This window comes from Idiomarina sp. 017G, from assembly GCF_004362265.1.
Lineage (GTDB): Bacteria > Pseudomonadota > Gammaproteobacteria > Enterobacterales > Alteromonadaceae > Idiomarina > Idiomarina loihiensis.
The window spans coordinates 57,672-115,342 of the sequence record NZ_SNWT01000003.1 but is presented as its reverse complement, the minus strand read 5'-3'; the positions used below and the strand labels follow the sequence as shown (position 1 = coordinate 115,342).

Below are 57,671 nucleotides of genomic sequence, written 5' to 3'. Positions count from 1 at the left end.
AACTAACCTATTGGGTATTCCTTTAGCTTCTGCAATGGCATGGTTTGAAGGTGCCAGTTTTGATGTCAGTACTTTTTTAATTTCAGTGGGCTCCAGTTTGTTTGCGATGATTTATGCCGGTACCTGCGTTTTTGCTTATCGAGCCGCAGAAAGCAACAAAGTCACCAGCGCCGAGTATACAGGCCTTATTGGGGCGGTAATACTGGGGATTGTGTTTTTTACCGAAACCCCTGACGCAAGGTTTTATATAGGTTCAGTCCTTATCATTGCACCACTCACCGTTTTAACTCTGCGGAACTCTAATAGATCGGCTTAAAGTCGGAAGTCTGGCCTTAAATTACTCTTTGCTCAGCCGGTGGCGGCGTGAAGCCGAACCATCCTCTAAAAAGCTTTCAAGGGATCAAGTAACCCCCGTGACGAAGAAATGGCGCGGCTTAAACGCGAGAATTCCCGGCTTAAAAAGGAACGGGATTTTTGCGAGAAGCGGCAACGTTCTTCGCAAAAGACTCGTTCTGAGATATCAGGCGATAGAGCGTTGCCGAGATAAGTTTCCGATACGCTTAATGTGTCGATGTCTGAAAATGTCACCCAACGGATATTACGCCTGGGCAGCACAGCCTCCCAGTGCCCGGGACGTCGAAAATCAGCGGATACTGACGCGCATTAAGGAGATCCACGAGGACAGTGGTGGTGTAATTGGCGCACCACGTATGCATGAAGATCTGTCTATTGAAGGTGAACGAGTGAGTCTGAATCGTGTGGCCCGCTTAATGGCCGTTAATGGCTTTCAGGGCTGGACTCATAAGAAAGGACGAGGCCGAAAGCGACCGGCCGCCAGACCCGCTGGCCTTAAAGATCACCTGGCACGTGACTTCACAGCAACAGAGCCTGAAACTAAATGGCGAAGTCAAAACCACCGAAGGTAAACCGTTTCTGTGCGTTGTGCTCGACTTGTACAGCAAACTGATAGTGGGCTGGTCTATGCATCATCGGCAGGATCGTTACATGGTTGTTCGCGCAGTGGAAATGGCCGTCTGGCAACGAACAGGCAATCAGCCTGTGATTTTACATTCGGATAGCGGTTCTCAATTTACCAGCGGTGATTATCAGCGTGCTCTCAAATTTAATAACCTGATCAGCAGCATGAGCGCAGTCGGTAACTGCAGCGACAACGCCGGCTGTGAAGGATTTTTTGGGATACTGAAGCGTGAAAGAGTGAATTATCGCCATTATCGAACAAGGGATAAAGCTCGTTCAGATATTTTTGATTATATTGAGCGGTTTCATAATCCAAGAATGCGTCGTAGACTGGCAAAACAAGATCAGCAGTTTAGCGCGAGTTTAAACCGTCCGTGATAACGAAGTAGAACCCCAACTGGAAGGCGCATGGAATTACTAAAGGTAAGGGGCTTTCCGTAAACCAACGAATTGAGAGCGACATCAAAGCGCTTTGGTCTGTCATCAGAAGTAAACTTGAGCAGGCTGTTGATGACGGCATACTAAAGTAAACCAGCTAAACCGGGGGTGAAGGTTTCAAATGTCTGAAAAATTCATGCTGGAAGCTTTGAATATTTCCAAACAAGCACTTCCCCACTGTGAACCGAATCCTCCTGTCGGATGTGTGCTGGTTAAAGATGGCGAAGTAATATCCAAAGGCTTTACGCAGGCCATTGGTGGAAGTCATGCAGAAGTAGAGGCTTTAAATGCTCATTCAGGAGACCTAAGCGGCGTTACTGCATACGTCACTTTAGAGCCTTGTTCTTTTGTCGGCCGGACTGCTGCTTGCGCAAGCACACTTCTCGCTTCGGGCATCAAGCATGTGATTATCGCAATGCTCGACCCAGACATCAGAAACAATGGTAAAGGCGCAGAGATACTAACGGCGGGAGGCGTAAAAGTTGAGGTCGGCCTGTGTGCTGAACTGGTAGCACAATTCCTTTCCCCCTATTTAGCAAAATCATAAATAGTTTCGCTAAAAACCAGAAAGCTATGGTTTAACAAGGATTAGGTTATAACTACACGAATTTTCAGTCTTTCCAGCCCCTTAAACTCGATTAAAGGTTGAGCACTTCTGTTTACTGGGCAAGAACCGACTACGCTCCAATATTGAATGTAAATATTATGGGCAAAACTACTGCAGAAAAGGACGCTCTTGAATCAGTAGATCCCGGAATAGTAGGTGAAATAATAGGGAAGTGGGATGCCAAAAACGGTTTGGAGACAACGATGTATTTGTATAGCGAAAACGGAAAGCATTATATTGCCCAAGTATTCGGGCCAGGTGAAATTAGCAAGCATGAAGTAACATTAAGCGATATAAAACACGGAACAAAAATTGAGAATGTTGAAGAAAACACGTTTGGCGAATATTTCGTTATGAACGACTCAGGCTGGTTATAGTTCTGGAGCGATAACGGAAATTACTACACAGCTCCACCTGCTAAATAAAGCATGTAGTGAGCCGATTACTTTTTCTCTGGAGGAGTTCGTTTTATTATTAGATTAGGCAAAGGTCAAAATTTACATCCGCTAATTTGTCACCCGCAACCGCGGCCACAATCTGGACACAGAATGGACACAGCCCTGATCCAGCGCCAAATCAGCCACAATAGCTAACGGTCACGCCGAAAAATCAGCAAAGAAAAGAATTTAGAGTAGATACGAAAGGAGGAAAATCTCTGCAGGCTAGGGAAATGGCGCGCCCGACAGGAGTCGAACCTGTGACCTCCGCCTCCGGAGTAAACATCACCATGCCGTTTTCAAGTGGTGTTAGTAGGTACTAAGCGTTCAGGCCAAGTATTCTGGAGGATCTGGAGAAATTTAAGCGAGGCCATTTAGCCAGCTATTTTGTCGTTCTATCCCGAAACGCTGCAAAAGTTGGCACAAAGAGGTATGGAAAAAAGGATAGTTAGCCAGACAGTTCAGGTTCCTGACAAGCCGATCAAGGCCCCCAAAATTGAAAGACCAGAGTATAAAAAATCACCAATTCATCAATATTCGGAGAATAAAGTGGGTATGTTGATTTGATGAATTATGGACGATTCTCACCCACCGACCTGATGTCTTCCTCAGACGTTTGATAGCTCAACAGGAAGACAGAGTGCTTTCGCGAAGTGACCTGATGGGGGTAGCTAAGTTCGATCGCGCCCAGTGAATCAGGCAGTACAATACCGGAAGATGTCGATGCCGTTAGGGAGTACTGGGACGTGTATCGGCGACTCAACTATGAGCTTGGGCGCAATAACTTAGGTCAGGGTGAAGCGGATCCACCTGCCACCATACTCAGCGTATGGCTCAACCGCAGAAGCTGAATACCCATAAAAGCTCTTGAAGATACTTCGGGTTTTGGACGCGTTCATCGGTAGGCGGGCAATTGCCTCCTGGCAACAAGCTAAAACGTATGCTGAAGCTAACTATGATTTCCTTATTATAACGGACTAGTGTAAGGCTTTTACTGGTACTGGATCTTATTTGGTCTAATAGAATAATCGAAAGCTTCTACACTAACTTGACAGGCAATTATGAGCGAGCAGCGAACCTCTTAACGTCGGTCTGCTTCAGTCCCATCACTCGTAAGTGAGAGAGATGCCAACGATGCACGGCACGTTCACCTCGAAAATATTACACTTTTTGCTGTTGTGTTGTTTATTTAAGTCTATTAATGTCAATGACATAACATAACCATACGTGCCAGTAGGATAGCTTATTCCGTGGTTTTTTGTGCTAGCGTAGCGGCGAGCGCAAAACGCCACTCCACAAACCGGCGCCGCACGATGCGTTAAATGATACGGAGGTTGTGGTGATAGAAGATATTGAAGGCTACAAATCATATCTGAGGGATGTTAGGGGTTTAGTCGAGGGTACGGTAAATAGTTACCCTACATATTTATCTGCCATCACAAATCATCTACACATTGATATAACCTCAGACTCTGTAAATAGCTCCGAGTCCGTTAGTGATATTCTGAGGCGGTTGAAAGTTTCTCTTAAAGAGAGAAATTACTGGGGAAACTGCCAGTCTGCATTGAAAGCCTACTTAGAGTTTCTGGAATTTAAAAGCCGAGCAACACCGCCATTGAATTCGAATGAGGAAAGGCTTCTAAATTACCTAATTTCACATATCCAAAGTGGTACTATTGATTCAAACAACCCAATGACACATCTACCCTATTTGAAGGTACTCAATGATTTAGAGTTTCCCAATGATGGAAGAACACCTGGCGACAGTCTGAACAAACATGCTATGGGTGGGTTGGCTGAGTGGCTCCATCATAATAAACTGCCTGCTATTACCGGAATTATCATAAATAATAAAAACCACCCTGATAGAGCTTTGTTTCCGTCAAAGTCATATTTTGAGTTTCACAATAAGCAGGATATGGATTTCGCTTGGCAGAGACAACAAATAAAGTTGGCTTGTGAACTTGATTGGGGGACTGAACTGGCAAGCCGAGGGGTTTATCTTTCTGATGATTTTTTCTTTGCTGAAGAGGTTAACGAGCCTCTCAAAGAAGGAGCAAAAACAACTATCACTGTAAATGCATACGAGCGCAACCCCGAAGCAAGAAATGCATGTATCAGAGAATATGGAGCTCGATGTTGCGTATGTGATTTCAGTTTCAGTGAGTTTTACGGAAAGCGAGGCGACGGTTACATCCATGTACATCACCTCACCCCGATGTCGGAGATTAAATCTGAATATGAAGTTGACCCGATAAGGGATTTGCGGCCAGTTTGCCCAAATTGTCATGCAATGCTTCACCGGAAGGGAAATATAAGCATAGAAGAACTAGCGGGTGAAATATCATTTAACAAAGCATTACAGCGGACAAGCCGCTGAATTTGGCGTTAGCCAATCCAACCTCAAACAACAGGTATTGAAATTGAAAAATATTCCTCCAGTTCAAATACCACCACCAAAAAACTGGCAAGACTTTGAGAGTTTATGCTGCGATTTGTGGGCGCAAGTATGGAATACTCCAAATATTCAAAAAAACGGCAGGAGCGGTCAAACTCAACATGGTGTTGATATTTTTGGAAGCCCATCAAATGCTTATGGAAAGTATTATGGAATTCAGTGTAAAGGTAAGGATAATTACAGCGGAAGCATGCTTACCCTCCGTGAACTAAACTCAGAAGTAGAAAAGGCTTCAAGGTTCTTGCCCAGACTTGAGTGCTTTATCATAGCTACAACATCAGTAAAAGATGCTGGCATTGAAATGAGAGCAAGAGAAATAACTGAGGAAAATAGAAAAAAAGGTATTTTCTCGGTTCATGTATTTGGATGGGCCGACATAGTAGAAAGGCTATCCGAGTACCCGGAAGTTATTGATAAATACTATTCTTGGGCCATAAAATCTAATGATCCGAACGAGAAGCTTTTTGAATCGTGGTACAGAGATGCTGATATAAAAAATCGAGAGTGTTCAATATTCTGTGTCAGCCAATTTTTCATAAATCTATGTGACCATCCAGTCGACCTTCAAAGTGGATGGTTAGCTGAGACAGTGTCAGATTCCAGTTCTGCACCGGGTGCGACCAGCGCTCAGTTGCTTTTAACATACCCGCGTACAGCAACTTAAGCAAGCTACTCTCATTGCTAAAACCGCCTTTGGTTTTGGTCAGTTTTCGGAACTGGCGGTGTACCGCCTCAACGGCATTGGTTGTGTAGATAACGGTTCGAACATAATCCGGATACTTAAAATACGCTGAGAGTGTCGCCCACTTATTGCGCCAGGATTGAATAACGATGGGATATTTATCGCCCCATTTGGCTTCTAAATCATCCAACGCGCTCTCGGCAGCGGACAGTGTTGCGGCTTTATACACGCATTTTAAATCGGCCATGAAGGCTTTCTGGTTTTTGCTGGCCACGTACTTCATCGAGTTGCGAATTTGATGAATGATGCAGTGTTGCACCTCAGTTTTCGGGTAAATACTTTCTATGGCTTCTGGAAAGCCTTTTAAGCCGTCTACGCAGGCAATCAGAATATCCTGAACGCCTCGATTATGGAGATCGGTCAACACACTCAGCCAGTGATGGGCGCCTTCTGATTCGGATAAATAAAGCCCCAGGAGCTCCTTTTTGCCGTCAATATTGAGGCCGAGGATGGTGTAAACAGCTTTGCTGATAAAACGGCCATTCTCTTTGATTTTATAGTGAATGGCATCGAGCCAGACAATGGGGTAAACCGCTTCTAAAGGTCGTTCACGCCATGCCTGAAGCTCCGGAAGAAGCTTATCCGTCACGGTATTAATGGTGCCGTTTGAGACATGAATGCCGTACAGGTCTTCAATGTGCATGCGAATGTCTTGATAGCTGGTTCCAAGCGAAAACAATGCAATAATTTTACGCTCCAGCTCATCAGTTAAATGCGTCTGATGTTTTTTAACCAGCTGCGGCTCAAATGAGCCGGCTCTGTCACGGGGTGTATCTAGTTCAAAACTGCCGGCAGGACTCTTGACTGTTTTTGACGTCGAGCCGTTCTTGCGGTTAGATTGCTCTTTATCACTGAGGTGCTCTTCAAGCTCAGCCTGCATCGCTGCTTCGGTGAGTTGTTTGATAAGCGGTGTCAGAATGCCGTCTTTGCCCGTGAGGTCTTTGCCTTCACGCAACTGCTTTAAAGCGGCATCCATGTCGAAATTGGTTTTGGTCATATGTCATCTCTTTTTTGCTTAGTTTAACGAAATGACACAGAATTCTGAACACTACCAAAAAATCTCCAAACAAACGCTAATATTATTCCCTTTCAGCTTTTTAATATCAGGTTTACTGGTAAATTTTTACATACTATTCATTCTTATTTGATGAAAATTGAAACCAATTTAAAGGTGTTTCCATCAAGCTCTGCAAGCCAAACCCTTAAAGAGGCTATTGTCAATTTTAACCATGTTGCTACTGATGTATTGAAATCGTGTTATGAATTTGAAAATAAGTACGATATTGAATCTGATGTTTACACTTACTGGATTGATACCGGAGATCTTCCATACCATGAGCAAGGTCAGTTCATTGACTTAAAAAAGGGAATACTTATGGTTCTTTTTTATAACCTTGTGAAAGCTGCCAATTATGTAATCTACATCCGTAATTCTCTTATTTTAGATAGCAGTAGAACATTGGATTTTATAGGTTTCATTGAGCACTTTAACCCTAATTCTCCTCTTTTTGGAGATCCGTATCCGTCCCCAGAGTACTATCCGCTATACTCGGAACGAGAACTGGAAGAAGTTGGACTGTATCAGGGCTTAGAAAATATTGAACAATATGTTCATGACCAAGTATACAACGGCTAACAAGGCGCTGCTGGTCGACAAGCTTTCCGCTACGCTACAAATTTGCCGCAGAGCGCGGCGTCATAAATTATGAGTCGAAGATACTGGAAGATTGAAGGGTACGACGGAGTCGAGAAGATTTTTGAGAAAAAGATCAGGGCGTGGACATTCTCTGAGGCTCAGATCGAGGACGTATTAAAGACGCTAGTTGCCCGCGCAGGTCTGGAGTTTGAAGACATCCTTGGTGCCTATGCTCGGAGAGGTTCTAAAGAATCAAATGATCTGCTTGCGGTGCGTCGAGAAGGAGAAGCTCCGGTGTTTACTTGCGGAGAAAATCCGCATTTTATTGCTACCGTAATCAACGAGAATGATTTATAACCAGTCGCAACAGTTCGCACTTGCGGCACTGGACTCTTACTTTGTTGGTGCCGCTGTGGTTGGGCGTTCTATTTTAGGGAAAGGTCATGCGTAAAGAAGACATTAGTAAGGAATTGAAAGATATCGCATTTGATTTCTTCTACTGGTTTTCACGGTTTGAGTTTGCATTGAAAGAGAACAAATGCCTAAAGCGGGATGGCGCAGGAGATACTGCTGAGCCAGGATGGGAGAAGTTTATTGAACAGCACAAACGAGCCTTTCAGCACACGGATGAATCGAAAAAGCTGTTAGAGCTAAACCCCAAACGGCAGAAAGTCGGGGAAAACTCAGACCTTGAATGGAGAAACGTGGGTTTAGATGACTGCGGTTCTGACCTGTGTAAAGTGGTTCGTCTGCTGAAAACCATTCGAAACAATCTATTTCATGGTGGCAAACACGGGGTTGAAGGCTGGGATGACCCTGAACGAACTAAAGAGCTCTTGGAGGTTGGGAAAACCATATTAGACCAACTCGCCGAGTTAGCTGCCTTTGAAGCCGATTATACGCAGTATTACTGAAAATAGAACAATGCCATGCACGAGACAAGCGCGTGATGGTCGCCGTTATGAATCATAGGGAATTTAAGTGGAAACCTTACAGAATGCACTTATAAAGCAGATGGAGGACTTTCTTCGAGAAAATCCAGATAAAGTTACTGAATTTGACGTAGAGAAAGTCATCGCCGAAACCACACCCGAACTTGTCAATTCAATAAAGACATCACTCATTAAATCGACATACGGAATGCTTGAAGAGCATAGAAAACTTTCTGCAGAGTTTGTTTCCCGAAACATCAGCAGATGGCAAGAAGGTTTCGATTTATTGGAGGCGTTGATAGTAATTTGCACAGAGTCAGGTGAAGAGTTCAATAAATCCTACCGACCCAATGCTGTCTCTAAAAACAATTTGGTCTTTGATTTGGTAGTGCGGCACCATGCGAGGGCTTGCCATATTGCGAGAGAAATATTGTGCTTGTTAGAGAATGGGTTTGCAGACGCCGCTCACGCGAGATGGCGTGCGCTTCATGAAGTAGCCGCGACAGGAATGTTTCTGGCAAAGCACGACGGTGAATGCGCTAAACGCTTCTACTTTCACGATGTGGTCGATTCATATCATGGAATGCTGGAGCACAAAAAATATGAGCATAGGCTGTCACCGGCAATGTAAAACTGACCCACTAACGGCAATTTAAAATTGACCCACCTGAGGCACAATGACCGCCTGATCTGAAAAAAAGAACGGCGGTTGAGATGCAATGTTAAATCAGGAGTCACTAGTGGATATTCATGTGTTACACCAACAAGGTCACAGTATCCGGGCTATCAGCCGCAAATTAGGCATAGCACGCAACACAGTTCGCAGTTATTTGCGCGACATAGCGCGCACACCGAGTTATGGACCAAGGCTTGAGCGACCATCAAAACTGGATCCCTTTAAGCCTTATCTGCGGGAGCGTATTGAAGCCGCAAAGCCCTACTGGATACCGGGAGCCGTCTTGTTCCGTGAAATTGAAACGCAGGGTTATGACGGTAAGGAAGGGATTGTAAAAATCTATATCCGTCAGTTTAAGCCTCAGACTGAAGAGGAAATTGTCCGATTTGAAACGGCACCGGGGAAGCAAATGCAGGTGGACTTTACGACCATCAAGCGGGGTCGCTTTAAGCTCAAAGCTTTCGTTGCAACCATGGGCTTTAGCCGCGGCTCTTACGTTCGGTTCAGCACTCACGAGAAGCAGGAGGACTGGATAACCGGTATTCGGGAAGCCTTGCACTACTTCGGCGGTGTGCCGAAAGAAGTTTTGTTTGATAATGCCAAATGCCTGATGATTGAGCGCGATGCGTATGGTGAAGGTCGTCATCGCTGGAATAAGCACCTGCTTGAGCTGGCGTCCGATTATGGATTTAGGCTAAGAGCCTGCCGCCCATATCGAGCTAAAACCAAAGGTAAGGTCGAGCGGTTTAACGGCTACCTGAAAAACAGTTTTATTACGCCACTGGCAGCGACGTTGAAGCAAGCCGGGCTGGCATTGGATGTAGAAACGGCTAACGCTCAGGTCGGTCCCTGGCTCGAGGATGTCGCGCATCAGAGAAAACACGGAACCACGAAGCAAAAACCTGCGGTATTGCTGGTTAAAGAGCAACTGGCGTTAGCACCGTTACCGGCAAGGCCGTTGTCCGATAAAACCCGGCCAATACCATCACGTACCGCAATGCCGATAGAGAGCTTCCAGCACCCGCTAAGTGTCTACGACCAATTACTGGGAGCTCGCCCATGAACCTGCAAATGGAGCGGATACAGAGTGCCTGTGACACACTGAAATTAGGCACCCTGGCAACCGAATGGTCAGCAATCGCTGACACCGCCGCCGGTAGAGAAGACTCATTGGCTGACTTCCTTGAGCAGTTGCTGAGCGTTGAGCTGGAAGCCCGGCAGCAACGCACACGGGAAACCCTGCTCAAGTTCGCCGGATTACCGGCCATAAAATCGTTCTCGGATTACGACTTTAAGTTCGCCACCGGGGCACCCAAAAAACAGCTTCAGGAGCTGACCAGCCTGGCCTTTATCGAGCGGGCAGAGAACATCGTTTTACTCGGGCCAAGCGGTGTGGGGAAAAGCCATCTGGCATTAAGTTACGCCTATCAGGCCATTCAGAAAAGCATTAAAGTGCGCTTTATTACCGCTGCCGACCTGATGCTGCAGCTGGCGACGGCAAAGAAGCAGGACCGGCTCGAAAGCTATATTAAACGCAGTGTTATGGCACCCAAACTACTGGTCATCGATGAAATCGGTTATTTACCCTTCGGACGTGAAGAAGCGAATCTGTTCTTTAACGTCATAGCCAAGCGTTATGAGCACGGCAGCGTTATTGTTACCAGTAACTTACCGTTCTCACAATGGTCAACGGCCTTCGCTGACGACCAGACGCTGACAGCGGCACTGCTCGACCGGTTACTGCATCATGCACACATCGTGCAGATTGCCGGAAACAGCTATCGGTTACGAGGGAAAAAAGCGGCCGGAATAGTACCGGTAACGAATCAGCAGATTAATGAGTAAACCGCTAAGGGTGGGTCAATTTTACTTTACCGCTAAGTGGGTCAAAATTAGATTACCGTTGACACATAGGCTACAGGAAAAAGGCCCAAGCGATACTGAGATTGCCAGCTGCAAGTTGGAATACGACGCATTGATTGCTAAATACGGAAAATCGTACGCAGGTAACTACGGATGGGCAGCCCATCTTTTCCCGAATCATAATAGAGTTGGGTTTGCGGCTATCGAAAAGAATGTAAAGCTCGACCATATGCGCCCGTATTACAAATGGGCTAGCCAGAACATACACTCTGGGTCAAAGGCTATGAGAAACCGATTGGGGTTGTGCGAAGCCACGGAAGACATTTTGCTTGTAGGACAAAGTAACTCGGGCATGACAGACCCAGCTCATGCAGCAGCAATAAGCCTGTCACAGATTACTATAACCCTCCTATTTCTTGAGCCGACATTGGATCACATCGTAATTGCCAATATTATCCAGGAATATTCCGATGATGTGGGGGACACTTTCCTCCGGATCGATAGGGCAAATGATTCATAACGAACCGCTCCTGAATCGCCACTAGTTCATTAAACACTCAGTAGCCGCTTTCTCAAAGCGTTTCTCATACTCTACTGGCGACGGTTGATCATTAAAACCACCACGATATCGCGCCTGGCTTCACCCCGGGGTAAAACTTTAACGTCGCAGCTTTCGAGCATGCCAACGAACTGCATCTGCATTTCGATTAAGCACCTGACCTATCTCCGCGTAGCTCTTAATCCCGAGGTTTTGCTCGAGATACTGCTGCTCTTCTTTTGTTAGCGCTTTGACATGACTTGCTGTCGATACACCGAGCCGCTGTGCGCGCTTTCGAATAGCATTTACTGACCTGTTGAGCTGTTCAGCAACAGCTTCTATACCCTGCTGTTCGATAAAACCTTTAATGTAGGCATCCTCCTCGGCTGAGTAAGTAGGCCGCTCGGCACTGTCAGACTCAGTTTTCCGTTTAACGTCAAGCTTCCTTGCACGTCGAAGAACCGCTTGCTTTGATGTCTGTAATTCGGTTGCTATTTGCGATGCAGACTTTGAGTGATAATGGGCCACGAGATACGCGTCCATCTCGTCAGTCCAGTTGGTGTGTTTTGAGCTCATATATAATTCCTTTTAAATTTCTTTTTGCTTCCTTGAGCAAAGATCTTTAGATAACCAGAGAATAATTTATCGTCGTTCGTCAATGACTCACACTCTGATTATATCAGATCCAAATTGGTTTCTTTTTATCCAAAAATATCAACCCTCAGCAAGAAAAACCAATAACAACATTTATAAAAACATAACAAATTCATGCAGTTAAAATTAATTTTGTCGGTTGCGAGAATTTTTTTGAGCAAATCGGATAACTTAGCCCTGAATTCAGGATGAAGGGGTAATCGGAATGGACAACGCAAGAATTCGACGTGTGCCTATCGCGAGAGTCGCGATACACAAAAACGCAAAAGCTGCTTTCAGGTTTACGCAGGGGCTTAAACCCCAATGTGATATTTCATTGCTTAAATCATGCAGTACCGGCACTTGGTCTACGTGTGTACCACGAGCTATTAAAATCGATAAATTCTATCACGTATTCAGTGCCTGGCATGGCCTGCTTTATTCTGGAGCCATCGAGCAACAGATATCGGTGATTATTGAACCTGAACTGGAATCTTACCAAATAACACATGAGGCCTGGCGGTTCGCAATAGGTGCTCTGGCGTTCCAGTCGGACAAAGCTAAGCATCCAGCTTACCTGGCTGAGCTGGCTAAAATCTGTCCGTTGGTAAATTCCGCACGGTTTCTTACTCGTCGTTTTGAAACACCGCGAGCGTTCAGTTATTCATTTGCTTCGATTGATCCAAAGTCAGTGGATACGCAACTCTCAAAGTTGCTTACATCTCGCCTGCAACCGCTGGAGGGTAAACAATGATCCTTCCAGAGCTCAAGCGCCTGAAACCCAATTCCAGCCGTTATAGTCAGTTGCATGAGATTAAACGCAGTAAACTGGCATCCAGTTCGAAAGATCGGCTCTCGATGGCAACTCTATTGGAGCTGGTCAGGTATTGCGATAAGCATCGGCATAAAGGTAACTGGTTTGCCAGTCTCGCATTATTGTCATTAGTGACCGGTTACTCATTCACAAAGCTATTGAGCGATGACCAACGAATTGAGCTCACAGGACTGGGAGTCGCAAAGCTCTATAGCACTTGGGATTTAGCGCAAACGCCGGAATTAGCTCTACCTATGCTAAACCTTGTATCGATTGAGCGAGATGGTTATGTCGTTGTACCAGAGTGGCTCGCAGAGCCAGTTATAAAAATGCGCGAAGAAGGTATTACGGCTGACGACTGCACGAAGAAGTTTAAATCTTTCTTAACCAATATTAAGCCAACCACGGAAGAGCACGTGACGCCAGCTAGGCTATCTAATGTGTTGGGTTACCAAAAACATCAATTTGGTATTACCTCTTTTGAATTGTCATTCATCGTGAATGAACCAAAAGACACTTACAGTCAAAATTCATATATCGCGTTTCATGCACTGCCACTACTTGAGAAGCATGTGGCATTTATGAACCAATACATCGACGTTACTGATGTGCGCAACTATCTCGCGTCAAATGTACCTAATGACCTTCGATTTGGCTCACCCCGTGTGCTGACTCATGATTCTGTGATTGCACTATTTGAATATCTACGCAGCAAACTGAGGTCGGCACTGCAATCTCGTTATGATTATGCCGAGATCCACAATTGCTACACAGATTATGTCATCAATCTACTTCAGCTAGCTACGTTACACCGCCCACATGCCAACATCTTTCGGACCCTTGAATTCTTCGACTTCAACGCAAATACCGTTGAAATTTTGGACAAAGATTTGGGGTCGAACCGACTGATTCCACTTTGCGACTATGCGCTGAGAGAGCTTAAGCAGTATCTCAAATACCTCAGGTCCCTTGAGCGTCTTGTCCGATTTGACAGCCCATCTGTTGCCGAATCCCTAGGGAAGACCCTCAAGGGAAAAGAAAACCTTTTCAGAGAGTGGCGTGGCGATGTTTTACTCGATGACTTTCAGTCGTTAACCAACGTATATCAGCGAGATAAAACCTATGGGTCTAACTGGCACAGACACTTCATGATGACATCACTTTTCGACAGCGGCATCGATCGATATGCAGTCAATACGTATTCGGGTCATCAACTCAAGTTTGAGCACATCTACGAGCGCAGCAAAAACACTAAGTTTGAACAGTTAAGAGAAGTCAGCAAAGTGATTGAGGACATCATTATGGAGATGAACCTTTTTCGGCCAACCAACATGCACCAGTATTTTTAAAGGATTAGATTTATGACAACTGCTATTACCAGGATCGGTGAATTGATTCAGAAATTTGCTGGCAACCCGGCCCAATCAAAATCTTCCGTGCAGGCAACCATCGTGTACGAAATTCTGTATTTGCTTGAACAAGAAAACTTCTTCCCCAAGGATTTACTCGAACAACTACGGAAGCAATGCTCTAACCGTATTACAAACACAAAGACCGCCCGAGTATTGTTTGATGCGCTCCATTTAAAATTGACAGGTCGAACCTACTATAAAAAGAAGAAGGTTAGGAGCCCCATTAATCCAGTCGCAGAAAAATGGTATCGCAGAATTTCAGGGGCTGAGGCGAGAATTTTTGAATATGTGACTCACAGCGATACCATAACCCAAGAAGACCGTCTCGCAATCTTCCTATTCAGTGCCGCAGCAAATGGCGGTTTGTGCCACGCTCCTGGTTTAAATTCGTTATTAAGAACAGTCATTGAGAAAGCAATTGACGACTCACAGGCAGTCCTAACCCAGGCAGGAGCGGAGCGCTATTTTCGTCTAAAATATTCCGCCTCTGGGCATCCCGTGAATGTCAAAAATGACGATGAGCGATACAATACACATGTATTCTATCCACATCCCCTGACAACTGCTGCGCTTATTGGATTGCTACGTAACAGCCACACAAAAAATTATAAAACAGACAATGCGGTGGAGAGGATTAAGGACTTCCTTGCTGAGATTCTGAACGACCGGGAACTCAAAAAAGTCACCAACCAACGTCTCACCGACGCACTATCACTGCTCTTCTTCCGGCAAGAAGGTGGGCGAGTTCCAGTATTCATTCAACATTATGCCGCTGGCCGCGCAAATAACGCATCGACGTTCGATGAATGCCTGCTGTCTCTGAATACACGTCATTGCATAACAAAACGTACGAGGCCAGTCACTAAGAAAGACGGGAAGATCCTAAATAAGCGTGATTTGCAAACAACCTCGGATGCTTTGCTTTATGAAATAGCCGATATTTATAGGCGTTTCGCAGGGCGCGACGATGAAAGCACACTTATCGAAAATGCTCTCATACAACTGCGAGACCAGAGCCAATTTAGTGCCAAAGCGGCGAAGCCCATGCTCAATTGGTTTATTTGGAAGTTTCAAGCTGGCAAATGGACATGCGGGGCTTCTGGCAAACGCACGTTAAGCTGTTTGGGGAAGATTTGGCTATATTTAACCGAAAACATTGGAGCGGAGGGATTGGAAGGATTAGATCAAACAGACTGCTCATTACTTTATACAAAATTGCGTGCTTTTGAGTCAGGCGCGGATTCAACATTCCCATCCACCCTCAGGCATTTTTGGCTGTATATGCATAATCACCTGGGCTTCGAAATTCCTGAACAACTGGCTGACTTTGTCAGTGGTACCAAGTTTGTTCGTTGTGCAATTCCAGGTAGCCATCAGATAAGACAGCTACTGATCGACACGGCTGAAGCCTATAGTCACAGCACTCAACATGTCATCGAAACCGTAACCGCAATGACGTTGTTGATGGCTCGTCTTGGTCTACGTCCGGACGAAGCCATAAACCTTGAAGTGTCGGATATTGACTTGAGAGGAGATGGCCTAGTTTTTATCAGACCCAATGAGCATTTCAATCTTAAAACATATAGTGCACAACGCACACTACCACTCATGCTGTTTCTGATGCCCGACGAGGAGGAATTCATCCGACATTACTGCCGGCGTCGACAGTTAGAAACAACGGAAAGAACAAATGCGCTGTTATTTTCAGAGTATGAGCTCGCTGACACATTCATCAATTATGACACTCTCAGCGCAAACATTACTCGCTTGCTGAGCGACTACTTAAATGTACATACTAATACCTATCAGCTACGCCATTACGCGCTGACTACATGCCAATTAATTTGCTGTGCCAGCAGTGAGCGCGCTCAGCAATTAACGGGATACTCAGCTGAGCAGATAGCGGCTATTCGGCGCTACTTTAACGGCGCTGATCATGACGATGTTCTATCCGAGATAGCTGAGTTTGCAGGTCATCTAAATACCGAAACATCGACCAGTACATACTTTCATCTGACTGATCTGTTACGTTTTGAGGCCGCAATGAGCGGATCTCAGAAGTACGACGTCTCGTTTATAACAAAGCTAACATCGCTCCAAGGAGGAAGATTGAGACGGCTAGCCCAAGAAAACGGTGGCACTGAAATGCTCGATAATAAATCGTTGTTGGCGGTGCTAGACGACGTATTCAAAACCGAACGCACGCATTGGGTTAAATACCTTCGCCCTCAAAATACTCCGAAAAAGAGCAAGGTACCAACGTTCAACACAAACACAAAACGCAGCGCAGAGTACGTTGAAAAAATCCTGCACATGCACGACCACGGAGTTTCCAACAATGAGCTCGCTGACGTTTACAATCTGGACATATGTTGGATTAATGAGGTTATCCAAGCCGCTTATTTCTATCGTGATGACCCTAGGTTTCAGACAGGAGAGAATAAGCCCCGCCTCTACTCTGAGGAGGCATCAAGTGGTCTTACAATCGCTATGCCCGCTACAAATATTCAGAAATTGGAATCCGTTGATATTTTACAACGATTAAAAGAACTCCAAGGTGTCACGTCCAATCGAGCCGCCAAAGCGGCAAACATTATTTTGGAGAAAACGACGAATAATAGGACGTATATACGACTAGACTCCAGAGCCGAACTGCGAAAAATCGCAAAAGGATTAGATGGTGTAGTATTGCCGGATCGTTGGCTACTCAAAGTTCACGTCAAACAGAGAAAAGAACCTGAAGACTCGGAAAAGCTCAACTATTGGCGAACAGCATTGCCAGCAGGAGCCACCATCAAAATAATTAACAGCAAGGACGCTAACGAGTCGCGCTACGGAAAAGCTCATCTTTCATATCGTGATTCGACACTCAGTGAACAAAGAACGGCATTTTTGAAAACAAGAGGTGTCGAGGATGGCAGCTCCAGAGCTATGCTCTCAGCATTACATAAATACATGATTTTTATGCGAGCTGAGGAGCAATATTGTAAATAATAAACACTGAGGAACTTCAATCAGCCAAACCAGTTGCTGGCTCTGCAAATATAATTAGTCTAGTTGTTGATATAGAATTGTATTAAGAATATTTGGTTAAGGACTGTAGGCTTATCGTCCTTAGGACGATAAGCCTACAGTCCAAAACGAGCTTTGTCAAGAGCTCTCATGAATTAAAACTTGACTTATTCATACCTATAATGTATACGTCCTAAGGACGTATACATTATAGGTTGAGATAAAATGGAACTAACGAAGGCAATGACTCTTTCTCTAGGAAATCTCAATTTCCCTGTGTTTACTCAATATCACTTAGGGAAACTCTTATTTGGGCTATATAAGGAAAAACACTTTCGCGGAGAACCACTGATAAAGATTCAAAAAGACTACCCAGACAGCAGAGATTTCACACGTATTACAAATAGGCTACTAGCCGAAGGAATCTTGAGCGAATATCGAGGAATGCCAAATACAGTATTCACTTTATTGGGCAGAGAATTAGATTCAATCGAAGATATTTCATGCACCATTGACCCCTTTTGTTATTTATCTCATTTAAGCGCAATGGATTATCATGGAATAACTGATAGGATCCCATCTAAGCTTTTCCTCTCATCGCCATCACCAAAAGAGTGGAAAGCAACTGCCTTAAAAAGAATGGAGTTAGATCTAAAAGAGGATTTAAACACATACATCGAGTGTGGACTTCCACGATTAAGGCGAGTTAATTTCAAACGAGTCGGTAAGCAGGAAGTTAGCGTACTACATTCCAGCCACTTGGGCGCCTATAAGAACGTTCGTGGACGTAACTTCCGAGTATCAACTGTTGGCCGAACATTTCTAGATATGTTGAGAAATCCTGAACTTTGTGGTGGCATGAACCATGTGATCGACGTTTTCTCAGAGTTTGCCAACCAGTACTTGCGGCTGATAACTGACGAAATCGATGCCAATGGCAGAGCAATTGATAAAGTTCGTGCCGGTTATATTCTCGATGAAGTGGTGGGAGTTAAAAATGAAACCGTCGCATCCTGGGTTCACTTTGCTCAACGAGGAGGTTCTCGTAAGCTAGATCACTCAACAGAATATATACCTCAATGGTCTGATAAGTGGTGTATTTCTATTAACGTATTTAAACGCTCATAGGCAGAATCATGATTTCAGATCATAATATCGAAGACTGGGTCGCTCAGGCGGAAAAAGGTCAACAGGAATTCAGGGAAGCCGTGCACACAATTCTTGTCGCTATAGCCCAACAACCCGACTTAAGAGATAGGATGATTATTAAAGGAGGGATACTTCTCGCCATAAGGTACAAAAGTACCCGATTTACTCGAGATATTGACTTCTCAACCCAACAGAAACTAAATGACATCCCCCCAGAAGAAATTCAGTCCACCCTAGAAAATGCGCTGAGCCAGACAGTCGAGCAACTAGATTATGACCTAGACTGCAAGGTACAAAGCATTACCGTTCAGCCCAAAGACCGTCCGAATGCAAGCTTCCCGAGTATGAAAATAAAGGTTGCTCACGCTTATAAAGGAACAACTAAGCATAAACGCCTTCTAGCGGGTGCGTGTCCGTCGGTCATTTCCATCGATTACAGTCTTAATGAGGAAACTTATTTTGTTGAAGACTTACAGATAAGTGATGATGACAACGTTGTTGCTTACGCTCTGACGGATCTTATATCTGAAAAGTTTCGTGCAATACTTCAACAAATAGATAGAAATCGACAGCGCCGACAGGACATTTTTGACCTTTTCTACTTGCTTCAGTCACAAGGCCCTTTCGACGGAGATGAAAAAGCTCGAATTCTCTACAGTTTAGTTTTAAAGTGTCGCGCACGAGGAATCGAACCAGATCATAAATCGCTGAATAATAGAGAGATTTATGAACGAGCTAAAGCCGATTACCCCACGTTAAAAGATGAAATAACAGGAGAACTGCCAGAATTTGACCAAATCTATCATAACGTCAGAGCTTTTTATGAATCATTAGATTGGCCTTAACGTTTGATATCCCTAGCTTCTCCTATGCCCAGCATTAGTATGCTTTATTAAATACATGGGGACGTTGAAATCAGCCGAAACTTATCTCCATAGTAACGCACAGTTGAGTCAACTCTACAGCTTTCTGTATCACAATCTTTGTCCTACGCTTCACTCACATAACACGCTTCTGGGGAACATCGTGAGCGTGTACTTGATTTTTATATCACTACCCAGAAGCAACTTTCATAGCCAAACACCTTCAAACTAGAACTTTGGAAGATTTTCTAAGTTGTCTTTAGATTTTTTGTTTGCATCAGTTCTCAGGAATCTTCGGCCATCTACCGTAATGATGTGGACGTCCTGTCCTTTCTTCCACTTATTGTCGCCATCTTTAACAATAGTAACGAAAGTCTTACCATCATCCATCTTCGCAAGTACGTCTTTCCTGCTCCAAATATCATCGGCCCCTATAGTGTCGCCGTTGTCTTTATGAACTTTCACCTTATCAATATATTGGTCGTCGCTATCGTAGCGAACAGCTGATATTCCGTAGTCTGCCCATTTAGTCATTTATCTGCCCTCGAAGTTAAGCGGAGCCTTGCTGGTCCCTTTAGTATTAAACGCTCATTCGCGGCTAATTTGATCGACAGCGAATTGAACATGCTCACCTACGCACTATCACTGGCTCACAATATCCAGCTTTGACTCTTTATTACGTAATGGAAGTTAAATCATATAACGATTTATTTCAACAAAAATATATCTAATATCATATTAAGGAGAGAATTATTAAGTAATAAAAGGTGATTATCAGCCAAAAAAAGCCCGCCGTGTTCAAACGGCGGGCTGTAGTGGTCAAGAAAAACTGGCCACCGGTTTATAGTTAATCCAGTATTTTTGCTCTGCCTGATTCGGGCTCAAACCGTTGTTATGCTGATGCGGCCGAAGCTGGCTGTAATACCCGATTAAATACTTCAATATGTGATTCTGCGCCTGCACAAATGAACGATATCCATAAGTCGGCATCCATTCTATCTTCAGACTTCTGAAGAAGCGCTCCATTGGTGCATTATCCCAACAGTTACCCCGTCGACTTAAGCTTTGCTTTATCTGGCACTTCCAGAGCGTCTGGCGGAACTTCCTGCTCGTATAATGGCTGCCCTGATCGCTATGGAACATCACGCCTTTAGGACGTCCACGGCTCTCATAAGCCATTTTCAATGCGTTGCTGGTTAACTTACTGTCCGGTGACAGCGACATTGCCCAGCCTACGGGTTTACGGGCGTATAAATCAATGACTATGGCCAGATATGCCCAACGGCTACCGGTCCAGATGTAGGTCACATCGCCACACCACACGCGGTTCGGTGCACTAACGCCAAATTGACGCTCTAAATGATTCGGTATCTCAACATGTTCATCGCCTGTTTTCTTGTATGTATGTCCGGGAACCTGACAGCTGATAAGCCCCAGTTTTTCCATGAGCCGACCGGCACGGTAACGGCTTAATGGTGTGCCCTGGTTGGTCGCCATCTCTGAGATACTGCGGGCTCCCGCAGAGCCTTCGCTCTTGCCGAAAAGCTCCTTAACAAGCGCTATCTCAGCGGTCTTTTTCGCACATATTGGCTGCTTTGAACGTTGTTTCCAGTAACGAAAGCTGCTGCGGTGTATGTTAAACACCTGACATAACTTCTTTACTGAATAGCTCGTCTTGAGTTTCTCGATTATCGAGAATTGTTCAGAGAGTCCGACATCAAGAGAGCTGTAGCCTTTTTTAGAATGTCCTTTTCCGTTTCAACATCACGAAGACGCATCTCAAGCTCACGTATTCGCAGCTGGTCAGGCGTCATTGGTGTGGCTGTGGGTTGCTCACCACCGCGCTCTTTTCTGAGCTGGCGAACCCATTTATCCATGGTCGATACACCGACGTTCATGGCTTCGGCTGCTTCCCTAACTTTATAGTTTTGATCGACCACCAGCTGCGCTGCTTCAAGTCGAAATTGAGGACTGAAATTACGTTTTGGTCTCTTCGTCATCTTGTCACCTAATTGTCTCTTGGTGCATGATAGCACCTCTAATTAGGTGGCCAAATTTAGTTTGCCACTACAGAGACAACTCTGTCTTTCCAAACAGCTTTTATAAGTTGGTCATGAGGCACGATCTCAGGAGCGTGTTCAACAAGCTCCTGCAGTAATCGATAGGACAGTTCTGGTAAAGAAATATCGTCCCCATTTCTTATCACCTTCTTGTTTAAGGGATCTAAAATCAGGTCGTTCCCTACCTTAAAGACATCCATCACTAACTCCACCCTGAGCTGCTAATTATTTGATTTTAAATATTTTTCATCGATTGGTCACCATAAGTCACCCAAAAGGACCATTAAAGTCATGTTTCCTTTCTCATGCTCAGGTAAGTTTTTCAGAGAAACGAAAATATTATCTCATTTTGAACGACTAAGGATGATTATGTATATAAAATTATTAAGTATTCCTGCCCTACTCTTAATCAGTGCTTTTGTAGGAGCAACTGAAATCAAGGCTTCAAAGTTAGATGCTTTTGTTGAGTCTTACGCCGAAAATGATGAATTTAATGGCTCAGTATTAGTTTCTTATCAAGGTGAAGTGTTGCTAAAGAAAGGTTACGGCTATGCCAATATGGAATGGAAAATCCCCAACTCTGTCGATACAAGATTTAGAATAGCCTCGACAACCAAACCTCTTACAGCGGCACTGATTTTAAAATTAGTCGAAGAAGGAAAAATAGATTTAAGTCATTCAATCCGTGATTACTTACCGGGCTATCGCAGTGATACCGGCGGTAAAGTAACTATTCATCAGCTCTTAAACCATACATCAGGGATCCCAAACGTATTCAGTCATCCCGACTTCAAAGATATAGAAGCGAATAACCCTTATAGCCTAAATGACTTTATTTCAAAGTTTTGCAGTGGAGACCTGAAGTTCCAGCCCGGTAGTCAGTTCAGTTATAGCAATGCTGGCTACTCCATTTTGGGTAAAATAATCGAGCAAGTGACCGAGTTAAGTTATAAACAAGCTTTGCAGGATTATATTTTCAATCCGCTAAAAATGCATAACAGCGGGGATTCTTACTCTGGCTATGTTGTTCCAAAAAGTGCTAAAGGGTATGAGAAAACGTTAGGAGGACTGAAACCGGCAAAGAATATTGATATGACTGTCACCTATGCTGCGGGCTCTATTTATTCAACGGTCGGAGACTTATATCAGTTTAGCGAGGCCTTGTATTCAAATCAGATATTTAGTGAAGCACTAAAAAAGAGAGCTTTTACAGCGTCGCCTCATCGCAATTATGGTTATGGCTGGTTGATCACTGAACTACCAAAGGAAAAGTTCGGTAAAAAGCTCACTCAGATACATCATCCGGGTATGATGCCTGGTTTCAATGGTGACGTAATTCGTGTAATTGAAGATGATATTACAATTATTATCCAAAACAACACTGGAGGCGCACCACTTCGTGCTCTGACAGAAGGCATTTTGAGCATTATTTATGAACGCCCGGTTGTTTTTGCAAAAAAACAAATCGAAGATGAGCTCTATTCTAAGCTACGCCAGGATGGAATAGAGGCTGCGATAGAGTCATATATGCAACTTCAGAAATCGAACAAGGGTTTCAGCGAACGTGGCTTAAACTATTTTGGTTATCAACTGATGGAAGTTGAAGAAATAAATGCAGCGATAGCTTTCTTGGGTTCTACCCAAATTTTACGGACACATCCAAAACGAGGCATAATATGCCCATAAGGAGTGTTCATGACCAAACGAAAAAAGTACAGCCCAGAGTTTAAACGTGAAGCCGTAGCTTTGACAAAACAACCCGGTGTGAGTTGTCGCCAGGTTGCTATAGAAATCGGTATTAACCCCAATTTGCTCAGTCGATGGCGGCGTGAAGCCGAGCCATCCTCTAAAGAAGCCTTTAAAGGCTCAGGTAATCCCCGCGATGAAGAGATCGCGAGGCTTAAACGCGAGAATGCCCGGCTTAAGAAGGAACGGGATTTTTTGCGAGAAGCGGCAACGTTCTTCGCAAAAGAGTCGTCCTGAGATATCAGGCGATAGAGCGTTGCCGCGATAAGTTCCCGATACGCTTAATGTGTCGATGCCTGAAAGTGTCGCCCAGCGGATATTATGCCTGGGCAGCACGACCACCCAGTGCCCGGGACGTGGAAAATCAGCGGATCCTGACGCGCATTAAGGAGATCCACGAGGACAGTGGTGGTGTCATTGGCGCACCACGTATGCATGAAGATCTGTCTATTGAAGGTGAAAGGCTGAGTCTGAATCGTGTGGCCCGCTTAATGGCCGTCAATGGCGTTCAGGGCTGGCCTCGTAGGAAAGGACGAGGCCGAAAGCGACAGGCCGCCAGACCCGCTGGTCTTAAAAATCATCTGGCACGTGACTTCACAGCAGCAGAGCCTGAAACTAAATGGGTCACCGATATTACCGAAGTGACAACCACCGAAGGCAAGCTGTTTCTGTGCGTTGTACTCGACTTGTACAGCAAACTCATAGTGGGCTGGTCCATGCATCATCGTCAGGATCGGTACATGGTCATTCGCGCAGTGGAAATGGCCGTCTGGCAACGAACAGCCAATCAGCCTGTGATTTTACATTCAGATCGCGGCTCTCAATTTACCAGTGGTGATTATCAGCGTGCTCTCAAATTTAATAACCTGATCAGCAGCATGAGCGCAGTCGGTCACTGCAGCGACAACGCCGCCTGTGAAGGATTTTTCGGGATATTGAAGCGTGAAAGAGTGAATTACCGCCGCTATCGAACAAGAGATGAAGCACGTTCAGACATCTTTGATTATATTGAACGGTTTCATAATCCAAGAATGCGTCGTAGACTGGCAAAACAAGATCAGCAGTTTAGTGCGATTTTAAACCGTCCGTGATAAAGGGGTAGAACCCCTTTGAGCTCAATGCAAAACAACACCCTGAGTCTTCAAATGCTTTTGACAGTCTCGGAGAGGCCTATCTTGCCAACGAAGAATTTAAGAAAGCCCTAATAGCATATGAAAAATCACTTTCGCTAGATGAGCACAATAAAAATGCATCTGAAGCAATCGATAAGATAAATGAATTACTATGAGCCGTCATTAAATGATTAGAAATACTAAATTTATATTTAGCATCGACCAAGAACTATAATAGTTCTTGGTCCAAGTTGCCCGCTTCAAAGGAAGTGAGTAGAACCATACAACTCATGATGACTTCATTTCTGGTCACCGCTTATTTTCTGCTGCAAGTTATCAAGTCGGGTTTTAAGTGCGTTATTTTCAACATTTTCTTTGTAGCTAATTGCTAACGCTTTCTTTCTCATCTCCAGAGCTTTATTTAATTTACCAGCTGCTTCATAACCATCAGCGAGGCTGTCATATCCATCAGATTTGTTTGGATAACTTTCGGTGTTACTTCTGAAAATTGAGATTGCGGTATCATAGTCCTGCTTTTCTAAAGCATTGTACCCAGCGTGATTGATAGCTTTGTAGCTTGGTTTGGCGTTATACCCATATTTTTTAGAAAGGTCTTTATAGTATTGTTGTATGGCTGTAACCCCTTCCTCGATTACTGCTCCAGAAGGTCGCAGTGAAGTGAGTTGCTTTTGAAACGCGAGGCTCATACCTGCTAGAGCTGTCGTATTGTGGCTCTCAGATACATCCAGATTAGTGTCGTAGCTGAACCCCTCACGATTGCTGGTATTCAATAGTTCTTTATATCGTTCAAATGCACTAAGCATTTGCCCGCCCTCATTCCCCATATTTACGTATAGGTACTTATTTAAGTCTTCTGGTTGGCTCAAGAATTTTGCAGCATCAGAAAAAATGACTTCGCTATCCCACCAAAGGCTCGGACTGAAAGCGAAATAAGCCTGAAACATTTCGGGTCTTGACTGCAGTGCATATACAGATAATAAGCCGCCAAGTGAGTGGCCGGAAAGGATCGCGTAATTATTTGTTCTGTAATTTGAATTTATAAAAGGTTTAAGCTCAGCCTCGATGAAATTAAGAAAGTCGTCTGCCCCGCCAGAAATGCCCCATTGATCATAGCTTTCATCATGGGTAGGTGTGAAATCCCGCGCACGGTGCGTGTTAGTTATGCCAACAATAATCATCTCCTGTGCCATTCCATCCTGACTTAGTAGATCCAATGTTCCGGCAGCATGCGCGAAGTTTCGCTGCCCATCCGTCAGATATAAAACGGGATAAGAAGTATCGGTGTAACGTGAATAATTGTTTGGAAGATGAATAATCAATTCACGTGACTCATCCAAAACCTCAGAATCAATACTAACTATTACTGACTCCCCCCGGACTTTAGCACTGGCTTGCATGGAGATGAATAACATTAAACATACAAAGGCAGGTAAAAACTTATGTCTCATCACAATTCCTTTTTTATGGAGGCACTAGGGCATAAAGCTTACTGTGTATTGTTTTAAATCAGCGACTTGAGATTACATGGTTAATCCGTTTTGTCAAAAGCTCACTGGAAGTAGCATTGAGAGTTTTACTAATTTACGGGGTATACCTTAAACAACCCCTAAAGCAGAAGCTAAGCAAAAGACTTTATGTCCGCTTTGAACTCACAGCCGAATAGCAGACATTGGCATTCTCTATCCTACAAGGTAATGTAGTTTGCAAAATCGAGGTAATACACCTTTAGGACTACGGAATGCCAGCATCTCAGATTGTTTTAAAAGAAGAGCCACCTAATGCATCAGATTTCGCATTAATTAGAAGGTCTGTTGGTTGGGAAAATCCAGAATTACCAATTATTCAAAACAGCATAAATTCTTCTTTATTCTGGGTTTCAGCATATCTTGGCAATCGAATGGTTGGCTGTGGCCGTTTAATTGGCGACGGCTCAATGTACTTCTATGTTCAGGATGTCATCATTCATCCAGAACATCAGAACCTTGGCTTGGGCTCTCAAATCATACAATCTATAAATCAGTACATTGCTGTCAATTGCCCACCTGGTTCAACAGTTGGACTACTAGCAGCAAAAGGAAAAGAAGCGTTTTATCGAAAACATGGTTTTAAACCTCGTAACGGTCAAGAATTAGGCTTGGGCATGTGCCGGTTTATTTAGCTATTTCCCTTAGCGGATAATCTCAGTTTTACTACTGGCTCCTAACGGCCTTAGAGTCCTACTCGCAGGGTGTCATAGAGCCAGGATCGGACATTAACGTCCAGCTTAATTTGTTATGCGCGTTTCTCAACTTTCCACGGTGGGTTCAAGCGGTTCTCACCAGCCCAATAAAGTTTGATTTTGTTACCAGATGGATCTCTTAATATTGCTTCCTTCCATAGATAGCGTTGCTCGGTAGGTTGCTGCTCAAACTGAATTCCTTTTTGACAAAGACGCTGGTAAAGCTCGTCAAGATTTTCATGTTCGAAGTAAATTATCGAATTATTCTCAAAGTCGTCGCTTTCAAGTGATAATGAAAATGTAGAATTGCCCTCTGGACAAGAAAATCTAGCGTAATGCGGTGTATCGACGATTTGAGTAAAACCGAGAGTAAGATAAAAGCTTACGGCATCATCCATATTTTTTACTGGTAGAGTAACCTGGTTAAGTTCCATTCAACAGCCTAGCGTATAACGACTTATTAGAGTGAATTCTTAGTAAAACACAGAGTAAAGGAGATTCAAATTTCCTACACAACCTACACCATTTTTTATAACAAAACTTTACCAAGACGTGTGTCGGTTATGGTCCCTGAACCTATTATAGACAACAATTTAGTGCCGATAGCAATACAGTGTAGCTGACGGTTTTCTAGCAATGGAGTAATGTTAACGCCCTTTATTTGCTAATAAGTTTTGATTGGTATTGCTTCAGAGCGGCACTGTGTTTTTTTCTATGCCATGTTAGCTGACTCTCCGAATGCTTTACCGCATCCGTTTGAAATTTAACCGCGCTTTTAAAGTCTCCTAAGCTTGCATAAGCTTCGGCAACGTAATGGTAACTGTAAGAGTCACCTGGGTAGAGTTCTATGAGTTGTTTTAATACAGAAAGACCCTTTTCAGACTTAGACTCCATGAGGTGGTTGCCGAGATTCTGAATCGAGCGTTTAGGAGATACTTCAAATCCATATTTCTCATCAGATAGAAACTGGTAATGTGCCACTATTGCGTCAACACCTTTTTGAGAAATAGCGGAGTCAGGTGCTAAACCATTATGAATATCATCAAACAGCGTTTCGATGCCTGTAACCGTCGACAATATAGGCAAAGACATAAAGTAATTATCGGCGAGATGCCTTTCGTGCCAGTCTAAGCTGGAAGGTGCATATTGCTGAAGCTGCTTGCTAAGCCTTACATAATCAGCCTGTTGATGGTTTTCTTTGACATTGGTGCCATAACTGAAGAGTAAAAAGCGCGGCTTCTTATCAAGTTTAGATAGCATCTCTTGAGCGTTTGATTGCAAGCCAACAAAGTCATTTTTAAGCTCTGGGCTGACCGCAATATACGCATTCATTAAGTCCGGCTTCCTGAATAATGCTGACAACACAATACTACCGTTATGCCGAAACCCGCTCATGATACGAAATCCGTTAGTGCGGTAGGTATCATCTAGTTCAGTAAACAATTTTTGTTCAAAGAAATCGAGTAGCGGCGTTGTTTCCCCAGAACTGTCAAAAAGCCGCCCCACCGGATTCCCCTGCGCCGGTGTGACAATAATCGTTTTGAGCCAAGGCCATTCTCCATTATGACTCATCCAGTCATGCATCCCTCTTAGATAGGTAGTTGCATGAGGATGAAAGTCAAAAAGCACTGGATAACTCCTGGAGGTTTCCTGTTGGTAACCTGATGGCAATACGACGTTAAATACCAGAGGAACTTCAAACTCGGAATGTTGAATCTCCAGCTGTTTGGTCACTGATGAGGCATGAGTAGTGAAACTGAGGAAAACGACTAATAGGCTTAACAGTATAGCGGAGGCATTCTTCATCGAACTTACACTTTAAATTTTTGTTAACTTAGAGTTAACATTACCATAACGACTTCCTGATGCTAGTGAAAATCGATCTACGGAAGCAGATGGCCATCTAATAGCACGAAGCGAAGATTTGCTATGAGCGAAAGGCTGACACTGATGACTCAGACTCAGTTAGCATTTCCACATACGAACGGTTCAGTTTTTATAAAGTCATGTACTAGCAAAGACGGGTCTTGTCTGTTATTAATACTAAAAATATACAGGTGTATTACTGGGCATTAGAAAAACACCTTATATTAAATTAAACTCCCTCAAGGAAGATAAATGAAATATTTTTATGCAATGCTTGCTTCACTTTTACTATCAAACGTAACACTTGCCAGCGAGCTGACCGCCAAGGTTAACGAATATTTCGAAGCCCAAAAAGCCGTAGAACATAGAGACTCAAAAGAAAGTGATGTTAATAACTTACTGGCCTTACTTACTAAAGACGCAACGTTCGAACACCCCAGATTTGATGCAATTCTATCCAAAGATGAATATAAAGAAGGCCTCCTTAACTACTTAGGAAGTTATGGCGAGTGCGACATCCAGATAAAGAATGTTATTGAAGGACTTAATGCGGTCACCGTCGAATATTTGCACCCCTGCACTGATAAAGAAGGTAATTCAGATCCTGAAAAAAACAAAGAGGCATTGGTTACTTTGTTCGAATTTAAAAGTAATAAGATAAACCTAATTAAGCATTATTTCTGATCCGAAAGTTAGTAATCTTAACCAACTTGTAGGGCTCTAAAAAGCTACTACAATAATTATTGAGCCGAGATATTTTGACGCACACGACCTCAACACCAAGAACGCCTCCCAAGACTAGGCCCCAGTTCCAGGATTCAACTTTCTTCTCACGCTTAGCCGTTTTCATTACTGTCGTTGTATTTTCTGGATTCATTCTTAATGGGATCGTCAACCATGAACAGTTTGGACGATTCACTTTATGGATAGGATTGCATGGAGCATGCAGTGCTGGTTGGTACCTGTTACTTATTAATCAGTTAAGGTTGTCCAGAAACGGTCGTATAGAAGCACATAAACGTATGGGAAAACTCAGTGTCGTGCTGGTAATAGCTATCTTGTCGACTGGTATAATGATGGTGCTGGGACTATACGATTACCTGGTTAATATGGGTGCTTTTGACCCTTCCAATGCAAACGCACGAATACGAGCAGGAGGCTTGATAGGTGGCACCTTTTTGCAGTGGACCATATTTGCAGCTTTATACATTTTGGGCCTGCTTAATATCCGTAACCCGACACATCACAAACGATTTATGTTGGCCTCTGCTATACAAATGATGCCCGAAAGTCTGTCCCGTATTACTCATGTGCTGGGCCTGCCGGGTTACGGGATGCTGATCATTATGTTATCGGTCTACTTATCAATTATGGTGTATGACTGGAGAACGGATCGCCGCCTTCACTGGAGTACCCTTACTTCTCTTGCCCTGTTTATCCTATTGGCGATCTCAATTTACACAGTTTTCCGTTCACAGATTTGGGGAGACTGGATAGTTAACGTGTTAACCGGAATATGATTTTCTAACTGCACAAGGAACGTAATGAAATTTATAGCTTATTTTATACTTCTCATGAGTCTGACTTTCCTGGTCGTAAAGGCTGAAGCCAATAGCGCCTTTGATAAGCTATTAGATCAGTATCATCAACAAATTGGCTTTTCTGGCTCTGTACTCGTCATGAAAAATGGCAAGCCTTTGTTAGCAAAAGCTGCGGGTTATGCAGATGATTCTGTGCCAGAGCCGGTGACTCTACAAACACGTTTTGATATTGGCTCTATTCAAAAGAACCTTACTGCCGTATTAGTTCTTCAAGCTCATGATAAAGGGTTATTGAATCTTGACGATACTCTCGATAAGTTTTCACTGGGTTTCACAGATCCGCAGACGCAGAACATCACAATAAAACACTTACTGGAACATCGCTCTGGTTTTGGTGACATATTTACAGCGGAATACCGTAAGAACCCAAGCAAATACGAAAACATCAGTGAAAAATTGGAAGTTTTGCGACATCATCCCCTGCTGTTCAAACCCGGCAGCAACCGGAAATATTCGAATTATGGCTACATTGTGCTTGGAGCGATTCTCGAGAAAACAACCGACCAGGATTATTGGAAGCTGCTCGAGGAAAATGTTTTTCAGCCTTCACGGAACGTACTTACTCCTAAGCAAGTCAGTCATGTACAAAACACGTTAGCCGAGCCTTATCACTTGAGTTATGACGGGAGGCGGTTGCCGGTACCGCCGAATCTGCGCGAGCATAAATCTCCTGATGGAGGCGGCCAAATGAGTGTGTTTGAGCTTTATGCCTTCTACCATCATCTGTTCATAGATAAAGAATTGTTGTCAGCCAGCAGTTTAAAGACTTTCAGGGCACTACAAAAAGACCAACAGCAGTGGCTGGCGTTTGGCGGTGGGGTTGGTGTGAGCACTGCCGTAGAACTTGATTTTGTCAACGGCACTTGGGTGATTGTACTGGCAAATACAGACCGTTTAGTTGCTGAACGCCTCTCATCAAGACTTAGAAGTCTGGTGGCAACAGGCGAATACGCAGACGTAAAAGTTTCACCTCAACTCTTTACTTACCGTTTTTATAAGCAAAAGAATGAGGAAATATTCGTATCGGAATTTGAGGCTGCTTATAAAAAAGCAGGCTATCGCTCTTTTATGGGTAAAGTTGTAACGGACTTAGCAAGGGAACTCATTGCTGACGAAAAAGGTCACGAAGCTATTCCTTTTTTACGGTTTTTGACTGCGCGTTATCCAGATGTTCCAGACGTTCATGATGGACTCGCATTTGGGTACTGGAGTATAGGGAAAACAGAAAAAGCACAGGAAGTATTTTCAAAGGCTTTGAGTTTACAAAAAGATTATCAGAGCCAATTCAGTACGGATAATTATCAAACCTCAAGCAGTTCAGAAGTTTCAAGTCCACTCTCCACTTCGGTTAAGCAATAAAAACCGTATTACCGAAAAATTGTCGACAATATACCGATAATAACTGAAGCTTATTTATAAAAAAGAGCTTACGAATGTATATTGTCGACAAACAAATTAGATCCGAATGCTATGCTTTTCAACTTCTTTGGGACTTTGAATTCAATCTTGATTGTAGTCAGCTTGGTTGGTGTTTTCTCTCAGGTACGGACTATTTGGTCACGGAAAAAAGGTAACCTGAATAGAGCAACTGAGGCCCTCTCTCTTAATAAGTTTTTCGTGAGCTTTTTGGCTTACTACTCTTTCTTTGTATATGGCATGTCAATAGAGCCTTTTAATCATTTCATTGTTTGGCCGAGGCTGACCGCGGCTCTGTTAGTAGCTGTTATTTTGTATGAAATATGGTTTGACCGGAAAACTGCTGCCCCTCTAACTTTCTTTATTTTCGCGATTTTCTTGCTTGCATCAGGAGCCATTTTCGGACTGACGGCAGGCACATACGAAGATGAAGGACGTCATTTAATGACAGTAATGATTGTTGTAATTACCATCTTCCTTGCACAAGGTTATATTCATCAAATCATCCAGGTTCTTAAGTTAGGCAGCACCGGTGCACTAGATATCAAGATGAGTCAATTCATTTTGCTTATGGATATGTCGACAATCGCATTTGCTTTTGCCATGGGACTCGAAAATGGCTGGCCTCTATTGCTACTAGCAGTAGTTAGTGCCTGTACCAAGCTCATTATCCTTTACCTTTTTCATTGGGCCAGGACAAGCTTGTCAGCAGAGAGAAGGCGCCAGGTTCTAAGCCAAAGGTCAGCAACGAGCGAAAAGCCGACTTTCTGACTTTCGGCCTACTTCAACTAGTGACTAGCCGCCCCGTTATTAGTAAGTGTGGGTGAGACCAATGATGGACGGCATCTTCACTTCGGCAATATTGCGCGCTTTGTTGTTGAGTTGTTTATTTAAGTCGTTTAATGTCAATTACATAACAAAAACTAAAGGTTAGATATTGTGCGCTCGGTGGAGTGTAACTGAGCATGCTCAAATTGCCTTTGCTAACTCGAAACCTTTCGAGGCAGGCATCTTAGCTTGATCAGTAACTTAAGAAGAAAAACTATAAATTGAACGAATTCCGAAGTGCGCACGCACAAAATACAAATGTTACAACTAGGTCACTATGGATGATTTCGAGAAAATTCTGATTACTGGGACTGTGACTATACTGGGTGGCTTCATAATTCATGCGGCATCGCAGCTGTTCTTGAAGTTATTCATCGAGCCGCTTCAAAGGTACCGACAATATAAGGCCGAAGCAGTCATGCTTTTAAGCTTCTACTCGAACCTGCTCCACTCCAGGTTGCGCGAAGATGATGATCAAGGATATCGGGACAGGTATTACAAAGCCCAAGACGAAATACGAACGTGCATGGCCAACATAAAGGCATCGTATTATTCGATCTCTCCTCGGTGGCTTGCAATCGTTTTGCGTGCTATTCCGAAGAAAACACGATTCAAGGAAGCTACAAAAAACCTATTGACGCTGTCGTTCTTGGGGCAATTGCTGACCGAGGACGATGGCCACAAAAAAAATATGGAGTTGGCACAGTCAACTGTGGAGATATTGGGGGCCGAGTGGTAGTTCGTTGTAACAATCGCGTCAAAGGCGACGCTCGTACCTCGCGCGTTTTACGCGGGCGTTAGTTTCACAAGGAAAGTTTGTGCGAATATTTAAAATTCTTTTATCTGTTTTTATATTGCTTCTTTTTGCGTCTTTTATCTTTTTTAAAAAGGATGCGATAGCATGCGAAATGATCGGGCAGACACATTTTTCTAAGATTTCAACAAATCTCTATGTTGATGACAGTCTTGACGAAGCACAGAAATCGAACTTGATAGAAGCAATAAATGATGCAATCGAAAGAGTTTCAAATGTGTATGGTAACCCTATATCTTCACCAAGAATTATTGCTACAACTGAGGAAAAGTACTCCAGTTTTGGCTTTAATCCAACGGGCATGCAAGCATCAGGGTTCTTTAGAGAGTGCATATTTCTAGGCCCTAAGGGGCTGAACACAGACGTGATAGCGCATGAATTTGTTCATGCAGAGGTAAGGTACAGAACTGGCCCTCTTGTAGAGCTTACGCAATTACCAGCCTGGTTTATTGAAGGAACAGGTATTAAAGTTGACTATCGCAGACCTTTTTTACTTGAAAATATAGAGATAACAGAGGAAGAACTAGCAAAAGTTAAATCTATTTTTTTTCTAAGCGACTTTCCAAATACAAGTGTGAAATACTACCAAGCATCAAGAATAGCGGTTGAACCAATGCATACTAAAAGTTTGTACTCAGGATTGGAAAGGTTAAACAATGGAGAGAAGTTTGAAGTGGTATTTAGGTTGTGAAACTAACAAGGCGCTACTACGGAAAGTTTACTCGCTGAGGCTCCTATATTTCCGCAGAGCGTGGCGTTAAGTGGCAATAGGAATTATGAATATACTATTAGGAGTTCTCGCAGTAGCGACACTCTTGTCAGGTTGCGCCTCTGCATATTATTGGTATCAATCCAGTAAGGTTATGGTTATGCCTATGGAAATGATTAACGGCGAGCTGCAACCTATTCCTGTTGAATCAAACCCAACTGAGTGGATAAGGGCAGTTTATTTAGGTATTGAGAAGGCAGGAGACTTTAATAAAAAAGCATCCGTATATACAGCAATTGCTGTTTTTCTCAGTGTTGTGGCATCGCTCATCAGTGTGCTCAGTGCAAGTGCCACTTAACAAGTCAAGGCAGAAGGTCGCTGCTTGAGGCGTTAGAAGAGAGGGATCGTCGAGATGAACTAGGCTCATACGGAGTATCGCCAAGAGATTGGAGCATACCTGGTTAGCTTCCCAAGCGAAGTGCCATTGAATGCATTAAAGATGTGGGGGTCTGAATTTACCTTTGAGCTTCAAGCTTGCCCCGCATTTCCGCGTTTTCGATTAACAGTTTTGCGTTTTGCTGTGCAAGGCTATCTAGCTCTGTTTGCAGTTCATCAAGTTCACTCTCCAGCTTTTGTACACATTCATCTGCAGAGCGTTCACTTTCCTTATAATGCTCTAGTGCCTGTTCGTGAGTCGCTTCAAGGCTTTTAAGGCGTCGCTCGAAAAGCTGCTGCGCATCGTGGTAAGCAGCAATTGCCATATGCTCCATTGCGTGAGTGACTTTACCGATTAAGGTCTGGACGTTTTCGGCATAAACATTAGGAAGCGAATCAAACGTTAAGTTCTCTCGGTTGCAGTCATAAAGTGGGTCATCTCGATTATCGCAGTACGCCTGCCAAATACTCTTAATGCGAGCGAGCCCGCCACGGTCGCCAAGCTCTTTGCGGATAGCGCCCGGATTCGGGCGCTTTCCTCGTTTTTCCAACGCTAAGCCAGCGTCGATAATTTCCTGCTCAGTAACTTCCGCGTGGCGAGCCATAACAGTCTCCTTTCAACGAAATTAATTTAATTAATGAAATTAAAGTTTCGTGAGCACTTAGACGAAAGCCGGTGTATCAATCTCGGCCTCAGCAAGAAATGCCATCGATTGCTGACTGATCACACTACTCTTGACTGATCGAGCCAGGACGTCATAGAGCAAGGCATGGTTTTGACTGCATGTGTGCTCGCGAAAAACGCCAGACGTCCAGATATGGCGCAGCTGATTAGCCAAAGATGGTGAGTGGCTTTCAAGGTTATGTAACGCATCAGCACATACCTCGAGGGTCAGCAGCTCAGGCTCAACCAGAGTACCCAGAGCGGTTTTCGTAGCACCAGCACTTAGCGTTCGCGTTTTACCGATACCATGTAATAGCGCAGCGACAACCGCAACATCACGCTCAATATCAGTCAACGCATGAACACCTGACACATTCCACGCAACCTCAACAGCATGCTCAAGTAACCCACCGACATAACTGTGATGGTCTCGTAACGTGGCTGGGCATTGCAGGAATGAGATTCCGACTTTTGGCTGGAGCAACACATCATCTACAAAGCTCCGCATTAACGATGACTGGATACGAGCATAAAGCACCAAAAAGGCTTGAAATACCGCGGGCTGAGGGCACTGAGAAATAGGGAGCACTGATAAGCTATTACCCAGGCGTTTGCTGGCAGCTGCGCAAGTTAAATTCTTACACACCCGGACAATTCCAACGCGAGTTGGTAGCGCTGCAACTTCAACATGAACCATGCTGTGCTCAAGAATCACCTCATCGGCAACTTGGTCATGTCGGGCAATAACAGTAAGGTCGCCAGAGCTATCAGATAGAGTCAGTTCAAACGCTTCGTTATCTCGTTCGGAAGACACCGGCGTTATCGTCGAAAGGTAATAACGTCCGATAAAACGTCGATAAATGGCAGCATCAATCAAAAGCGGCTGTACAGTTTCATGAGTTGTTGTATTCATAGTCATTCTCCAAGAAATATTAAATCGTTAACGTGACTAGAGCGAAGCTCTTACGCACCATCTGGCTTAAAGTCGTTGAAATTAGATTTGAGCAGCCGCTCGAAAGCTGAGCCGTCCTGGCGGGTCAGGTTCGGGACATAGCGCGAGTACACTCGAAACAGCATTTCGGTCGTCGAGTGGCCCATTTGGCGAGCAATCCATTCAGGGCTCTCCCCCGCTGCCAACCAAAGCGTGGCCGCCGTGTGGCGCGTTTGATAAGGTCGGCGTTTACGTAACTCCAAATGCCGTAGCAGTGGGTACCAGACGCGTTTGGTGACGTTGTTATGAGACAGTGGCGAGCCATTGCGGGTACAAAAGACAAACTTCATGTCTCCTGTTGCCTTCTGCTGTCGCTTAAGCGCATCAAGCACCAGCTGACTCATTTCAATCGCGCGGAACGAGCCATCAGTTTTGGTGCTCTGTATTTCACCGTTAACGATCGTGCTTCGAACCATGATTTGCCGACGCTCAAAGTCCACCGCATCCCACTGCAAGCCATCGATTTCCGCTGTTCGCATACCGGTGAAAAAGCGCACCGTGTAGTAGTCCCGAAAATCGGGACGTACCTTTTCGATGATGAGGCGAACCTCATCGATGGAGAATGGTTCAACATCCGTACGCGCAACTTTAAGCGATTTAATTCCCTGGTAAGGTGAGCTAAAATTGCAGCGGTTGGCTGCTTCATTCAAAATCATGCGCAATGGCGTCATGATGTGGTTTATCCGCGACGGCGATAACGGTTTTTTGCTTCGGGTTGTAACTTTGGCGAGTGAGGCCCGAAACTCAAGAACTTCCGCTTTGGTGATGCGGCCAACTTCCCTTTCCCCAAAGGCTGGTACTAAATACTTATCTAATGTATTTCGCACCGTGTCAGCGTGGGACGTTCGCCACTGAATACGCATTTCAGCGAACCAGGTATCCACAAACTCACTGAAAAGGGGCGTATCCAAATGCTGACTGCGCACTTGCATCTCCTTGAATTGCTGCGCCTTGGGGCTACCTGGGAAATGCTTGCCATAATCAAAGGTGCCGAGAGTGATTTCCGCTTCAATCCGATCGAGCAACTTCTGCACCCGTTTACGATTTTCCCGCGTATCCTCAAGCGAGGTTTGTTCGCGACAACGCTTGCCCTTGTAACGGAAGTCGATGAACAACTTACCGGTCTCAGGGCGTGCATTAACACTACCCATGAGCCATGCCCCCTTTTACCATCGGAATAGCAAGTGAACCTGACGATGCCTGACCTATGTCACGCTGAATGGCTTCCCACAGAAACAAGATCTTTCTGCCTCCAAAAGGACGGATATAGTGAATGCCCTCATGCAGCACCGAATCTTTCAGCTGTTCCCGAATAGTGCGAGGATCATATTTAATCCTCTCTGCCAGTTCGGCAGTTGTTAAAAGTGTCATGTCATTTAACATGGCAAACTCCCCAGTTGGTTGATACACTGAATGGCATAACGTATTCCTAAAGTTCAAATTGCCATCCTTAATGACATATTAACACGCAAAATATCATTTGCAATGTTTTTTTGTCATTTAAGATGACATTTCTTGAGAGGTAGTCATGATTAAGTGTCATTTAGCGCGAATGATGGGCGAGCGAAAGCTCAAGATAATGGACGTTGCACGCGATACTGGATTGAATCGCAATACCGTGACATTGTTGTATAAAGAAACCGCTCAACGAATTGATTTCGCTGCTTTGGAAGGGCTCTGTCGGTATTTTGATTGTGAGGTTGGTGATATGTTACAGGTTAGCGACGAGTGAACTCTCTCACCCAACTGAGTACGTTGCCCGTTGGAAGACCTCTGGTAGCTCAGTACTTCTCTTGCTTACGTTGGGTGTTCTAAAAAGGTGAGTAATAAAGCTTGTGAACTCAATATACATTAGCGAGCAAATCCGCGTAGCTTGACCCACCATGATGGAGACGAATATCTAATATGTCATTTAATTTATCAATTCCCACGACATCGAAAGTTCCTTTAGAGCTCACAGTAGACGCTGGAGAAATGCTTTTTATTCTAGGCGCAAACGGCACCGGTAAATCGAGCCTCATGCAAGCTTTTGCCTCTGCTAACAGCGACAAAGCCCGAAGAGTTACAGCTCATCGGCAAATTTGGTTTAGGTCGGGATCGCCAGAGTTCACAGGAAAGCAGCGTACAGACTATGAGGGAAGGATATTTCACCATGATCAGCAGGCAAACGCGCGTTGGATGGATGAGTACGCGGAGCAGCGCGCTCAGATGGCGATCTACGATTTAGTTAATTCGGAGAACAAGCGTTCTCGGAGTATCGCGCGAGCCGTCGACGAAAAGGACACAGCCGAAATCAATGACCTTTCAAATCAAGACGGAGCATTTAGGATACTGAACCGCATACTCCGGCTTGCTAATCTCGACATCGCTATATCTATCGAAGAAAACGACGAGATTGTGGCGACCCGAAGCGATAGCAAGCCATATAGTATCGCAAAACTCTCTGATGGAGAGCGCAATGCAATCCTGATTGCCGCTAATATTTTAACCGTGTCCCCGGGAACACTCCTCCTTATAGACGAACCAGAGAGACACTTGCATCGTTCAATCGTGTCTCCGCTCCTGTCGCTTCTACTCAAAGAGAGACCAGATTGCGCATTAATCGTATCTACACATGAGCCTTTACTTCCAGTGGACAATCCAGGCTCAAGCGTTCTCCTAACTCGTGCTTGTGTTTACGAGAGCAAGAGCGAGAACGAGAACAGCGCTTTTTACGACATTGATTTTCTCAAAAGCTCCGACGGCATTGATGATGACTTAAAAAGCAATATTTTAGGCGAGCGTCGGAAGATTGTGTTCGTCGAGGGGGTAGAGCATAGCCTTGATAAACCGCTTTACAGCCTTCTGTTTCCAAATGCATCAGTCGTGGCTAAGGCAAATTGCCGAGACGTTGAGAATGCAGTTGTCGGCATCAAAGGCACGTCTGAACTCCACTGGGTGAAACCGTTCGGGTTGGTGGACAATGACTCTTCAGAGCCAGAACGAATTATCGACTTACAAGCTAAAGGCGTGATTCCGTTGACCGTATATTCGGTCGAATCAATCTACTATCATCCTGAGCTGCAGAAACTGGCGGGTGAAAAACTTGCTGCAGTCGTCGATGGAAATCTCTCGGAAATGTTGGATAAAGCAAATCGAGATGCCATCAAAGCTATCCGTGCTAGCGCTGGACACCTGAGTTCAAAAATCGCTGAAAAGTCTGCGAGAGAGCAAGTATTTTCGCTTCTCCCAAAGAAAGGCGAAATAGCGAACGGCGGTAAGCGTTCCGTGGAAATAGATTTCGCTAAGTGTGCTGACGATGAAAAAGCACGTATTATGGCATTAATCGATGCGAACAACTTCACGGGTATTCTGCAGAGATACCCAATACGAGAATCGCCAGCCCTCGACGCCACTGCCAAGGCGCTTAACTACACAAATCGCACACAGTACGAGGCAGCAGTTAGAAACCTCTTAGTAAACGACTCGAAAGCGGTAAAGCTTGTACAATCTTTGCTCGGTCCGCTTCCAAGTGATCTGGTCGCGTAAACGATACAGTGGTCGCTTAACAAAGCAGCCCCAGAGAGGAACATGCACAAGCAACCTCATTATTTCGAAAGATCACAAGCCAGCGTGACACTTAAACATCTATGAATGAACAACGCGAAATGATTAAGTACCATGAGCTCGCTAAAGAAGCCAGAAGGAAACTGGCTCAGACATTAGACATACCTCACGAAGAAGAGACGCATTAAATGGCAATTAAGCAAAAAGATATAAAACTTCTCTGGGGGCGTTCGGGGAATCGGTGCGCAGTTTGTAAAGTAGAGCTTACCCAAGATAAAAATGCCGTAAACTCTTCTTTTGCATTAGGCGAACAAGCTCATATTGTCGGAGAGAAGTCTGGTTCGGCAAGGAGTCAAAGTTTACTTGACGTTGACAAGCGGAACTCTTACCACAACTTAATCCTTCTTTGCCCTAATCATCATACTGAAGTAGATAATAACGAAGACGATTGGCCCGTGGAAAAATTATTCCATATCAAGTCAAAACATGAGCTCTGGGTTAACGAAACATTAAGTGAAACGGTGAATCAAGCCAAGCTTGCTAGTGCAACAGCTGTTACAAGCATCATTGATGCTGCCGTTACTATGTGTCGACTCGAAGAATGGGATATTTGGACCAGCCATAGTTTAAGCGCCGACCCGAACTGGGATAGCAACTTTCCCTCTGAAATATTTGAATTCAGCCTCAGGGTAAAAAAAGCTATTTGGCCAGAAGAATTTGATGAGCTGAAAAGAGCTACAACTACTTTAGCTTTATCCTTAAATTTTGCAGCACAAACTTTTCTTAGACATGGCGAACTTCACGGCGAGAGATATTTCCCTAATAAGTTTTATAAGTCTGGTGGTTGGAACTCCAATTATAACAAAGATTTATCTCGGTATGAGGAATGGATTTATACATGTCATGATGCTATTCGGGAAAGCACAAATGCTGCTAATTGGTTTGCTGATGTCGTAAGGAGAGATATAAATCCAATGTTCTTCGCTGAAACAGGTAAGTTTCTAGTTGTTGAAGGAGATGTTATGGGATTTGAAGGGAAAATTTTGGAGTATACTAAAGAGGAAAAGGATTCTTTACCGCAATCAAAATTCGCTTGATCTCGCACCATCACCAAAAAACTTTGGCTAGAGGTCACAAAATAGCGCCAACGAAATCTTTCACGTATTTGCGGCCACAATCTGGACACAGAATGGACACAGCCCTGATCCGCAGCAAAATCAGCCACAACAGCTAACAGTCACACCGAAAAAGTATCAAAGAGAGGGCTTAAGAATAAATACGAAAGGGAGAAAATCGCTACAAGCCAAGGAAATGGCGCGCCCGACAGGAGTCGAACCTGTGACCTCCGCCTCCGGAGGGCGGCGCTCTATCCAGCTGAGCTACGGGCGCATTTCCAAATTTTGACTTCTAACCACTGTGCCTATTTACCGAATGACTCCTGCCTCCGGAGGGCGGCGCTCTATCCAGCTGAGCTACGGGCGCGTAGTTAGGAGTCTTCAGAGCAGGCGTGGATTTTAGGGAATATCCGCTGCAATGTCCAGTGCTGCAAACCGCGCATGTACCACTAACAATAACCTATAAGCTGCTCGGCTCGGCGCCGCAAGGCTTGTTTTAAGCTGTCGGGGCTTATAATGGTGAAGTCGAAAGGTAAGCGAACCAGCCACCAGGCAAACCATTCTGTGCTGTCTACCACGGTTTCAATAAATATCGCGTTGTCTTCCTGGGTTAAAATACTGGCGCTTGTGCCTAGCTCGCGGGTCGCTGTGTCCAGGTCCGTATGTAATAAAACTCGCACTTTCAGGTTGCCTGGCATGGCGCACAGGCTTTGTTTGAACTGCTCGGCAGCGTTGTAGTTTAAAGGCCTTTCAAAGGTTGCTTTAAGTAATGTCACTTCGGCTAAACGGTCTAATCGAAAGGTACGGAGCGCTTGGCGCAAATGGCAGAATCCGCCTATATACCAATGCCCGAGTCTATAGAACATACCATATGGGTCTAGCTTGCGCGGCTGCTCGGGCTCGGCTTTGCCCACATACACAACTTGTACCCGCCGCTGGCTCTCTATGGCTTCCATTAACGGCATCAATAACGACTGCTCCTGCGGCAGTCCAGAGTCGGGCAATAACAGGTTTGTATGCTGACTAATGGAACGAGCCCTTGCCTGAATATGCTCTGGCATAACGCGCTCAAGTTTCGCCTGAACGCTGGTCAGCGCAGGCGAGGTATCGGTCAGCTGAAGACTCTTCGCGGCCAACAAGCCTAGCGAGAGCGCCAGCGTTTCTTCATGAGTAAACATCATCGGCGGCAGCTTAAAACCGGCAACCAACATATAGCCTCCATGAGGGCCATGCTCTGTGGTAACCGGAATACCCAACTCCTCAAGCGCACTGATATAGCGCCTGACCGTGCGTTTATCCACGCCTAGCATTTCAGCAATTTCAGTGCCACTCAAACGTTTGTGAGACTGCAATAACTCCAGTAAGGCGAGTACTCGTGTTGTTGGGCCGGTCATAATTTTCCTGATAAAAGGCGATGAAAATAAATTTAGATAAATATTTTTATATAGGCCTAATTATGACCTATATAGCCAATATAGTTCTTATCAGAAATAAAACCCATAATAAAAAGGAGCTAAGCTATGAAAGAAAATATGTCTAAAAACAACAAAGAAATCGTTTTCTATACTAACCCTGAGTCCCGGGCACGCATTGTTCGTCGTATGCTGGAAGAGGTTGGCGAGCCGTATACGGTCAAAGTACTTAACTACAATGGCGAGATGAAAACACCCGAGTATCTGAAAGTTAATCCGTTAGGGAAGGTTCCGGCAATACAACACGGCGATTTGGTTGTTACGGAAACCGCGGCGATTTGTGCCTACCTGGCCGATCAGTTTCCGGAAAAAAACTTAGCCCCACCGCTGGACAGCCCGGAACGGGGAACTTACTACCGTTGGTTATTCTTTGCGGCCGGCCCGGTAGAAATGGCAAACAGCGCCAAAGCCTGTGGCTGGAACCTCGAAGATAACCTGCAAACGGTTGGCTCTGGTAGTCACGACGATGTTCTGAAAGCTCTTGAATTAGCCGTTTCTAAAGGGCCTTATATTTGTGGCGAGCAATTTACCGCGGCAGATGTATACGTTGGTAGTCATATTAGCTGGGGCATGCAGTTCAAAACGCTCGAGGAGCGGCCTTCATTTAAAAGTTACGTCAAGCGCATTGAAGAACGCCCCGCTTTCCAGCGAGCAACAAAACTCGATGACGAATTGAGTAAAGGCTAGAGCGTCTGAAAATAAGCAGCCAGAGGGCTCTGGCTGCTGACTCTTTTAATCACCGGTTTCCTGCTTCTGTTTTTTCAAATTCAGGTTATGGAAATCGAAGCTGAAATCGGTATAAGGCGCTACGGCCTCCAGCATTGCACTGTTCACTTCATTATTTCGGTTCACGCTAAAGTCGATAAACGCATCAGCCTCCAGTAAAGGCTCGTCCCAGCGCACGATAAAAGTGTCGTCGTTATAATGCTCTAAGGTGCCTTGCAGCATAGGAGTGTGAGTAAAATTGATGCGCAGTTTGTCCTGCTCGTAGCTAATTTTTACGTCGCCGTACCAGGCGTCATTATAAGTACCGGCGTAGCTTTCCAGCGGCAGCGCGGCTCTTACTTTTTCAGGCTCTTCTACCTCGAACTCGGCTTTTCTTTTCATAAAGGCCTGATATTTTTGCTGCTCTTCCTCCACCCAGTCGCGGTCGGGCAAATCTAACAAGTCTTCTAGGGCTTCTTCGGTAATTGCGGTTAAACCACCAAAAGCCTGCTGGTTACTCAGAACTACCATGCCAAAGTTCTTTTCAGGTATCAGTGTGGTCAGCGACAACATGCCCAGAATGCCCCCGCTGTGATACACCCGCTTCACGCCCTGGTAGTCTTTTACGAACCAACCCATGCCGTAGCCACCAAAATACGTTCCTTGTTCAGCAGCTTCAGGTGATGTACCCAACGGTGTGGTTAACTGCCACATGGCCTGTTGCGAGTCTTCTGAAAAGAGGCGTTCACCCGATGGGCTCACGCCGCCCTGCAGCTGAGTGATCAACCAGTTACTTAAATCATCAACACTTGCTGCGGTCGCACCTGCTGCACCAAAATCTTCAAGAAAATCTAGCGGGAAACGATGCAGCTCACCGTTCATTTCAATAGTGCCTACCGCAACGTTGTCATTACTTTCAGGTATATGCGAAAAACCAATAACACTCTCGTCCATATTCAAAGGCTGAAAAAAGGTTTTCTCAACGTATTCTCTGTATGGCATGCCCGTAACCCGGTGGATAACTTCACCGGCCGTTACGAACATCAAGTTGTTGTAGGCGAAACGCTCGCGCAAACCGTGGTCAATAGGTACGTGCGCCAGCCCGGCAAGAATATCGCTGGTGGACTTATCGGTGTTAGGCCAGATCATTAGGTCGCCCGCTCCCAGACCAAGGCCCGAGCGGTGACTCAGGATATCGCGAATTGTTAGAGATTGAGTAATAGCCGGGTCGGCCAAACGAAACTCAGGAATGTAGTCTATAACTTTGTCGTCCCAGTTGAGTTTCCCCTGCTCTACCAGCGTTGCCATAGCCGCTGCGGTAAAAGCTTTGGTGTTTGAAGCAATACCAAACAGTGTATTGGCATTTACCGGCTCACCGCTGTCTATATCACGCACGCCGAAACCCTCGGCTAAAATCACTTCGCCGTCTTTAACCGCAACAACGGCCAGGCCCGGAATGTTAAACGCCTCCAGCGTTTCCTCGGCGGTATTGCGAATGCTGTCTGCGCTTTGTGCCCAAACAGGTGCATTGGCCAACAAAGTAACGCCAAGCGAAACTGAACTTAACATTTTAAATAACGGTTTCATTTATCGGTTCCTTATTATCAATAGCCGTTAGTCAGCGTAAGCCGCCCGAATTTTCTCAACTTTTTTATCAATAGCCTCACGGCTCAGCCATTGCCCCCGCACCATAACCCCTTGGTTTTCACGCAAGGTATCAGGGTTCTCCAGAGGGTTATCCTTTAACAAAATAAAGTCAGCACGATGTCCCGCAGCAATGCGCCCAAAAGTATCCTGTTCGGCAAAGTAGTCGCCGGCCGCTACTGTGGCCGAACGTAAAATATCAGCCATAGGTATACCGACTTCTGACATCAGCTGTATTTCGTGGTGTATGGAGTAACCCGGAACGCTAAACAACTGTGGTGCGTCGGTTCCAAAAATAATTTCAGCGCCGCCTTCGTGCAGGGCGTGCAATAGCTTTTGCCGATTTTCCTGCTGCACTTGCGCCTGTTCCTGATTAAAGTAACTGCTGGGGTTATCGTAATAGTTTAGCCAGCCTTCCCGGACGGCCTTGGGTACCAGCTGAATTTCCGGGTAGTCTTTCAATTTGTCGGGATCAGCCGCACCTATCAGGGTTTTCCATAGGGCCTGGGTGGGCACAACCGCAACGTCTTGTTCCAGCGTCATAGCCACCAGTAAGTCCAGTTCATCCTGTGTTATTTCTCTGTTCATAGCATCAACGTAAGCGAGGTAACCGTCCAGGTGGTCAATGGTTCTCTGGCCTGCTTCCATGGCGCGTTTTAATCCGACATCTGCCGGCACATGTCCGGCAAAGTCCATGCCCGCCTGGCGAGCCGTACTTGCCATGGTCTCATACTCTTCAAGGGTTAACCCGGGGTGCACTTTCAGTAAGTCCCACCCTTCATCGCGTTGTGCAATGACCCGCTTCGTCACCTGCTCAACCGACTCAATGGTATTGCCACTGAAGCTAGGGCCAGCTAAATACAACGTTGGACCCTGGCGCTTGCCCGACTCAATATCGGACTTAAGCTGCAACTGGTGCGGATACCCCAGCATCCCACGCACTGTTGTTACGCCATTGGCAACGTACAAAAACAACATGTCGTCTGCGTAGCGTTTAGGAAAATCTCCAAAGTCTGTCGCCGGCGGCACATGGCCGTGCATTTCTGCCATGCCCGGTAAAACGTATTGCCCCTCAGCATCAATTATTTGCGTGTTATCATCGAAAGCCGGAGCTTCGGCGTTGGAAAACACACCGCTGATGTATCCGTCATTAACCACTAACGTCTGCTGCTCAATAACATTCGGCTCGCCCTTAAGCCAGTCAACAAGGGTCACGTTTTTAATCACGTAATCTGCACTGCGAGTATCATTACTCTGGGGCTCTGCATTGTTACACGCAGATAAAAATAAGGCCGCGACAGTTGCGGCCAGAAGGTGAGTCAATTTCATTTTGGTTGCCTCCGGCGTCAAGTCTGCCTTTAGCCTAGCGCAAGCTTACAATAAAGCCCAGCGGATAAGGCCGCCAACTAAAGTGACGGCCAGAACACCCAGACACCATAAGCCAACAAACCACAACCACTTCTTAAGTACAGGTTTCATCAGTCGTGGTATCCGCTGTCAGGGTCAACCTTGCCGCGGAACACCCAGTAGGTATAACCGGTGTAAGCGAAAATTATCGGCAACAGGAACACGGCACCCACGAGTAAGAACTTCAGGCTGTTGTCCGGTGCAGCGGCTTCCCACAGGGTAATGCTGCGGGGTACAAGATACGGGAATATGCTGACCGCAAAGCCAGCGTAAGCCAATAGAAACATGCCCAACCCCCAAAGATAGGGACGTCCTTCCTGTTTTCTATGCAGCGAACGCAGCAAACCAATGGTCATCACCGCCAGCAGTACCGGCAAAGCCCACAGACCAACGGAGGCCGGGTAAGTGAACCAGCGCTCGGCAATAAACATATCGACATAAGGTAAGTAAAGGCTCACAAAGGCTATGCAGGCCACCAGCAATATTGTGGTGTACCAGCCGGCACGGTAGCTTTGACGCTGCAGGTCGCCGCTGGTTTTCATCACCAGCCAGGTCGCACCCAGCATCATGTAACCGATAACCACCGCCACGCCGCAGAAAATAGTAAATGGCGTCAGCCAGTCGAACCAACCTCCGGAATAAGCCCGGTCTGTTACCTGAATGCCCTGCAGCATAGCGCCCAGCATAATGCCCTGACTCATTGCCGCTATCAGCGAGCCGGTAATAAAGGATAAGTCCCAGATGCCTTTGGCACGTTTGGTTTTAAAGCGGTACTCAAAGGCCACGCCACGGAAAATAAGCCCCAGCAACATGGCAATAACCGGCATATAAAGCGCCGGCATCAGCACCGAGTAAGCCAGCGGGAACACCGCCAGCAAACCACCACCGCCCAGCACCAGCCAGGTTTCGTTGCCGTCCCAGACCGGCGCCACGGTGTTCATCATCACGTCACGGTCTTCTTCTTTTTTGAACCAGGGGAACAGCAGCGCTATCCCCAGGTCAAAGCCATCGAGTGCGACGTAAGCAAATACGGCGACCGAAATTAATATTGCCCAAATCAGTGCGTAATCCATAGCTTACACCTCCTCATCGTAGATGCGCTCAGCGGCCATAGTGGGCTTATGCTTCGCGTAATCGGGAATGGCTACCTGTTCAGGGTTCCCCGCCATTTTGCGCAGAATGTAGAAGGTACCCGCACCAAAAACGAGGAAGTACACCACAATAAAGGCTATCAGGCTGCCCGCCACACCGGCTTTGTCGATGGGCGATGCCGCATCGGCGGTGCGCAGCAGGCCGTAGACCACCCAAGGCTGACGCCCCACTTCGGTGACTATCCAGCCGGCAATGACCGCCACAAAGCCCATAGGTCCCATAAATAAACTGAAACGCAGCAAGGTTTTGTTGTCATACAGTTTGCCGCGCAGGCGTTGGAAGCCCGACCAGAGTCCAGCAAGTACCATCAGCATGCCCACGCCGACCATTATCCGGAAAGCCCAGAATACGGTAACCACCGGCGGCCAGTCTTCCCGTGGATACTGATCAAGGCCGGTCACTTCCGCGTCGATGTCATGCTTAAGAATGATGCTGGCAAGACCCGGAACTTTCAGAGCGTAGTCCACTTCCGCAGTTTCCTGGTTCGGCACCCCGAATAAATACAGCGGTGCCCGGGCTTCGGTATGGAAGTGCCCTTCCATTGCCGCGACTTTCGCCGGCTGGTGCTCCTGCGTATTCAGTCCGTGAAAGTCTCCGACAAGAACCTGCAGCGGAGCCACAATGAGCGCCATCCACATGGCCATGGAGAACATTTTACGGGCTGCCGCGTTGGTTTTGTCTTTCAGCAAATGCCAGGCACCCACCGCACCGACCACAAAGGCTACTGTCAGGTAGGCTGCCAGCAGCATGTGCGCCAGCCGATAAGGGAAGGACGGGTTAAACACCACCTCAAACCAGTCGGTGACCACGAACTGCCCTACGTCATTCATGGCGTAACCGGCGGGCGTCTGCATCCAGCTGTTTACCGATAAAATCCAGAAGGCTGAAATAGCCGTGCCCACCGCCACCATCAGGGTAGCGAAAAAGTGCAGTTTCTCGCCCACCTTATTCATGCCAAACAGCATGACGCCAAGGAAACCTGCTTCAAGGAAGAACGCAGTGAGAACTTCGTAACCCATTAGCGGGCCAATAACCGGACCGGCTTTATCGGAAAATACCGACCAGTTAGTGCCGAACTGGTAGCTCATAACAATACCGGAGACCACGCCCATACCAAAGGCTACAGCGAAGATCTTCACCCAGTAACGGAACAATTGCTGGTACACCGGGTTGCGGGTGTTGAGGTACAGGCCCTCGAGAACCGCCAGGTAACTGGCAACCCCGATAGTAAAGGCAGGAAAAATAATGTGAAACGCGATGGTAAACGCGAACTGGAAGCGCGCTAAAAACAGTGCGTCAAAACTTTCGAACATAGCAAGCACCCTTAATTAAGGTTTGTCTCAAGTATACGCTTTTGTTGACAAAGATCAGGGGTGCCGATGTAAAACTTGTAGGATAAATACTAATAAATGCCATACTTTTTGTATGGCTAATGAACGAAAACCCTATACAAGTACTCTGGGAACCCGGCCGCTAACGCCGGTCAGCAAGTGCCAGGAAATAGTATCAGCACAGGCGGCTACTTCTCGCACGTCAATATTAGCTCCCCAAAGCTCGACGTCATCACCTAACTGCAGGTTTTCAATACCGGTGACATCAATCGTCAGCATGTCCATAGAGACTCGTCCGGCCAAACCCACACGCTTTCCACGAACCATTGCCGGTGTACCATTTTTCGCCTGCCTTGGGTAACCGTCAGCGTAGCCCATAGCGACTGTCGCTATGACACTGGGTTTATTGGCACTCCAGCCGCTGCCGTAACCTACCGACTCGCCTTTTTCCAGCTGGTGCAATGCAATAACCGGAGCAACTAAGCGCATTGCAGGCTTCAGTTCTGCCTGCACTTCAGTCACCGTAGAAGGATTCACACCATAAAGCAGTAAACCGGCTCTGGCCCAGTCATTGTCCTGAAGTGACCACTGAGTATCCGGGTTTAAAAGTCCGGCTGAGTTGTGAAAGCTCCGTGCCTGATAGTCTTTAAGGGTTTCCGACAACTGGCAGAATTGTTGTTTTTGATGGGCGTTTAAACGATGCTCTGCGTCGGCGTTGGCTAAGTGCGACATTAAGGTTACACCGGCAACATTCTTGCTGGCACGCAGGCGTTTTAATGCTTGCGGTGCCTGCTCTTCAGACCAGCCTAGCCGGTGCATACCGGTGTCCACTTTTAACCAGACCCACAAAGGGCTAGTCAACTGCGCTTGCTCAATACTCTCAAGTTGCTGTTCGCAATGCACCACCGGGCTCAACTGATGTTCACAACATAGGTTCAGTTCATTCGCTGAGAAGCAGCCCTCCAGTATTACCAAAGGCCCTTTGTAACCGGTTTCCCGAACCGCTAACGCTTCTTCCATAAAGCCCGCAGCCATGCCATCAACCAGCTCAGACAAGGCTTTAACTGCAGGAGCTACACCGTGTCCGTAACCGTCAGCTTTCACTACACCCAGAAGTTTTCCACCCGCCATTTTACGACGTACCCACTTAGCGTTGTGCTGTATAGCGGAGGAAGAAATCTCAGCGCGAGTTTGCCGGTAATGCATGGGGTTTCCTTTTTAATTTTCGTCCAGCCTTTGGAAAAGGCCTTCAGTTTACCGTATTTTCCAACAACTTGAACGGAACTCTTTGCATCGCTCCGCAAGCTTGAGTAACGTAAAGCCATAACCCAAAAGGAGAATAACAATGTGGTTAAAGCACTCAGTCATTGCCGGTAGCTTAGCGCTACTTTTCACTTCCGTTCCAGCCTTATCACAAGAAACATTCCAGGCGGACGATATTTTCCAGCTTGAATACGCTAATCAGGTCAGTATTTCACCCGACGGCAAATACATTGCGTATATCCGCAACAGTTTTGACGACATGAAAGACAATACCCGGCGCTCATTATGGCTAATTGATACCGAAACCGGTCAACATTTACCGATTTTTGACGATCAGTTTAACTACGGCAGCCTCGCCTGGTCGAATGACGGTACTCGCCTTGCCTTTGCCTCTAACCGTTCTGAAAAGAACCAAATTCATGTGCACTGGATTAAAGAGCAACGCACCGCCAAAGTCACTCACGTAAGCGAAAGCCCCGGCAGTATTAGCTGGTCTAACGACGACACCCAACTGGCTTTTACTATGTCGGTTAAAGCCGAGCCTACGCCTTTTGCTAAAAGTGTGAAAAAGCCAACAAAACCTAAAGGCGCTAAGTGGTCTGACTCTCCCATTATTGTTCAGGAAGCCTATTATCAACGCGACGGCACCGGCGTTTTAGAGCCTGCGCACACACAAATTTTTGTCGTACCTGCAGACGGCGGTAGCGCGCGCCAGTTAACCGACGGCCCTTACCGACATGGCGGCCCACTTACCTGGGCAGCCGACGATAAGCATTTGATTTTTTCTGGCAACCGCTCTGAAGACTGGGCCTATCAGGTGAATGAAAGTGACCTTTACAGCGTAAGCCTGAGTTCAAAAGAAGTGACTCAGGTAACTAACAAACCCGGCCGCGAGTCATCACCACAGTTCTCACCAGACGGCGAACATTTAGCTTACTTACACAGCTCTAACGAGCCGGTGCCTTACCATAAGTCACAATTATGGATAATGGACTGGAGTGAGAGGTCGGAAACAGAGTTACAGGCTGACTTCGACCGTTCTTTCAGCTCACCACAATGGACAGGCAATGATTCACTTGCGGTTTCTTACGCCGATCAGGGCAAAACCGTAGTTGCTGATGTCACCTTGAGCAATGAGCTGACGAATCGGGTGGATGATGTTTCCGGTGTTTACGTTAGCCGTCCTTATACCATGGGCTCATTCACTGCCTCTCAGACCGGTGCAATTGCCTACACCAAAGGCTCCGAATACCGTCCGGCGGATGTCGGTTATCAGCCTCAGGGTGGTGAGTCGGTTCAGTTTACTCAGCTAAATGAAGACCTGCTTGGTCACCGTAAGCTGGGGGAAGTTCACGAAATTCGCTATGAATCACGCTACGACGGTCAGGAAATTCATGGCTGGTATATTACGCCGCCAAATTACGATGAAAGCAAAGAGTATCCTCTGCTGTTAGAAGTGCATGGTGGCCCTCATCTGTCTTACGGTCCGCACTTTGCAGCAGAGCACCAGCGCTACGCAGCGGAAGGCTATGTGGTGCTTTATGTAAACCATCGCGGCAGTACCTCTTACGGTAAAGATTTTGCCATGCTGCTGGACGGTAACTACTCATCACCTTATGACTTTGCCGACCACATGAGCGGCATTGATTTACTCATTGATAAAGGCATTGCTGACTCCAACAACCTATTTATTGCTGGTGGTTCAGCCGGTGGAATTGCTACAGCCTATGCTGTCGGCCTGACTAACCGTTTTAATGCCGCGGCAGCCACTAACCCGGTGATTAACTGGGTCAGTAAAGTACTGACGGCTGACAGCTCAATTGGTCAAATTACTAACCAGTTCCCGGGTATGCCATGGGAAGAACTAGAGCATTACTGGCAACGTTCACCGCTGTCTATGGTGGGTGACGTTGAAACACCTGTACTGCTGTTTACAGGAGAGAAGGACCGCCGTACGCCAATATCGGAAACAGAACAGTTCTACCAGGCGTTGAAGCTGCAAAAAGTCGATACCACAATGGTGCGCGTGCCCGGTGCTTTTCACGGTGTTACGGCTCGCCCTTCTAATATGATAGCCAAAATTGAACACGCTCTGGCGTGGTTTGAGCAGTATAAGAAATGAGAATAGCGACACTGGGCCCTGCCGGCACCTTTTCAGAGGTTGCGGCAGGGCTTTATCAACCCGAAAAACAGCACCAAATTCAGTTACTGGACAGTCTGGTAAGTTGTCTGGACGCTATTGGTAATGACTGCGACGCTGCGGTTGTGCCTATTGAAAATTTAACCGAGGGCTTTGTCTCTCCTGTTGTGGACTACCTGGTTCAGCGTCCGTTACATATTCAGGCGGAAATTCGCATTCCGGTTGGTTTTCAGTGCCTGGCCAACAGTGCTGAACCGCAGCAAATATGGGCACAGTTCGTAGCCGCCGGTCAATGCAATCAGTATCTGAATGGATTGGGGCTTCCGGTTATACACACCGCAAGTAATGCATTGTCGCTGGATGCGTTGCTGGCCACTGAAAAGCCATCTGCGGCGGTGGTTCCCAAGCACGTAAACTGCCCCGCTTCATTACAGATTCTGAACAGCAACATTGCTGACAACCCACGTAACGAAACGCGCTTCGTGGTATTATCCGCAACATCTGAAACGCCGGAATTTGATAAAAGTACGCATTGGAAAAGCAGTTTACTGCTCATTGACGACAACGATCATCCGGGTTTATTGGTCGACAGCTTACAAGTTTTTGCGAAACAGCAAATTAACTTAACCTCCATTGTTTCAAGACCGGCGGGCAGTCAGTTTGGTGACTATCATTTCTTTATCGATTTTGACGGGCACCTCAGCGAGCCAGGTGTAGCAGCCGCTTTGCAAGAACTGGCTAAAATGAACAACATTCACTGGCTGGGTTCGTACCCGGCCGCAGCTATAGGGAATCAGTAATGTCTCTGGAAGTTATTAAACATGAGCCGGCGGGTAACGCCGATGCAGTCATAATTTGGCTTCACGGTTTAGGTGCGTCGGGTAACGACTTTGTACCCATGACAGAGCATATAAAAATCGCTAATGCGCAGATTCGCTTTTTATTTCCGCATGCTCCGCAAATGCCGGTCACCATAAACCAGGGCATGGTCATGCCAGCCTGGTATGACATTACCGACATGAGCATTGACCGCCAAATTGACAGCCAGCAGCTGCGTGAGTCAGCAGCCAAAGTGCACGCCATGATCGACGAACAAGTTGCTCAGGGCATCGACAGTAAGCGCATTATTATTGCCGGGTTTTCACAAGGTGGTGCGGTCGGCTATGAAGCGGCTTTAACTTACCCTAAACCACTGGCTGGTTTAATGGCGCATTCCACTTATTTTGCCACCGCGGGTGACATTGAGGTAAATGAAGCCAACGCGCAACTGCCTATTTTGGTTCAGCACGGCACACAGGACCCCGTCGTGCCGGAAGTTCTGGGACAAAAAGCCTGCGCGGCATTAAAAGAGAAAGGTTTTACAGTGACGTATCAGACCTACCCAATGCCACATTCATTGTGTATGGAGCAGGTTCAGGATATGCAGAAATGGCTGAATGAGCGGTTCTAGCCGCTCACTCAAAGAATCGTTACAGCTTTAAAAAGTTTAGCCAGCCAGCAGTTGCAGCTTTTCCGCCCAGCTGCTGGCCAGATTCTCGCCCCGTTCAAACGAGTCGATCATAATATTCACATGACCCACCTTACGGCCAGGACGTGCCTCTTTACCGTACCAGTGACAGTCGGCAGCGGCGGCTTCCCACAAGGCTTCAGGGATTCCGGCAACACCAATTACATTAACCATTAGCGTTGGCGCAATCAGCAAGTCCGGCAATGGCAAGCCGGTAATAGCACGTATATGCAAATTAAACTGATCGCAGTTAGCACCACTCATGGTCCAGTGACCGGAATTATGAACCCGCGGCGCCACTTCGTTCACCAGCAAGTGTTGGTTGTCACCTTCACCGACAACGAAGAACTCAATAGCCAATACACCGACGTAATCCAGCGCATTCGTCAGTTTCTGGTGGTGCTCTTTGGCTAACGCCTCAAGCTCTTTAGAAAAGTGCTCTGCACCCGCCAGGCTATAGGACAAAATACCCTGGGTATGTACATTCAACGTCAGCGGGAAACAACGCTGTTCACCTTTATGTGAACGCGCACCGACCACCGATACCTCGTCGGTAAAATCGATCATATCTTCAACAATACCCGGTCGCTGTCCGGCGTCTTCCGCAACGGCTGCAATGTCGTCACCCGGACGCCAGCGCCACTGGCCTTTGCCATCGTAACCGCCTTTTGCCGATTTAATGACAACCGCATGGTCGCAGCCGTTTAAAATAGCGCTTAACTCAGCTGCGTTTTCGTATGCCTTCCAGGCCGATGTCGGTATGTCCAGCTCATCGCACAGAGCTTTTTGAGAGCGACGGTCAACCAACTGATTAAAGCGTTCAGGTTGCAACAGAAACTTGTCGGCAGCTTTAGCCACCAGCTCTTCTCCTAAATGCTCATGCTCCCAGGTTGTCACATCAGCCCATTCATTAGCTTTCGCTAATGTCATCGATAGCGGCTGCTGGCTACCCAATGCCATAACCTGATCTTGCCGGTCGCTGTATAAAACACATTCATGGCCCTGCTGAATAACCGCTTTACCCAGCATTTGCCCTAACTGGCCGTTACCAAGGATCAGGATTTTCATTTTGGTAATTCCAGGTCTGAGTTAGCCATCACTTTTTCTTTTTGCGCTGTGCGGAATTCGTGCACGCGTTTACGCACATCGCTGTCAAAGCTACCAATAACCTGTGCCGCCAGTAAACCTGCGTTTGCAGCTCCAGCATCGCCAATAGCCAGAGTACCTACAGCGACACCCTTAGGCATTTGCACAATAGAAAGTAAGCTATCCAAACCTTTCAACTGCTTGCTCGGAACCGGCACACCAAACACTGGAATAGCAGTGTAAGCCGCCAGCATACCCGGTAAATGAGCAGCACCACCGGCACCGGCGATAACCACAGGCACACCATCTTGTTCCGCTTGTTCCATGGTGGATTTAAGTAAATCCGGCGTGCGGTGTGCAGAGACCACTTTCGCCTGCCATTTAATGCCCAGAGACTCGAGCATTTCTGCCGCTTTTTGCATTACCGGCCAATCGGACTGGGAACCCATTAGAATCAATACCGGAGCCATGGTGTCACCTTTTGTTTACTGTTTGGATGTGCATCTGCATTTGGAAAGGCGGGGATTGTAGCCATTGACCGCCTTAACTGCAAATTTCACGCATAATTATTAACCAAATTTATTAACTCAGTTTAGACTTTTTGCTGATGGTAGTGTTAATCAGCTAGAGTTAGTATCTGTTATCACTTAGTACCAACAGGAATACATCATGCTACTTTCTGCGAAAGACTCTTTACTACTGATTGTTGATGCTCAGGAGAAGTTGCTGCCAGCCATCCACCAACGCGATGTGGTTACTTCTCGTATGCGCTGGCTAGGCGAAATTGCCATGCAACTGGATTTGCCTATTCTTATTACCGAACAGTATCCGAAAGGTTTAGGCTACACCGTTGATAGCCTGCAAGATATTATTGAAGCGGCACGAGTGGTTGAAAAAACGCACTTTAGTGCGCTGCGTGACGACACCTTTCGCGACGTACTTTCTGAATACAATAAAAAGCATGTGGTTATTATGGGCATGGAAACCCACGTCTGCGTTTTACAAACCGCAATAGAGCTTCAGGCTTCGGGTTATCAGGTCTTCTTACCCGCTGACACAGTAGGCTCGCGCCGGCCCACAGATAAAGACAGTGCCATTGAGCGAATGCGAAACGCCGGCGTTGAAATTATTACTTCCGAAATGGCCGCTTTTGAATGGTTAGAAAAGTCAGGAACCGATACTTTCCGCCATATCAGCCGTAACTGGTTAAAATAACGCAAGGTATTGTTGACTCGGGTTATATTAAGCGTATACTCGAAACCGCTGAGAAAATTTCGGCTATTGATTTGAGATTTTTTACGAAGTCCTTTTTGCTGTACCTCGTTTTGTAAGTCCAAGTAATACCTAAGTTTTTTGAGCAATACATTGATTTCAACATGCACTACGAGGAATATCAGCATGTCTACTACTACTGGTAAAGTAAAATTCTTTAACGAAGCTAAAGGCTTCGGTTTCATCGAACAAGAAAACGGCGCAGACGTTTTCGTACATTTCAGCGCTATTCAGTCTGACGGTTTTAAAACTCTGGCAGAAGGCCAGCAGGTTTCTTTCACCGTAGCTCAAGGCCCTAAAGGTCCACAAGCTGAAAACGTAGTTCCTATGTAAGGAACCTTCGTTGCCCTTTCGGGTACCGAACGTTTACACAAAGAATTTCAAAAACGTCGCTTCTAGCGGCGTTTTTTTATGCCTAAATCCCTGCTTCGCTAAACTTTTTCTAGAAAATCACGATAACCTTACTAATATTGATGTTAATCAAACAACTTAAAGGCGCTTATGAAAAATAACGGTCCGGTAACAGGAAAGGAAAGTCGCTTTCCCGACCACTATCGGTTGATATCGTCAACCGACCTAAAAGGGGTCATCAGACATTGTAACGACGACTTCGTTAATATTAGTGGTTATACCCGTGATGAATTAATTGGTTCACCGCACAACCTTTTACGTCACCCCGATATGCCGGGCAGCGTTTTCGAACATATGTGGAAAACCATTAAACGCGGCAAACCCTGGATGGGCTTAGTTAAAAACCGCTGTAAAAATGGCGACCATTATTGGGTCAGTGCTTATGTCACGCCAATAATGGAGAACGATAAGCCGGTGGGTTTCGAATCGGTGCGGGTTGCCACCTCTGATGAATTAAAACAGCGCGCACAAGGCGTTTATGACAGGCTGAATGCCGGAAAACATGCTATTCCATTCGGCAAACGTGTATGGCTGGGCTGTAAAGATTTAATACCTGTAATAGTTCCCGGTGTGGTAGCCAGTGCCATTATAGCCGCGCTAGGTGAACCCGCAGCGGCACTTATCACTTTAGCAGGTACCGCAATATCAACTCTTGCTTATGGCGCCTACGTTGGTCGTATGCTGCAAGGGCTATTAACTTTGCGCACTGATGCTTTCGACTCTGAGTTAGTCGGCATGACTTATTTCAACAAGCAGGGTCGGGAAGCCAGGCTTGCTATGCAGCTCATTAGCGAAGGCGCACGTAACCGAACCGCTTTAAGTCGCATGAAAGACGCGGTCGGCGGTCTTCTGAAAGTCACCGAAGATACATACAATCAGGCGCAGCTGAGCAGTCAGTATGTTGATAAACAAACAGCCTCTACTCAGCAAACTGCAACCGCAATGAACCAGATGGCGACCGCCATTCAGGAAGTGGCCGACACAATAGAGCGTAATGCGGAGCAGGCCGAATCAGCCAAGGCCAACATTGACGAAAGCGTCGGGCTGGCAAGAGAAGCCAGTGAAGTTATTATCAGACTGCATGACGCAGTAAAAGAAATCGCCAAAACGGTCGAAGAGCTTGATCAGTCTACCGGAGCTATCGGCGAAGCCGCCGATTTAATCTCTTCTATTGCGGACCAGACCAATTTATTAGCATTGAATGCCGCAATTGAAGCAGCTCGTGCCGGTGAACATGGCCGTGGCTTTTCCGTGGTCGCGGACGAGGTCCGCTCGCTGGCCTCAAGAACCACTCAATCTACCGAGGGTATTCATAAAGTTATTCAGCAACTGCGCGATCGTGCCCGTAATGCTGTAGAAGTATCGAAACAAGGCGAGCAGGCAGCATCTGAAGGGGTTGAGAAAGTTCGCCTGGCAGACAGTGCGTTGGGTGAAATATCAGTGGCTATTCAGGAAATTTCTGATATGTCAGCGCAAATGGCATCGGCTGTCGAAGAACAAAGTGGCGTTGCCGACCATATCAGTGAACAGATTACTCAAATTGCTGATACCGCTCGCGAGACTCAGAAAACGGCAGAGCAAACTCAGCACTCAAGCAACGAACTGCAAAATACCAGCAAAGAGCTGTATTCATTGATTGAGCGCTTTAACTTAAAAAATTAATGGTTTTGCTCATCTGATGCAGAAGCATCATCTTTGTGGGCGCGCCGTTTAGCGGCGCGCTCGCTTTCTTCCAGAAACTCGACGTCGTCCATATCAACTTCGGGGATCTCGCCGCAGACATCGCCACCGAGCTTATTAACCGCCTGGCATAGGTCAGAAACCTTGTTATCCAATACCTGCACATGATCCAACATTCGACCTATTGCGGTTGCCACCGGGTCAGGATTATCTGCCGAGATAGCGTAAGCGTCGAAACCATATTCCTGAGCCATTTTCTTGCGTCGCTCAG

The 57,671-nt window shown here is 45.9% G+C and carries 55 protein-coding genes, 1 tRNA gene and 2 pseudogenes (2 of these 58 cut by a window edge); 36 read left to right on the top strand and 22 right to left on the bottom strand.

Annotated features, from left to right (window positions below):
- The 5 genes and pseudogenes from DEU30_RS06625 to DEU30_RS06605 all read left to right on the top strand — a co-directional run.
- Positions 1 to 316: the end of a DMT family transporter gene (locus DEU30_RS06625; RefSeq protein WP_011233316.1), read on the top strand. It extends 533 nt beyond the left edge of the window; the window shows 316 of its 849 coding nt (coding positions 534–849); its start codon lies off the left edge, out of view; its stop codon occupies positions 314 to 316.
- 25 nt (positions 317 to 341) lie between these two features.
- Positions 342 to 1,356, top strand: a pseudogene (locus tag DEU30_RS06620) (IS3 family transposase); the annotation flags it as partial.
- Between the two features lie 181 nt (positions 1,357 to 1,537).
- Positions 1,538 to 1,963: a bifunctional diaminohydroxyphosphoribosylaminopyrimidine deaminase/5-amino-6-(5-phosphoribosylamino)uracil reductase RibD gene (locus DEU30_RS06615; protein ID WP_011233313.1), complete on the top strand. Its 426-nt coding sequence runs from the start codon at positions 1,538 to 1,540 to the stop codon at positions 1,961 to 1,963.
- Positions 1,964 to 2,121: 158 nt separating this feature from the next.
- Positions 2,122 to 2,400 (top strand): hypothetical protein, encoded by a 279-nt coding sequence (locus tag DEU30_RS06610; protein WP_011233312.1) that lies wholly within the window; start codon positions 2,122 to 2,124, stop codon positions 2,398 to 2,400.
- Between the two features lie 1,399 nt (positions 2,401 to 3,799).
- Positions 3,800 to 4,840: an HNH endonuclease gene (locus DEU30_RS06605; protein ID WP_227016332.1), complete on the top strand. Its 1,041-nt coding sequence runs from the start codon at positions 3,800 to 3,802 to the stop codon at positions 4,838 to 4,840.
- A gap of 611 nt (positions 4,841 to 5,451) precedes the next feature.
- Here the strand turns inward: DEU30_RS06605 and DEU30_RS06600 are convergent.
- Positions 5,452 to 6,657, bottom strand: a complete 1,206-nt coding sequence (locus DEU30_RS06600; protein ID WP_114981777.1) for an IS256 family transposase — start codon at positions 6,655 to 6,657, stop codon at positions 5,452 to 5,454.
- Between the two features lie 150 nt (positions 6,658 to 6,807).
- On the opposite strand from DEU30_RS06600, the gene DEU30_RS06595 reads away from it, so the two are divergent.
- The 6 genes from DEU30_RS06595 (at position 6,808) to istB (ending at position 10,749) form a co-directional block, all read left to right on the top strand.
- The gene (locus DEU30_RS06595; protein ID WP_114981778.1) at positions 6,808 to 7,296 is read left to right on the top strand and encodes a hypothetical protein; all 489 of its coding nucleotides are present in this window, start codon (positions 6,808 to 6,810) and stop codon (positions 7,294 to 7,296) included.
- A 69-nt stretch (positions 7,297 to 7,365) separates the two neighbouring features.
- A complete protein-coding gene (locus DEU30_RS06590; RefSeq protein ID WP_114981779.1) occupies positions 7,366 to 7,653 on the top strand; it encodes a hypothetical protein in 288 nt (95 codons plus the stop codon).
- An 86-nt stretch (positions 7,654 to 7,739) separates the two neighbouring features.
- Positions 7,740 to 8,210 (top strand): hypothetical protein, encoded by a 471-nt coding sequence (locus DEU30_RS06585; protein WP_114981780.1) that lies wholly within the window; start codon positions 7,740 to 7,742, stop codon positions 8,208 to 8,210.
- 67 nt (positions 8,211 to 8,277) lie between these two features.
- Positions 8,278 to 8,859: a DUF5677 domain-containing protein gene (locus DEU30_RS06580; RefSeq protein WP_114981781.1), complete on the top strand. Its 582-nt coding sequence runs from the start codon at positions 8,278 to 8,280 to the stop codon at positions 8,857 to 8,859.
- 88 nt (positions 8,860 to 8,947) lie between these two features.
- Entirely contained in the window at positions 8,948 to 9,967 is a 1,020-nt protein-coding gene (istA, locus tag DEU30_RS06575) for an IS21 family transposase (protein WP_034823186.1), read from the top strand.
- Positions 9,964 to 10,749: an IS21-like element helper ATPase IstB gene (gene istB, locus DEU30_RS06570; protein WP_114981782.1), complete on the top strand. Its 786-nt coding sequence runs from the start codon at positions 9,964 to 9,966 to the stop codon at positions 10,747 to 10,749. The genes istA and istB overlap by 4 nt, the downstream gene beginning before the upstream one ends.
- Positions 10,750 to 11,425: 676 nt before the next feature.
- On the opposite strand, the gene DEU30_RS06560 is transcribed toward istB, so the two are convergent.
- Positions 11,426 to 11,881: a hypothetical protein gene (locus tag DEU30_RS06560; protein ID WP_114981783.1), complete on the bottom strand. Its 456-nt coding sequence runs from the start codon at positions 11,879 to 11,881 to the stop codon at positions 11,426 to 11,428.
- A gap of 283 nt (positions 11,882 to 12,164) precedes the next feature.
- Between DEU30_RS06560 and DEU30_RS06555 the strand changes: the two genes are divergently transcribed.
- The 5 genes from DEU30_RS06555 (at position 12,165) to DEU30_RS06535 (ending at position 19,170) form a co-directional block, all read left to right on the top strand.
- On the top strand, positions 12,165 to 12,692 hold the full coding sequence (locus DEU30_RS06555) for a hypothetical protein (RefSeq protein WP_114981784.1): 528 nt from the start codon (positions 12,165 to 12,167) through the stop codon (positions 12,690 to 12,692).
- Positions 12,689 to 14,101: a site-specific integrase gene (locus DEU30_RS06550; protein ID WP_114981785.1), complete on the top strand. Its 1,413-nt coding sequence runs from the start codon at positions 12,689 to 12,691 to the stop codon at positions 14,099 to 14,101. Before DEU30_RS06555 ends, DEU30_RS06550 begins: the two co-directional genes overlap by 4 nt.
- A gap of 12 nt (positions 14,102 to 14,113) precedes the next feature.
- Positions 14,114 to 17,158 (top strand): site-specific integrase, encoded by a 3,045-nt coding sequence (locus DEU30_RS06545; protein ID WP_114981786.1) that lies wholly within the window; start codon positions 14,114 to 14,116, stop codon positions 17,156 to 17,158.
- A gap of 243 nt (positions 17,159 to 17,401) precedes the next feature.
- Positions 17,402 to 18,304, top strand: a complete 903-nt coding sequence (locus DEU30_RS06540) for a hypothetical protein (protein ID WP_114981787.1) — start codon at positions 17,402 to 17,404, stop codon at positions 18,302 to 18,304.
- An 8-nt stretch (positions 18,305 to 18,312) separates the two neighbouring features.
- On the top strand, positions 18,313 to 19,170 hold the full coding sequence (locus DEU30_RS06535) for a nucleotidyl transferase AbiEii/AbiGii toxin family protein (RefSeq protein ID WP_114981788.1): 858 nt from the start codon (positions 18,313 to 18,315) through the stop codon (positions 19,168 to 19,170).
- 246 nt (positions 19,171 to 19,416) lie between these two features.
- Here the strand turns inward: DEU30_RS06535 and DEU30_RS06530 are convergent, their stop codons facing one another.
- The 3 genes from DEU30_RS06530 to DEU30_RS06520 all read right to left on the bottom strand — a co-directional run bounded on the left by DEU30_RS06530 (position 19,417) and on the right by DEU30_RS06520 (position 21,448).
- Positions 19,417 to 19,722, bottom strand: a complete 306-nt coding sequence (locus tag DEU30_RS06530; protein WP_114981789.1) for a DUF3892 domain-containing protein — start codon at positions 19,720 to 19,722, stop codon at positions 19,417 to 19,419.
- 285 nt (positions 19,723 to 20,007) lie between these two features.
- A protein-coding gene (locus DEU30_RS06525; protein WP_114981790.1) for an IS3 family transposase occupies positions 20,008 to 21,188 on the bottom strand; the annotation gives its coding sequence in 2 pieces (ribosomal slippage) (positions 20,008 to 20,921 and positions 20,921 to 21,188; 1,182 coding nt in all).
- Positions 21,189 to 21,244: 56 nt separating this feature from the next.
- On the bottom strand, positions 21,245 to 21,448 hold the full coding sequence (locus tag DEU30_RS06520) for a winged helix-turn-helix domain-containing protein (protein WP_114981791.1): 204 nt from the start codon (positions 21,446 to 21,448) through the stop codon (positions 21,245 to 21,247).
- Positions 21,449 to 21,617: 169 nt separating this feature from the next.
- Here DEU30_RS06520 and DEU30_RS06515 point away from each other — a divergent pair, with 169 nt between their 5' ends.
- Positions 21,618 to 22,934: a serine hydrolase domain-containing protein gene (locus DEU30_RS06515; RefSeq protein WP_166649031.1), complete on the top strand. Its 1,317-nt coding sequence runs from the start codon at positions 21,618 to 21,620 to the stop codon at positions 22,932 to 22,934.
- 9 nt (positions 22,935 to 22,943) lie between these two features.
- Positions 22,944 to 24,096: pseudogene (locus DEU30_RS06505) on the top strand (IS3 family transposase).
- Positions 24,097 to 24,405: 309 nt separating this feature from the next.
- On the opposite strand, the gene DEU30_RS06500 reads toward DEU30_RS06505, so the two are convergent.
- Positions 24,406 to 25,575, bottom strand: coding sequence for an alpha/beta hydrolase-fold protein (locus DEU30_RS06500; RefSeq protein ID WP_114981794.1), 1,170 nt, complete (start codon positions 25,573 to 25,575; stop codon positions 24,406 to 24,408).
- Between the two features lie 290 nt (positions 25,576 to 25,865).
- On the opposite strand from DEU30_RS06500, the gene DEU30_RS06495 reads away from it, so the two are divergent.
- A complete protein-coding gene (locus tag DEU30_RS06495) occupies positions 25,866 to 26,285 on the top strand; it encodes a GNAT family N-acetyltransferase (protein ID WP_114981795.1) in 420 nt (139 codons plus the stop codon).
- Positions 26,286 to 26,398: 113 nt separating this feature from the next.
- Here DEU30_RS06495 and DEU30_RS06490 read toward each other — a convergent pair whose 3' ends face one another.
- Positions 26,399 to 26,779 carry a VOC family protein gene (locus DEU30_RS06490; protein WP_114981796.1) on the bottom strand — a complete coding sequence of 127 codons (381 nt, stop codon included), beginning with the start codon at positions 26,777 to 26,779 and terminating at the stop codon, positions 26,399 to 26,401.
- A 223-nt stretch (positions 26,780 to 27,002) separates the two neighbouring features.
- Positions 27,003 to 28,151, bottom strand: a complete 1,149-nt coding sequence (locus DEU30_RS06485) for an esterase (protein ID WP_114981797.1) — start codon at positions 28,149 to 28,151, stop codon at positions 27,003 to 27,005.
- Positions 28,152 to 28,463: 312 nt separating this feature from the next.
- On the opposite strand from DEU30_RS06485, the gene DEU30_RS06480 reads away from it, so the two are divergent.
- The 7 genes from DEU30_RS06480 (at position 28,464) to DEU30_RS06450 (ending at position 33,937) form a co-directional block, all read left to right on the top strand.
- Entirely contained in the window at positions 28,464 to 28,895 is a 432-nt protein-coding gene (locus DEU30_RS06480; protein WP_114981798.1) for a nuclear transport factor 2 family protein, read from the top strand.
- 374 nt (positions 28,896 to 29,269) lie between these two features.
- Positions 29,270 to 29,731, top strand: a complete 462-nt coding sequence (locus DEU30_RS06475) for a hypothetical protein (RefSeq protein WP_133493650.1) — start codon at positions 29,270 to 29,272, stop codon at positions 29,729 to 29,731.
- Positions 29,732 to 29,755: 24 nt separating this feature from the next.
- A complete protein-coding gene (locus tag DEU30_RS06470; protein WP_114981800.1) occupies positions 29,756 to 31,171 on the top strand; it encodes a serine hydrolase domain-containing protein in 1,416 nt (471 codons plus the stop codon).
- 81 nt (positions 31,172 to 31,252) lie between these two features.
- Positions 31,253 to 31,999: a hypothetical protein gene (locus tag DEU30_RS06465; protein ID WP_227016334.1), complete on the top strand. Its 747-nt coding sequence runs from the start codon at positions 31,253 to 31,255 to the stop codon at positions 31,997 to 31,999.
- 334 nt (positions 32,000 to 32,333) lie between these two features.
- Positions 32,334 to 32,795: a hypothetical protein gene (locus DEU30_RS06460; RefSeq protein WP_114981801.1), complete on the top strand. Its 462-nt coding sequence runs from the start codon at positions 32,334 to 32,336 to the stop codon at positions 32,793 to 32,795.
- Positions 32,796 to 32,874: 79 nt separating this feature from the next.
- Positions 32,875 to 33,561 carry a hypothetical protein gene (locus tag DEU30_RS06455; protein ID WP_114981802.1) on the top strand — a complete coding sequence of 229 codons (687 nt, stop codon included), beginning with the start codon at positions 32,875 to 32,877 and terminating at the stop codon, positions 33,559 to 33,561.
- 85 nt (positions 33,562 to 33,646) lie between these two features.
- Positions 33,647 to 33,937 (top strand): hypothetical protein, encoded by a 291-nt coding sequence (locus DEU30_RS06450; protein ID WP_133493649.1) that lies wholly within the window; start codon positions 33,647 to 33,649, stop codon positions 33,935 to 33,937.
- 157 nt (positions 33,938 to 34,094) lie between these two features.
- On the opposite strand, the gene DEU30_RS06445 is transcribed toward DEU30_RS06450, so the two are convergent.
- Genes DEU30_RS06445 through DEU30_RS06430 form a run of 4 tightly spaced genes read right to left on the bottom strand, consistent with a single transcriptional unit; the run spans position 34,095 to position 37,040 of the window.
- The gene (locus DEU30_RS06445; protein WP_114981804.1) at positions 34,095 to 34,619 is read right to left on the bottom strand and encodes a DNA-binding protein; all 525 of its coding nucleotides are present in this window, start codon (positions 34,617 to 34,619) and stop codon (positions 34,095 to 34,097) included.
- A gap of 57 nt (positions 34,620 to 34,676) precedes the next feature.
- Positions 34,677 to 35,591, bottom strand: coding sequence for a hypothetical protein (locus DEU30_RS06440; protein ID WP_114981805.1), 915 nt, complete (start codon positions 35,589 to 35,591; stop codon positions 34,677 to 34,679).
- A 50-nt stretch (positions 35,592 to 35,641) separates the two neighbouring features.
- Entirely contained in the window at positions 35,642 to 36,820 is a 1,179-nt protein-coding gene (locus tag DEU30_RS06435) for a DUF3596 domain-containing protein (protein WP_114981806.1), read from the bottom strand.
- Entirely contained in the window at positions 36,813 to 37,040 is a 228-nt protein-coding gene (locus DEU30_RS06430) for a hypothetical protein (RefSeq protein WP_227016335.1), read from the bottom strand. Before DEU30_RS06430 ends, DEU30_RS06435 begins: the two co-directional genes overlap by 8 nt.
- A gap of 157 nt (positions 37,041 to 37,197) precedes the next feature.
- Here DEU30_RS06430 and DEU30_RS06425 point away from each other — a divergent pair, with 157 nt between their 5' ends.
- From DEU30_RS06425 to DEU30_RS06415, 3 genes are all read left to right on the top strand, one after another.
- Positions 37,198 to 37,401 (top strand): helix-turn-helix transcriptional regulator, encoded by a 204-nt coding sequence (locus tag DEU30_RS06425; protein ID WP_114981808.1) that lies wholly within the window; start codon positions 37,198 to 37,200, stop codon positions 37,399 to 37,401.
- A 173-nt stretch (positions 37,402 to 37,574) separates the two neighbouring features.
- A complete protein-coding gene (locus DEU30_RS06420) occupies positions 37,575 to 39,197 on the top strand; it encodes an AAA family ATPase (RefSeq protein ID WP_114981809.1) in 1,623 nt (540 codons plus the stop codon).
- 206 nt (positions 39,198 to 39,403) lie between these two features.
- Positions 39,404 to 40,312, top strand: a complete 909-nt coding sequence (locus tag DEU30_RS06415; protein WP_114981810.1) for an HNH endonuclease signature motif containing protein — start codon at positions 39,404 to 39,406, stop codon at positions 40,310 to 40,312.
- Between the two features lie 215 nt (positions 40,313 to 40,527).
- On the opposite strand, the gene DEU30_RS06410 is transcribed toward DEU30_RS06415, so the two are convergent.
- Both DEU30_RS06410 and DEU30_RS06405 read right to left on the bottom strand, forming a co-directional pair.
- Positions 40,528 to 40,604 (bottom strand) — tRNA-Arg (locus tag DEU30_RS06410).
- A 175-nt stretch (positions 40,605 to 40,779) separates the two neighbouring features.
- Positions 40,780 to 41,724: a YafY family protein gene (locus tag DEU30_RS06405; protein ID WP_114981811.1), complete on the bottom strand. Its 945-nt coding sequence runs from the start codon at positions 41,722 to 41,724 to the stop codon at positions 40,780 to 40,782.
- 126 nt (positions 41,725 to 41,850) lie between these two features.
- Here DEU30_RS06405 and DEU30_RS06400 point away from each other — a divergent pair, with 126 nt between their 5' ends.
- Positions 41,851 to 42,489 (top strand): glutathione S-transferase family protein, encoded by a 639-nt coding sequence (locus DEU30_RS06400; protein WP_114981812.1) that lies wholly within the window; start codon positions 41,851 to 41,853, stop codon positions 42,487 to 42,489.
- Positions 42,490 to 42,534: 45 nt separating this feature from the next.
- On the opposite strand, the gene DEU30_RS06395 is transcribed toward DEU30_RS06400, so the two are convergent.
- From DEU30_RS06395 to alr, 5 genes are all read right to left on the bottom strand, one after another.
- Complete coding sequence (locus DEU30_RS06395; RefSeq protein ID WP_110012876.1) at positions 42,535 to 44,094, bottom strand: serine hydrolase; 1,560 nt, start codon at positions 44,092 to 44,094, stop codon at positions 42,535 to 42,537.
- Positions 44,095 to 44,121: 27 nt separating this feature from the next.
- A complete protein-coding gene (locus DEU30_RS06390) occupies positions 44,122 to 45,480 on the bottom strand; it encodes an amidohydrolase family protein (protein ID WP_110012875.1) in 1,359 nt (452 codons plus the stop codon).
- A 149-nt stretch (positions 45,481 to 45,629) separates the two neighbouring features.
- The gene (gene cydB, locus DEU30_RS06385; protein WP_110012874.1) at positions 45,630 to 46,631 is read right to left on the bottom strand and encodes a cytochrome d ubiquinol oxidase subunit II; all 1,002 of its coding nucleotides are present in this window, start codon (positions 46,629 to 46,631) and stop codon (positions 45,630 to 45,632) included.
- 3 nt (positions 46,632 to 46,634) lie between these two features.
- Positions 46,635 to 48,023, bottom strand: a complete 1,389-nt coding sequence (locus tag DEU30_RS06380) for a cytochrome ubiquinol oxidase subunit I (protein ID WP_114981813.1) — start codon at positions 48,021 to 48,023, stop codon at positions 46,635 to 46,637.
- A 132-nt stretch (positions 48,024 to 48,155) separates the two neighbouring features.
- Positions 48,156 to 49,247, bottom strand: a complete 1,092-nt coding sequence (gene alr / locus DEU30_RS06375; RefSeq protein ID WP_114981814.1) for an alanine racemase — start codon at positions 49,245 to 49,247, stop codon at positions 48,156 to 48,158.
- A gap of 139 nt (positions 49,248 to 49,386) precedes the next feature.
- Between alr and DEU30_RS06370 the strand changes: the two genes are divergently transcribed.
- From DEU30_RS06370 to DEU30_RS06360, 3 genes are read left to right on the top strand one after another with little or no spacing between them, the layout of a single operon-like run.
- Positions 49,387 to 51,426 carry a S9 family peptidase gene (locus DEU30_RS06370; protein WP_114981815.1) on the top strand — a complete coding sequence of 680 codons (2,040 nt, stop codon included), beginning with the start codon at positions 49,387 to 49,389 and terminating at the stop codon, positions 51,424 to 51,426.
- Positions 51,423 to 52,244, top strand: coding sequence for a prephenate dehydratase domain-containing protein (locus DEU30_RS06365; RefSeq protein WP_110012870.1), 822 nt, complete (start codon positions 51,423 to 51,425; stop codon positions 52,242 to 52,244). Before DEU30_RS06370 ends, DEU30_RS06365 begins: the two co-directional genes overlap by 4 nt.
- Positions 52,244 to 52,894 carry a dienelactone hydrolase family protein gene (locus DEU30_RS06360; protein WP_110012869.1) on the top strand — a complete coding sequence of 217 codons (651 nt, stop codon included), beginning with the start codon at positions 52,244 to 52,246 and terminating at the stop codon, positions 52,892 to 52,894. The genes DEU30_RS06365 and DEU30_RS06360 overlap by 1 nt, the downstream gene beginning before the upstream one ends.
- Before the next feature lie 36 nt (positions 52,895 to 52,930).
- On the opposite strand, the gene DEU30_RS06355 is transcribed toward DEU30_RS06360, so the two are convergent.
- Positions 52,931 to 54,019, bottom strand: coding sequence for an ATP-grasp domain-containing protein (locus DEU30_RS06355; RefSeq protein WP_110012868.1), 1,089 nt, complete (start codon positions 54,017 to 54,019; stop codon positions 52,931 to 52,933).
- A complete protein-coding gene (gene purE, locus DEU30_RS06350; RefSeq protein WP_011233299.1) occupies positions 54,016 to 54,507 on the bottom strand; it encodes a 5-(carboxyamino)imidazole ribonucleotide mutase in 492 nt (163 codons plus the stop codon). The genes DEU30_RS06355 and purE overlap by 4 nt, the downstream gene beginning before the upstream one ends.
- A gap of 199 nt (positions 54,508 to 54,706) precedes the next feature.
- Here purE and DEU30_RS06345 point away from each other — a divergent pair, with 199 nt between their 5' ends.
- From DEU30_RS06345 to DEU30_RS06335, 3 genes are all read left to right on the top strand, one after another.
- Complete coding sequence (locus DEU30_RS06345) at positions 54,707 to 55,252, top strand: hydrolase (protein WP_034819335.1); 546 nt, start codon at positions 54,707 to 54,709, stop codon at positions 55,250 to 55,252.
- A 183-nt stretch (positions 55,253 to 55,435) separates the two neighbouring features.
- Complete coding sequence (locus DEU30_RS06340; protein WP_011233297.1) at positions 55,436 to 55,642, top strand: cold-shock protein; 207 nt, start codon at positions 55,436 to 55,438, stop codon at positions 55,640 to 55,642.
- 168 nt (positions 55,643 to 55,810) lie between these two features.
- Complete coding sequence (locus DEU30_RS06335; RefSeq protein WP_110012867.1) at positions 55,811 to 57,382, top strand: PAS domain-containing methyl-accepting chemotaxis protein; 1,572 nt, start codon at positions 55,811 to 55,813, stop codon at positions 57,380 to 57,382.
- Here DEU30_RS06335 and cysE read toward each other — a convergent pair.
- Positions 57,379 to 57,671, bottom strand: partial view of a serine O-acetyltransferase gene (cysE, locus tag DEU30_RS06330; RefSeq protein ID WP_110012866.1) — the final stretch only. The gene runs 535 nt beyond the window's last position; 293 of the gene's 828 nt are visible here — the last part of the coding sequence; its start codon lies off the right edge, out of view — the gene reads right to left on this strand; the stop codon is at positions 57,379 to 57,381. The genes DEU30_RS06335 and cysE overlap by 4 nt on opposite strands.

Coding starts and splice junctions, on each gene's coding strand:
- DEU30_RS06615 (WP_011233313.1), top strand. CDS start 1,538: ATGTCTGAAAAATTCATGCTGGAAGCTTTGAATATTTCCAAACAAGCA.
- DEU30_RS06610 (WP_011233312.1), top strand. CDS start 2,122: ATGGGCAAAACTACTGCAGAAAAGGACGCTCTTGAATCAGTAGATCCC.
- DEU30_RS06600 (WP_114981777.1), bottom strand. CDS start 6,657: ATGACCAAAACCAATTTCGACATGGATGCCGCTTTAAAGCAGTTGCGT.
- DEU30_RS06595 (WP_114981778.1), top strand. CDS start 6,808: ATGAAAATTGAAACCAATTTAAAGGTGTTTCCATCAAGCTCTGCAAGC.
- DEU30_RS06590 (WP_114981779.1), top strand. CDS start 7,366: ATGAGTCGAAGATACTGGAAGATTGAAGGGTACGACGGAGTCGAGAAG.
- DEU30_RS06585 (WP_114981780.1), top strand. CDS start 7,740: ATGCGTAAAGAAGACATTAGTAAGGAATTGAAAGATATCGCATTTGAT.
- istA (WP_034823186.1), top strand. CDS start 8,948: ATGTTAAATCAGGAGTCACTAGTGGATATTCATGTGTTACACCAACAA.
- istB (WP_114981782.1), top strand. CDS start 9,964: ATGAACCTGCAAATGGAGCGGATACAGAGTGCCTGTGACACACTGAAA.
- DEU30_RS06560 (WP_114981783.1), bottom strand. CDS start 11,881: ATGAGCTCAAAACACACCAACTGGACTGACGAGATGGACGCGTATCTC.
- DEU30_RS06555 (WP_114981784.1), top strand. CDS start 12,165: ATGGACAACGCAAGAATTCGACGTGTGCCTATCGCGAGAGTCGCGATA.
- DEU30_RS06550 (WP_114981785.1), top strand. CDS start 12,689: ATGATCCTTCCAGAGCTCAAGCGCCTGAAACCCAATTCCAGCCGTTAT.
- DEU30_RS06545 (WP_114981786.1), top strand. CDS start 14,114: ATGACAACTGCTATTACCAGGATCGGTGAATTGATTCAGAAATTTGCT.
- DEU30_RS06540 (WP_114981787.1), top strand. CDS start 17,402: ATGGAACTAACGAAGGCAATGACTCTTTCTCTAGGAAATCTCAATTTC.
- DEU30_RS06535 (WP_114981788.1), top strand. CDS start 18,313: ATGATTTCAGATCATAATATCGAAGACTGGGTCGCTCAGGCGGAAAAA.
- DEU30_RS06530 (WP_114981789.1), bottom strand. CDS start 19,722: ATGACTAAATGGGCAGACTACGGAATATCAGCTGTTCGCTACGATAGC.
- DEU30_RS06520 (WP_114981791.1), bottom strand. CDS start 21,448: ATGGATGTCTTTAAGGTAGGGAACGACCTGATTTTAGATCCCTTAAAC.
- DEU30_RS06515 (WP_166649031.1), top strand. CDS start 21,618: ATGTATATAAAATTATTAAGTATTCCTGCCCTACTCTTAATCAGTGCT.
- DEU30_RS06500 (WP_114981794.1), bottom strand. CDS start 25,575: ATGAGACATAAGTTTTTACCTGCCTTTGTATGTTTAATGTTATTCATC.
- DEU30_RS06495 (WP_114981795.1), top strand. CDS start 25,866: ATGCCAGCATCTCAGATTGTTTTAAAAGAAGAGCCACCTAATGCATCA.
- DEU30_RS06490 (WP_114981796.1), bottom strand. CDS start 26,779: ATGGAACTTAACCAGGTTACTCTACCAGTAAAAAATATGGATGATGCC.
- DEU30_RS06485 (WP_114981797.1), bottom strand. CDS start 28,151: ATGAAGAATGCCTCCGCTATACTGTTAAGCCTATTAGTCGTTTTCCTC.
- DEU30_RS06480 (WP_114981798.1), top strand. CDS start 28,464: ATGAAATATTTTTATGCAATGCTTGCTTCACTTTTACTATCAAACGTA.
- DEU30_RS06470 (WP_114981800.1), top strand. CDS start 29,756: ATGAAATTTATAGCTTATTTTATACTTCTCATGAGTCTGACTTTCCTG.
- DEU30_RS06460 (WP_114981801.1), top strand. CDS start 32,334: ATGGATGATTTCGAGAAAATTCTGATTACTGGGACTGTGACTATACTG.
- DEU30_RS06450 (WP_133493649.1), top strand. CDS start 33,647: ATGAATATACTATTAGGAGTTCTCGCAGTAGCGACACTCTTGTCAGGT.
- DEU30_RS06445 (WP_114981804.1), bottom strand. CDS start 34,619: ATGGCTCGCCACGCGGAAGTTACTGAGCAGGAAATTATCGACGCTGGC.
- DEU30_RS06440 (WP_114981805.1), bottom strand. CDS start 35,591: ATGAATACAACAACTCATGAAACTGTACAGCCGCTTTTGATTGATGCT.
- DEU30_RS06435 (WP_114981806.1), bottom strand. CDS start 36,820: ATGGGTAGTGTTAATGCACGCCCTGAGACCGGTAAGTTGTTCATCGAC.
- DEU30_RS06430 (WP_227016335.1), bottom strand. CDS start 37,040: ATGACACTTTTAACAACTGCCGAACTGGCAGAGAGGATTAAATATGAT.
- DEU30_RS06425 (WP_114981808.1), top strand. CDS start 37,198: ATGATTAAGTGTCATTTAGCGCGAATGATGGGCGAGCGAAAGCTCAAG.
- DEU30_RS06420 (WP_114981809.1), top strand. CDS start 37,575: ATGTCATTTAATTTATCAATTCCCACGACATCGAAAGTTCCTTTAGAG.
- DEU30_RS06415 (WP_114981810.1), top strand. CDS start 39,404: ATGGCAATTAAGCAAAAAGATATAAAACTTCTCTGGGGGCGTTCGGGG.
- DEU30_RS06405 (WP_114981811.1), bottom strand. CDS start 41,724: ATGACCGGCCCAACAACACGAGTACTCGCCTTACTGGAGTTATTGCAG.
- DEU30_RS06400 (WP_114981812.1), top strand. CDS start 41,851: ATGAAAGAAAATATGTCTAAAAACAACAAAGAAATCGTTTTCTATACT.
- DEU30_RS06395 (WP_110012876.1), bottom strand. CDS start 44,094: ATGAAACCGTTATTTAAAATGTTAAGTTCAGTTTCGCTTGGCGTTACT.
- DEU30_RS06390 (WP_110012875.1), bottom strand. CDS start 45,480: ATGAAATTGACTCACCTTCTGGCCGCAACTGTCGCGGCCTTATTTTTA.
- cydB (WP_110012874.1), bottom strand. CDS start 46,631: ATGGATTACGCACTGATTTGGGCAATATTAATTTCGGTCGCCGTATTT.
- DEU30_RS06380 (WP_114981813.1), bottom strand. CDS start 48,023: ATGTTCGAAAGTTTTGACGCACTGTTTTTAGCGCGCTTCCAGTTCGCG.
- alr (WP_114981814.1), bottom strand. CDS start 49,247: ATGCATTACCGGCAAACTCGCGCTGAGATTTCTTCCTCCGCTATACAG.
- DEU30_RS06370 (WP_114981815.1), top strand. CDS start 49,387: ATGTGGTTAAAGCACTCAGTCATTGCCGGTAGCTTAGCGCTACTTTTC.
- DEU30_RS06365 (WP_110012870.1), top strand. CDS start 51,423: ATGAGAATAGCGACACTGGGCCCTGCCGGCACCTTTTCAGAGGTTGCG.
- DEU30_RS06360 (WP_110012869.1), top strand. CDS start 52,244: ATGTCTCTGGAAGTTATTAAACATGAGCCGGCGGGTAACGCCGATGCA.
- DEU30_RS06355 (WP_110012868.1), bottom strand. CDS start 54,019: ATGAAAATCCTGATCCTTGGTAACGGCCAGTTAGGGCAAATGCTGGGT.
- purE (WP_011233299.1), bottom strand. CDS start 54,507: ATGGCTCCGGTATTGATTCTAATGGGTTCCCAGTCCGATTGGCCGGTA.
- DEU30_RS06345 (WP_034819335.1), top strand. CDS start 54,707: ATGCTACTTTCTGCGAAAGACTCTTTACTACTGATTGTTGATGCTCAG.
- DEU30_RS06340 (WP_011233297.1), top strand. CDS start 55,436: ATGTCTACTACTACTGGTAAAGTAAAATTCTTTAACGAAGCTAAAGGC.
- DEU30_RS06335 (WP_110012867.1), top strand. CDS start 55,811: ATGAAAAATAACGGTCCGGTAACAGGAAAGGAAAGTCGCTTTCCCGAC.